This is a genomic window from Mesorhizobium sp. Cs1299R1N1 (assembly GCF_037179655.1).
Taxonomy (GTDB): domain Bacteria; phylum Pseudomonadota; class Alphaproteobacteria; order Rhizobiales; family Rhizobiaceae; genus Mesorhizobium; species Mesorhizobium salmacidum.
Map to the genome: position 1 here is coordinate 115,344 of NZ_JAPYKR010000011.1, position 57,671 is coordinate 173,014.

At 60.7% G+C, this 57,671-nt stretch carries 48 protein-coding genes and 4 pseudogenes; 17 read left to right on the plus strand and 35 right to left on the minus strand.

Going from position 1 to position 57,671, the window contains the following annotated elements:
- Positions 1-514: 514 nt before the first annotated feature.
- The 3 genes from O7A70_RS23635 to O7A70_RS23645 all read right to left on the minus strand — a co-directional run bounded on the left by O7A70_RS23635 (position 515) and on the right by O7A70_RS23645 (position 2,893).
- Positions 515-1,201 (minus strand): RES family NAD+ phosphorylase, encoded by a 687-nt coding sequence (locus O7A70_RS23635; protein ID WP_337142572.1) that lies wholly within the window; start codon positions 1,199-1,201, stop codon positions 515-517.
- Entirely contained in the window at positions 1,194-1,874 is a 681-nt protein-coding gene (locus O7A70_RS23640) for a hypothetical protein (protein WP_337127964.1), read from the minus strand. Before O7A70_RS23640 ends, O7A70_RS23635 begins: the two co-directional genes overlap by 8 nt.
- Positions 1,875-2,671: 797 nt before the next feature.
- Positions 2,672-2,893, minus strand: coding sequence for a hypothetical protein (locus O7A70_RS23645; protein WP_337092170.1), 222 nt, complete (start codon positions 2,891-2,893; stop codon positions 2,672-2,674).
- 54 nt (positions 2,894-2,947) lie between these two features.
- On the opposite strand from O7A70_RS23645, the gene O7A70_RS23650 reads away from it, so the two are divergent.
- A complete protein-coding gene (locus tag O7A70_RS23650) occupies positions 2,948-3,331 on the plus strand; it encodes a hypothetical protein (RefSeq protein WP_337142573.1) in 384 nt (127 codons plus the stop codon).
- On the opposite strand, the gene O7A70_RS23655 is transcribed toward O7A70_RS23650, so the two are convergent.
- From O7A70_RS23655 to O7A70_RS23700, 10 genes and pseudogenes are all read right to left on the minus strand, one after another.
- Entirely contained in the window at positions 3,310-4,278 is a 969-nt protein-coding gene (locus O7A70_RS23655) for a Tim44 domain-containing protein (protein WP_337142574.1), read from the minus strand. The genes O7A70_RS23650 and O7A70_RS23655 overlap by 22 nt on opposite strands.
- Positions 4,279-4,511: 233 nt before the next feature.
- Positions 4,512-5,159: pseudogene (locus O7A70_RS23660) on the minus strand (type 2 isopentenyl-diphosphate Delta-isomerase); the annotation flags it as partial.
- A gap of 64 nt (positions 5,160-5,223) precedes the next feature.
- A complete protein-coding gene (locus O7A70_RS23665; RefSeq protein WP_337142575.1) occupies positions 5,224-6,126 on the minus strand; it encodes a terpene synthase family protein in 903 nt (300 codons plus the stop codon).
- Positions 6,123-7,673: a hypothetical protein gene (locus O7A70_RS23670; protein WP_337142576.1), complete on the minus strand. Its 1,551-nt coding sequence runs from the start codon at positions 7,671-7,673 to the stop codon at positions 6,123-6,125. Before O7A70_RS23670 ends, O7A70_RS23665 begins: the two co-directional genes overlap by 4 nt.
- A gap of 203 nt (positions 7,674-7,876) precedes the next feature.
- On the minus strand, positions 7,877-8,875 hold the full coding sequence (locus tag O7A70_RS23675) for a polyprenyl synthetase family protein (RefSeq protein WP_337129742.1): 999 nt from the start codon (positions 8,873-8,875) through the stop codon (positions 7,877-7,879).
- 155 nt (positions 8,876-9,030) lie between these two features.
- Positions 9,031-10,374, minus strand: a complete 1,344-nt coding sequence (locus O7A70_RS23680; RefSeq protein ID WP_337142577.1) for a cytochrome P450 — start codon at positions 10,372-10,374, stop codon at positions 9,031-9,033.
- Positions 10,374-11,210, minus strand: coding sequence for an SDR family oxidoreductase (locus O7A70_RS23685; protein ID WP_337129694.1), 837 nt, complete (start codon positions 11,208-11,210; stop codon positions 10,374-10,376). The genes O7A70_RS23680 and O7A70_RS23685 overlap by 1 nt, the downstream gene beginning before the upstream one ends.
- Positions 11,197-11,505, minus strand: a complete 309-nt coding sequence (locus O7A70_RS23690) for a ferredoxin (protein WP_337129695.1) — start codon at positions 11,503-11,505, stop codon at positions 11,197-11,199. Before O7A70_RS23690 ends, O7A70_RS23685 begins: the two co-directional genes overlap by 14 nt.
- 1 nt (position 11,506) lies before the next feature.
- The gene (locus O7A70_RS23695; RefSeq protein ID WP_337142578.1) at positions 11,507-12,796 is read right to left on the minus strand and encodes a cytochrome P450; all 1,290 of its coding nucleotides are present in this window, start codon (positions 12,794-12,796) and stop codon (positions 11,507-11,509) included.
- Positions 12,797-12,890: 94 nt separating this feature from the next.
- Positions 12,891-14,084 carry a cytochrome P450 gene (locus O7A70_RS23700; protein WP_337142579.1) on the minus strand — a complete coding sequence of 398 codons (1,194 nt, stop codon included), beginning with the start codon at positions 14,082-14,084 and terminating at the stop codon, positions 12,891-12,893.
- Here O7A70_RS23700 and O7A70_RS23705 point away from each other — a divergent pair.
- The 5 genes and pseudogenes from O7A70_RS23705 (at position 14,053) to O7A70_RS23725 (ending at position 17,556) form a co-directional block, all read left to right on the plus strand.
- Positions 14,053-14,571: a hypothetical protein gene (locus O7A70_RS23705; RefSeq protein ID WP_337142580.1), complete on the plus strand. Its 519-nt coding sequence runs from the start codon at positions 14,053-14,055 to the stop codon at positions 14,569-14,571. The two genes, O7A70_RS23700 and O7A70_RS23705, sit on opposite strands and share 32 nt — an antisense overlap.
- A 590-nt stretch (positions 14,572-15,161) precedes the next feature.
- Positions 15,162-15,488, plus strand: a pseudogene (locus O7A70_RS23710) (transposase); the annotation flags it as partial.
- Between the two features lie 238 nt (positions 15,489-15,726).
- A complete protein-coding gene (locus O7A70_RS23715) occupies positions 15,727-16,209 on the plus strand; it encodes a MotA/TolQ/ExbB proton channel family protein (protein WP_337142581.1) in 483 nt (160 codons plus the stop codon).
- The gene (locus O7A70_RS23720) at positions 16,202-16,750 is read left to right on the plus strand and encodes a hypothetical protein (RefSeq protein WP_337142582.1); all 549 of its coding nucleotides are present in this window, start codon (positions 16,202-16,204) and stop codon (positions 16,748-16,750) included. The genes O7A70_RS23715 and O7A70_RS23720 overlap by 8 nt, the downstream gene beginning before the upstream one ends.
- Positions 16,751-17,184: 434 nt before the next feature.
- Positions 17,185-17,556: a hypothetical protein gene (locus O7A70_RS23725; RefSeq protein WP_337142583.1), complete on the plus strand. Its 372-nt coding sequence runs from the start codon at positions 17,185-17,187 to the stop codon at positions 17,554-17,556.
- A 250-nt stretch (positions 17,557-17,806) separates the two neighbouring features.
- On the opposite strand, the gene O7A70_RS23730 is transcribed toward O7A70_RS23725, so the two are convergent.
- From O7A70_RS23730 to O7A70_RS23780, 11 genes are all read right to left on the minus strand, one after another.
- On the minus strand, positions 17,807-18,388 hold the full coding sequence (locus tag O7A70_RS23730) for a nucleotidyl transferase AbiEii/AbiGii toxin family protein (RefSeq protein WP_337142584.1): 582 nt from the start codon (positions 18,386-18,388) through the stop codon (positions 17,807-17,809).
- A 128-nt stretch (positions 18,389-18,516) separates the two neighbouring features.
- Positions 18,517-19,206: a DUF6088 family protein gene (locus tag O7A70_RS23735; protein ID WP_337142585.1), complete on the minus strand. Its 690-nt coding sequence runs from the start codon at positions 19,204-19,206 to the stop codon at positions 18,517-18,519.
- Positions 19,207-19,413: 207 nt separating this feature from the next.
- On the minus strand, positions 19,414-22,884 hold the full coding sequence (locus O7A70_RS23740) for an AAA family ATPase (protein ID WP_337142586.1): 3,471 nt from the start codon (positions 22,882-22,884) through the stop codon (positions 19,414-19,416).
- Positions 22,881-24,140, minus strand: coding sequence for a metallophosphoesterase family protein (locus O7A70_RS23745; RefSeq protein ID WP_337142587.1), 1,260 nt, complete (start codon positions 24,138-24,140; stop codon positions 22,881-22,883). The genes O7A70_RS23740 and O7A70_RS23745 overlap by 4 nt, the downstream gene beginning before the upstream one ends.
- Before the next feature lie 270 nt (positions 24,141-24,410).
- Entirely contained in the window at positions 24,411-27,407 is a 2,997-nt protein-coding gene (locus O7A70_RS23750) for a TrlF family AAA-like ATPase (RefSeq protein ID WP_337142588.1), read from the minus strand.
- A 648-nt stretch (positions 27,408-28,055) separates the two neighbouring features.
- A complete protein-coding gene (locus O7A70_RS23755; protein WP_337142589.1) occupies positions 28,056-30,314 on the minus strand; it encodes a DEAD/DEAH box helicase in 2,259 nt (752 codons plus the stop codon).
- Positions 30,295-31,617 carry an ATP-binding protein gene (locus O7A70_RS23760; RefSeq protein ID WP_337142590.1) on the minus strand — a complete coding sequence of 441 codons (1,323 nt, stop codon included), beginning with the start codon at positions 31,615-31,617 and terminating at the stop codon, positions 30,295-30,297. Before O7A70_RS23760 ends, O7A70_RS23755 begins: the two co-directional genes overlap by 20 nt.
- Complete coding sequence (locus O7A70_RS23765) at positions 31,614-35,240, minus strand: TerB N-terminal domain-containing protein (RefSeq protein ID WP_337142591.1); 3,627 nt, start codon at positions 35,238-35,240, stop codon at positions 31,614-31,616. Before O7A70_RS23765 ends, O7A70_RS23760 begins: the two co-directional genes overlap by 4 nt.
- Positions 35,241-35,846: 606 nt before the next feature.
- Positions 35,847-36,422 carry a Fic/DOC family protein gene (locus O7A70_RS23770; protein ID WP_337142592.1) on the minus strand — a complete coding sequence of 192 codons (576 nt, stop codon included), beginning with the start codon at positions 36,420-36,422 and terminating at the stop codon, positions 35,847-35,849.
- Positions 36,422-36,664, minus strand: a complete 243-nt coding sequence (locus O7A70_RS23775; RefSeq protein ID WP_337142593.1) for a hypothetical protein — start codon at positions 36,662-36,664, stop codon at positions 36,422-36,424. The genes O7A70_RS23770 and O7A70_RS23775 overlap by 1 nt, the downstream gene beginning before the upstream one ends.
- Positions 36,665-36,910, minus strand: a complete 246-nt coding sequence (locus O7A70_RS23780; RefSeq protein ID WP_167480898.1) for a DUF6290 family protein — start codon at positions 36,908-36,910, stop codon at positions 36,665-36,667.
- An 89-nt stretch (positions 36,911-36,999) separates the two neighbouring features.
- Here O7A70_RS23780 and O7A70_RS23785 point away from each other — a divergent pair, with 89 nt between their 5' ends.
- The 7 genes from O7A70_RS23785 to O7A70_RS23815 all read left to right on the plus strand — a co-directional run bounded on the left by O7A70_RS23785 (position 37,000) and on the right by O7A70_RS23815 (position 41,121).
- On the plus strand, positions 37,000-37,227 hold the full coding sequence (locus O7A70_RS23785; RefSeq protein ID WP_337142647.1) for a multiubiquitin domain-containing protein: 228 nt from the start codon (positions 37,000-37,002) through the stop codon (positions 37,225-37,227).
- Positions 37,228-37,239: 12 nt separating this feature from the next.
- Positions 37,240-37,629 carry an E2/UBC family protein gene (locus O7A70_RS23790; protein ID WP_337142594.1) on the plus strand — a complete coding sequence of 130 codons (390 nt, stop codon included), beginning with the start codon at positions 37,240-37,242 and terminating at the stop codon, positions 37,627-37,629.
- Positions 37,626-39,011, plus strand: a complete 1,386-nt coding sequence (locus O7A70_RS23795) for a ThiF family adenylyltransferase (RefSeq protein WP_337142595.1) — start codon at positions 37,626-37,628, stop codon at positions 39,009-39,011. The genes O7A70_RS23790 and O7A70_RS23795 overlap by 4 nt, the downstream gene beginning before the upstream one ends.
- Positions 39,008-39,343, plus strand: a complete 336-nt coding sequence (locus O7A70_RS23800; protein ID WP_337142596.1) for a DUF6527 family protein — start codon at positions 39,008-39,010, stop codon at positions 39,341-39,343. The genes O7A70_RS23795 and O7A70_RS23800 overlap by 4 nt, the downstream gene beginning before the upstream one ends.
- Positions 39,340-40,236 carry an SDH family Clp fold serine proteinase gene (locus O7A70_RS23805; RefSeq protein WP_337142597.1) on the plus strand — a complete coding sequence of 299 codons (897 nt, stop codon included), beginning with the start codon at positions 39,340-39,342 and terminating at the stop codon, positions 40,234-40,236. Before O7A70_RS23800 ends, O7A70_RS23805 begins: the two co-directional genes overlap by 4 nt.
- Positions 40,237-40,328: 92 nt before the next feature.
- Positions 40,329-40,604: a hypothetical protein gene (locus O7A70_RS23810; RefSeq protein WP_337142598.1), complete on the plus strand. Its 276-nt coding sequence runs from the start codon at positions 40,329-40,331 to the stop codon at positions 40,602-40,604.
- A 124-nt stretch (positions 40,605-40,728) separates the two neighbouring features.
- Positions 40,729-41,121: a hypothetical protein gene (locus O7A70_RS23815; RefSeq protein ID WP_337142599.1), complete on the plus strand. Its 393-nt coding sequence runs from the start codon at positions 40,729-40,731 to the stop codon at positions 41,119-41,121.
- A 187-nt stretch (positions 41,122-41,308) separates the two neighbouring features.
- Here O7A70_RS23815 and O7A70_RS23820 read toward each other — a convergent pair whose 3' ends face one another.
- From O7A70_RS23820 to O7A70_RS23855, 8 genes and pseudogenes are all read right to left on the minus strand, one after another.
- The gene (locus O7A70_RS23820; protein ID WP_337128972.1) at positions 41,309-41,641 is read right to left on the minus strand and encodes an antibiotic biosynthesis monooxygenase family protein; all 333 of its coding nucleotides are present in this window, start codon (positions 41,639-41,641) and stop codon (positions 41,309-41,311) included.
- A gap of 914 nt (positions 41,642-42,555) precedes the next feature.
- Positions 42,556-43,410: a hypothetical protein gene (locus O7A70_RS23825; RefSeq protein WP_337142660.1), complete on the minus strand. Its 855-nt coding sequence runs from the start codon at positions 43,408-43,410 to the stop codon at positions 42,556-42,558.
- 150 nt (positions 43,411-43,560) lie between these two features.
- Positions 43,561-43,707, minus strand: a pseudogene (locus O7A70_RS23830) (DUF4236 domain-containing protein); the annotation flags it as partial.
- 55 nt (positions 43,708-43,762) lie between these two features.
- Positions 43,763-44,812: a hypothetical protein gene (locus O7A70_RS23835; protein WP_337142600.1), complete on the minus strand. Its 1,050-nt coding sequence runs from the start codon at positions 44,810-44,812 to the stop codon at positions 43,763-43,765.
- Entirely contained in the window at positions 44,809-46,116 is a 1,308-nt protein-coding gene (locus O7A70_RS23840) for a hypothetical protein (protein WP_337142601.1), read from the minus strand. Before O7A70_RS23840 ends, O7A70_RS23835 begins: the two co-directional genes overlap by 4 nt.
- Positions 46,116-46,934 (minus strand): hypothetical protein, encoded by an 819-nt coding sequence (locus O7A70_RS23845; RefSeq protein ID WP_337128976.1) that lies wholly within the window; start codon positions 46,932-46,934, stop codon positions 46,116-46,118. Before O7A70_RS23845 ends, O7A70_RS23840 begins: the two co-directional genes overlap by 1 nt.
- Complete coding sequence (locus O7A70_RS23850; protein WP_337142602.1) at positions 46,927-48,366, minus strand: hypothetical protein; 1,440 nt, start codon at positions 48,364-48,366, stop codon at positions 46,927-46,929. The genes O7A70_RS23845 and O7A70_RS23850 overlap by 8 nt, the downstream gene beginning before the upstream one ends.
- A 419-nt stretch (positions 48,367-48,785) precedes the next feature.
- Entirely contained in the window at positions 48,786-49,682 is an 897-nt protein-coding gene (locus tag O7A70_RS23855) for a sterol desaturase family protein (protein WP_337142603.1), read from the minus strand.
- An 850-nt stretch (positions 49,683-50,532) separates the two neighbouring features.
- On the opposite strand from O7A70_RS23855, the gene O7A70_RS23860 reads away from it, so the two are divergent.
- The 3 genes and pseudogenes from O7A70_RS23860 to O7A70_RS23870 form a co-directional block, all read left to right on the plus strand.
- Positions 50,533-50,922 carry a hypothetical protein gene (locus tag O7A70_RS23860; protein WP_337128979.1) on the plus strand — a complete coding sequence of 130 codons (390 nt, stop codon included), beginning with the start codon at positions 50,533-50,535 and terminating at the stop codon, positions 50,920-50,922.
- Between the two features lie 412 nt (positions 50,923-51,334).
- Positions 51,335-51,487 carry a hypothetical protein gene (locus O7A70_RS23865; protein WP_337142604.1) on the plus strand — a complete coding sequence of 51 codons (153 nt, stop codon included), beginning with the start codon at positions 51,335-51,337 and terminating at the stop codon, positions 51,485-51,487.
- A gap of 762 nt (positions 51,488-52,249) precedes the next feature.
- Positions 52,250-52,327 (plus strand): annotated as a pseudogene (locus O7A70_RS23870) (7-cyano-7-deazaguanine synthase QueC); the annotation flags it as partial.
- 372 nt (positions 52,328-52,699) lie between these two features.
- Here the strand turns inward: O7A70_RS23870 and O7A70_RS23875 are convergent.
- The 3 genes from O7A70_RS23875 to O7A70_RS23885 all read right to left on the minus strand — a co-directional run bounded on the left by O7A70_RS23875 (position 52,700) and on the right by O7A70_RS23885 (position 56,252).
- On the minus strand, positions 52,700-53,902 hold the full coding sequence (locus tag O7A70_RS23875; RefSeq protein WP_337142605.1) for an efflux RND transporter periplasmic adaptor subunit: 1,203 nt from the start codon (positions 53,900-53,902) through the stop codon (positions 52,700-52,702).
- Positions 53,903-53,990: 88 nt separating this feature from the next.
- A complete protein-coding gene (locus O7A70_RS23880; RefSeq protein ID WP_337142606.1) occupies positions 53,991-55,322 on the minus strand; it encodes an MFS transporter in 1,332 nt (443 codons plus the stop codon).
- A gap of 714 nt (positions 55,323-56,036) precedes the next feature.
- Positions 56,037-56,252, minus strand: a complete 216-nt coding sequence (locus O7A70_RS23885; RefSeq protein ID WP_337142607.1) for a hypothetical protein — start codon at positions 56,250-56,252, stop codon at positions 56,037-56,039.
- A gap of 191 nt (positions 56,253-56,443) precedes the next feature.
- Between O7A70_RS23885 and ubiM the strand changes: the two genes are divergently transcribed.
- Complete coding sequence (gene ubiM, locus O7A70_RS23890) at positions 56,444-57,613, plus strand: 5-demethoxyubiquinol-8 5-hydroxylase UbiM (RefSeq protein WP_337142608.1); 1,170 nt, start codon at positions 56,444-56,446, stop codon at positions 57,611-57,613.
- The last annotated feature ends 58 nt before the right edge of the window (positions 57,614-57,671 follow it).

Consider the following 57,671-nt stretch of genomic DNA (forward strand, 5'->3'; position numbering starts at 1 on the left):
TTCTGGGTCGATTTGCGATAATGGGTCAGTCAACCTGTCAGGACGCTGACAGTTAGAAGTCGGTCACGGAAATAGCCCAAAGCCGCCGGATTCCGAGCGCTCGTCTGACGCCTGGGCGTTCCAATGCCGAGCAGAGGGTTACCTTGCCTCTTCAAGCACGTCTTCGACCTGATCGGTCCGGCTGCGTTGCGGGAAATCCGATCCTGTTGGCTACGACCGGCGGGCGCCACGCTTTGATATTCGAGGACCAGTTGCAACCCTGTTCGTTTTCTTCGAAGCTTTCGCCCCTTCTGACGACCGCATATGCTACGGACCGCGATTTGGTAGCCGGCGTTCTCGAGCGGAGATCCGAACCGCACGGCTCAACCCGTCGGTGAGGTCGGGCTTATCCTGGCCACCGTTCAGGCGCGACTGTCGCTGCTGAGTGACACTCAGTTGCCAAACTGCCCGCTCAAAAGCATCGAGCTTGCGGCAGCTTCCTGGCTGGCTTCAATGCCGCGCGTCTCGCCGGCCGCTAGCCCGCGACGTTGACGCCGATGCGCTCCGCCAGGGCCAACAGGTCGGAGTAAAGGTCTGCATCGTCGAGAATGCTCCGCGAAGCGCTCGCAAGCACGAGATCGGTCGTGGGGATGCGATCGCCGAAGAGGACAACGGCGCGGGCACGATCATCCTGACGAGAAACCCAGCACAACCCTTCAATCGCGGGGCACTGCGCGTGGATGGCCTCGGCCCACTTGCGCGTGCCCGGATACTGGTCCTTTTCCGTATCGATGAGCTCGCCGCGGCGGATACCAAGCGACCTCAGCGCAGTCGAGCTGAGGTCGACCAGCACCAAGTCGCGCTGGCATGTCACCGTCGAATAGACTTGCTCAGTGAGCTTCGCTTTATCGAAGGTCTTCAGCCCCGGTGCGAATGACACGTCGTGGAATACCGTCTCCATCGCGGCGCAGTCGAAGGTCGTGCCGCCATAAAGCGTCGGGATGCTTGCGCCGGCCGCGTTCTGAATTGGGCTGAATCGTGCGTTGCCCTTGACGCCCGGATTGAATGCACTCCCACCGTAGAGACTGAGGTGGATTCGGTGAATGACCCGGCCACCAGGCCAGATCATTGTCTTCACCAGTGAGCCGAGGTCGTTCTGGGGTTTGGGGACCTTTGTGCCCACGACAAGCAGGCGTCGCGTCGCCAACTTCCTTTCAACCATGGAGTACGCCGGCCACCTCGTCTTCGGCGGCGCCGACGAGGCGCTCGGGCTCGCTGATGAGCAAATCCTGCGGCCTCTTTCCGCCAAGGAAGCTGTTGACCGAGGCGAACCAGTAGGCGAGACCCCAATCGTCCTTCTTCCCCCGGAAGATGTGTAGAACCCGTGCCAGCGCCTTGACCGGCCGGAAGTCGGTCGATGGGTCCAGTGCGTATCCGGGGAAGTAGTCGACGCCGCGATGGCGCACGGCGAAGACCTGTCCCTCCTTCTTCCATTTGTTCGGCTGGGCGCTGGGATTGCTGGCACTGAAGCCGGCGACCTTCGCGACCTCCGCGGCTGTCAGCCAGTCGCCACTTTCCAGCACCGCCTTACGCGCATCTGCCACCATACGCGCCTCGACGAGCTTATGGTGTGGAGGAGGAACCTCCGGCACCAGTGCCTCGATGATTGAGTTGAATGCTTCATCTTGTCGGCGTTTGAGAATGGCACCGACCAAAGGGGCGAGGCCTGCAACCGTCTGGGCGAAAGCCTTGGCGGCGGATTCACTGCCGTGCTCAATTGTCAGCGCGACGACCTGTTCCGCCTTCAGCCGGCTGAGCCCGGTTCGGACCTGCTCCGGCGTTCCCGTGAGCGTCCCAACACGGGAGAATTCAATTGTTTTGTTGGCAGCAACCACAGGTTCGCCTCCCGGTTATCGTGGTTATCTATATAGCATGATAATCTCGATCATCAAGAGCGACATGCCGTCAACGTCGACAACCCGGTTGAGTTAGCCTCGAAACCGGCTATTTAGGCGCGCGAGCGTCCATCCCGTTGGACGCTACCCGCGGGCGTAGAAGGCATTCCGGTGCCGTTCTTCTTGAGGCTCGCTTGGGTGCGACCATATCGCTGCTCGGCCTTTCGGAGAATTGGCGGAGCAGGCGCGCGTGAGCGATCCGGAATGTCGGGACCATGTCGGCACATCGCCACGACGCCCATTTTCTCGATCCCGCAGAAAGCGCGTATCCAGAGTACGAATTTTGTCAGTTGGGCTATTCTTTGGAATGACGTTCGTCGCAGCAGCCCAAAAATGTGCTCATAAAGACAAAATCGTTCGGCGATTTCCTCCCATCCCGCTGAACGGTGCTCCCTCTGAAGGTTTTGACCTTCTTTTGGCCGGGCCGTATTCGAGCCCGGCCATTTTTATCCGCCGGTCTCATTGACCGGCATCGCGATCGACCCCCTCCCCCTGCGAGATTGATCCTCAAAACCAAGACGGTTTGCATTCGCCGCCGATCGGCAGGTTCGAGACACTGCCTTCCTGACAGGCAGGAAATTGGATCGACCTTCCTGGCCTACAAAAAATTATAGATTTACTTCGAGGCAGTCGAACTGGGCAGATGACGTCCCGCCATCGAGCGCGAGCTCTGTGCAGCAAAAAGCCCGCTCCAGTGTTCCAGAGCGGGCGACAGCTCAAAAGGGGCGTAAATTCCCTTATTTGCAGTCTTTCAGCAACTTCATCGCCTTCTCGGCATTGGCTTGGGAATCGTATGCCTTTGTTCCGGCGTCGGTCATCTTCTTGCCGTCCGGCTTCGTGGAAACCACGGAGCACTTCTTCGTTGTGGCGTCCTTCGCGACCCAATACTGGGTGGCGGCAAATGCCGGCATGCTAACGAGCGTCACAACCGAGGCTGCAACCAGAACCTTGCGAATCATAGTGTTCTCCCACATAGCTTACGGACGGCCCGGCTCGTTCATCCGGGAGTGCTGTTGCCCGATAAGTCGGATGCGCGAACCGAACCGCCGCCCAGCGGTATCTCGGATTACCCGGCGTGGGCAATTTACAAATGTGTAAAGTCCACGCGCGCAATGAATGTTGTTGAAGAGATGTCGTTCGGCGGCGGCACGATGTCACGCGGCGGGTTCACCCAGGCCGGCGCGGGCAAAAAGGCGGGCGTCGGCAGGACGAAGACGTCGACCGGCGGCGGCTCGGTTCGCCGAACCGACCACGAAAAGGACAAGACCGGAGAATTTCTGAAGCGTAGGCATTGCAATCCGCCATCTGTTTACACCGGCAACGCCCCAGAAGTCGATCTCCCAAACCGCCTAGATTCGGCCCGGCAAAAGGATGCCTATGGCTTTGTGATGTCCTGAATGGCGGACAGCAGCCACTCTCCTCCAGCTTCACGGGTAAAGGTCCAGAGTTCCGTCGTCTCGACCGGATTGACGGGATCGCCATCTTCGATCACGGACGTCTGGCGGTTGCGCATGACATCAACAGCCGACCAATGCAGTGCCACAGTCGCATAATCGCGCGTACCCTCCCGCCACGCTTCGGCGACTTCACCGTTGAGGAATTGAAGATTTGATACCTCGTTCTTCAATCCCTTGGTCGCGTTGTCGGCCAACTCTTCGGAGAGGTAGGAAACCATTTCTGGCGTCGTCAGCCGGCGCAGCCCCTGATGGTCCTCGCGGGTGAACGCAGCCTGCACGTCCGCGAGAAGACGTTCGAAGGTGGAAAGGTCGTTTTGGGTGATACCGATTTCATCCGTCTTGGATGCGCCATAGGCCGGCGCGGCGCCGGCGCTGGGCGCCGTGTAGGCTGGCGCTCCTATTCCAAAGTTTTGTTGGCCGAATGGAAAGCCGCTTCCGACTGCCGCTGCGGAGCCGTTGTTTCGGTTGAAGAAACGCATCGCCAGCATGATAAGCCCGCCAATCAGCAGCAGCTGGAGGATGAAGCTGAACCCGCCTCCCAAGCCGCCGAATCCATGGCCAAACAGCATTCCAAAGATGCCATTGAAGACCAGACCGCCGACCAGGCCGCCAACGAGCCCCCCGCCAAACCCGCTCCAGAAGCGTGGTCGCGTCTGAACGGGCGATGGCTGCACCGGTGACGCCGGACTTGGGCTGTTTGGCGTCATCGAGCGTTGAACTGACATCGTGGAGGGTGCGGTGGCGCTAGGGGCTGGCGCCTGGTATGTCCGGCTGCCGCGGCTGCCGAAGCTGCCGCCTCTGCGTGCCTCCGACGGATTGACCGACAAAATTCCAAAGGCCGTCGCCAGTATCAACAGCATCGAGAGAAAACTGAACGGCTTAATCATTTTCAAGGCCCTCGGGCGGTTCAAAGTCCGTCGAAAATGGAAATACAATGAAGGCAATTCAAGCCGCGCTCCGTCCAAATTACAAAACCGTAAGACTGGCGCAAAGAAATGAAATGGACAAACGCCTGGGTGTCATTGTCCAGAGGTGAGACATGCGCGTGATTTGGCGTAGGTATTCGCCTATCGCGGGGAAGGCGAATTTTGTGCTGGACGGCGATCCTATGCCTGAGAACGCCGGAGACATCGATCACCGCCGCGCCCGCCTCGACGGGCGCACAGGCCACCGAGGCGGACAGGCCCGACCCCACTCCTTGGCCACGATCGGCACGCTCTCGCTGCGCGCGCCGCGAGCGATCTGCGCCAGGATGCCGCGCCAGTTGCGGTCGCCCTCCAGCTGTAGCGCTTCCTGCAGCGGATTGAGATGGAGATGAGTCCATCGGCCTTCAGCGCATCCAGCGCGCGGCGCGTCACGTGCAGGCCGTCGGCCTCGCGCAATTGCGCGAGGCCGATATTGGCCAGCAAGGGAATGTCTGGGGCCAGTCGGCGCAACGCGCGCGTCAGCCCCTGGAGTTGCGGGATTGCAGGCTCACGCGCTGCGAACCGATCTGGCGGTCCCCAAGGCTTGCGCTGCCTCGCTCAGATGCCGGTTGATGGCCTCGGCGCGTGGCTTGCCGCCGGTCGTGGAGCTGATCAGCAGCGGCGCTCGCATGGTCCTGCCCAGCAGTAGGCGCGCATGTCGATCTGCGTCAGGTCCAACTCGGGCAATGCGCAGTGTTCGATGCGAATGTACTCCCGGCCGGCAGCGACCGTGGCTGGCGCCGTTCGCCCATCCAGCACGATGTCCAAATGTTGTCCTTGCGCCGGCTCAGGGGGCCGCTCATGCTCGCGGTCGACGGCGTTGCGTCGGATCGAACCGACGGCGCACGCACGCCGCCTCGCGCGCGTTCAGGCCGGCGCACGCTGGCCTCCCCCCGCAGCGTCGCTACGGTAGCGGCTGGTCGAAGTCTGGTAGTACTGCGCCCGGATGGCCGCCATGGCCTCGATCAGCGGTCCCCACGGCGCGGGAAAGCGTTCTTCCGCCAGAACCCGGTGCAGCATGCGCGTATGGCCGGCCAGCTCGTCGTTGAGGAACTCCACCACAGGCATAGCCGGATAGCACTGCAGCAGCAGGATCGCCGCGTTGTGGGCCTCGCCGACCGACCTGTCCTTGTCGCGTCCATGCAGATCGTTCTGCAGGCGCCCTATCGCGGAGATGAGCCGCAGGACCTGGCGAAACGCCGGACGCGCGCGCAAGATCGCCATGTCCAGCCCCCACAGCAACGACAGGCAACAGAACACGTTCGCGTAGGCGATCGAATCGATGCCGTTGTGCAGGTACTCGGCGTAGGACCAGCGTCCCGCCCCTGCCGCCTGCGCGTGTCCGGCGCGCAGCGCCGCGCAGTAGCGCCGGGTATGGTCGAGAAGCTGAGCATAGTCGCGACGATCGTAGGCGAGCGCGGCCAGCGAAGCGCGCAGCACAGCGCAGCCCTCGAATCCGGGGAGCGCGCACGGCAGGCCCTGCCCCAGCGCCTGCTCCACCGCGGCGAGCTGCTCCGACGCGATCAGGCCACGGTCGTTGCAATCGTCTAGCCAGAACAGCAGCGCCAGTTCGCGATAGAACGCTACGATCAGCGTTTCGTCTTGCGGATCGCGGCCGGAGCGGGTGCTGGTGTCGCGCAAGCTCGGCTGGATGCGCTGCAGGATGTACTGGCCGCCCCTGACCGCTTCCACGGCATGCTCGTCGGCGAACCCGGTCAGGGAATGCCCCCACTCCAGCACATGCTGCAGCGCGCGTTCGGTCTGGATCATGGCGCCGCTCCCGCGCCCTCGGCCAGGACGCGCCGCCCCCAACGAAGCGCCAGCCACAACCCGGCGAGTTCGGCCACGCGCACGACCCGGGTGGGGCAATACAGTTCCTTGCCGATCCACAGCGGCGTCTGCGGCAAGGCATGCGCCGCATGGCGGGCGAGCATCCACTTCAGCGCACGCGCCGCCGCCTGCGCAATGCGCCGGCGCCCTGTCGGCTCTTCGCCCCCGTCCATCACGTGCAACGCAAACAGCGCATAGGCGGTTTCCTCGAATGTGGACGCGTGACCGGCGCCCCATCCGCCGTCGTCGCGCTGCGCCTGCAGCAGTGCCGCCAGCGCGCGCTCGTCGCGCCAGTGGGGCTTGCCTTGCGCGAGCGCCGCGACCGCATGCGCGGTGGGATACAGCCACGAAACGTGCCATTTTTCGTTGTCCCATAGACCGTGCGGGTTGCGATTTGCCTCGACGTAGGCGCTAGTGCCGGCGGCGGGCTCTCCCGACAATCGCAACGCATGCAGGGCATGGATGTTGGTCGACACCGAGGCATTGCGCTCGCCGGGGAAGGTGACGAACAGCTCGCCGATTTCGAAATGGCGCAACGCATCGACCACCGGGGCGCGGCCTGCAAGGCGCAGAACGCACAACGCAACGGCGGTGTCGTCCGCATCGGCCGCGAAGTGCAAGGCCGGGCCCAGACCGCGCACGCCCAGGCGGGCGTCGAGCTGCGCGACGATCACGCGCACCGCCTCGGCGAGGGCGGGATGCGCGAACAGCCCGGCCAGATGCAGGGTGTACAGCGACCAGCATGGCTCGAACACATTGATCGGCCAGACGTTGGGAACGACACCCTGAATGCCGCTGCGTGTCGCCTGCGATGCCGCCTGCAGATACGCGTCGGCGCGCCGGACCTGCGGCGTGCTCCCCTGTATCACGGCGTGCGCACGCCACGCGGCGGTGGCCGCCGGACTGGAGCCGATGCTGCCGTCGTCATCCGGGCATGCGGTGGTCGGCGACGTCCCCCAGCCTTCCCAGGAGTGCAGCAACGGATGGCCGCTCGGCAACGTCGGCACCGCCCCCAGCTTGAGCATGCACGCTTGCCGCAACGGCAACAGCGCCGGGTGGCGCGGAAACGCCACGCCACCCAGCAAGGATGCGGCCTCGCCGCACAACTGCGGCAGGATCAGCTCCGCGCCGATCGGCGCGTCTTCCGGCACCGCATGCGCGTAGGGATCGGGCTGGCGCTCGAGGAATCGGGTTGCAGCCTGAACTGCGTCGGCAGCGCCGGGAAGAGGATCGGCACGCTGCAATGCCAGCAACGCCGCCCACGTGGGCGCATGGCGGAACAGCGGGAAGTCAGCGCTCCCCCATCCGCCATCGGCCTGTTGCTGCGCGATGAGCCACGCGTATGCGTCCTGCCGACCGGTGACGTTGCCGTGGAACTGCAGAGCTCGCGCCGTGTCGTAGACGGACGGACCGACGCTGCCGCCGTCGCTCATCTTGCGCAGCAGGTGGCGCAATTCGGAAAGGATCTGTTCGGACAGCGCGTTCACGCGGGACGTTCCTTCTACAGACGTTTGACGAGGACCAGGATGGGGCAGATGCCGGTCCGCCGCATAGGCTAGCGCGTAGCGCGCCGCGTGCGCCGTGGCCGGCTGGCCAACTGCTGCTCGGACTGGGATATAGTGCAGCATGCACCGCTGCCGCCGGCCGATCGCAACGGCACAGGGACGACTCTCCATGCGGACGGGCGCGCTCATGCGCCTGGCGCGTGCTTGAACAGATACGCGTTGGCCCGCTGCAGCATCTGCGCCAACCGTCCCGAACGCGGCCCCAGCGGGGCGATGGCCTCCCCGGCGTCGTGCAACAGATCCAGCGCGAACTGGCGCGCCGCCCGCAGCCCCATGATCGACGCGCAGGTCGGCTTCTGCGCCGCCGCGTCCTTGCCGGGGGTCTTGCCCAGCGTCGCGGTATCCGCTGTCGCGTCGAGAATGTCGTCGACCACCTGCAACGCCAAGCCGAAACAGGCGCTGTAGCGATCGAGCGCACAGTACAGCGCAGCGTGCGCGGCATCCTCCGCGATGGCGCATAGCACGCCCATTCGAACGGACGCGCGCACTAGCGCTCCGCTCTTCATCCGGTGCATCGCCACGATCCTGTCCAGCTCGACGTGCTTTCCCACCAGCGACAGATCCATGGCCTGGCCGCCTGCGGCACCCTCGGCGGACACCGCCTGCGCCAGTTCGCGCACGAGCGCGATACTGTTGTCGCCCGGCGCATCCAGGCTCGCCAGGGTCAGAAAGGCGTGCGCCTGCAGCGCATCGCCGACCAGGATCGCAGTGGCTTCGCCGAACTTGACGTGCACGGTAGGAAGGCCGCGGCGAAGAACGTCGTCGTCCATCGCGGGCAGGTCGTCGTGGACCAGGGTACAGGCGTGCATCATCTCGATGGCGGCGCCGACGTCGTCGAGCATCTGCGCCGGCCTTTCGGCCAGTGCGCCGGCAGCCAGACAGAGCAAGGCGCGGGTGCGCTTCCCGCCGTGCAAGGTGGCGTAGCGCATCGCCGCCATCAGCTCGGTCTCACCGTCCTCTTCGGCGCAGAGAAGACGCGCCAACGCCTTTTCGACCCGCTTTGCGCCGTCCTGCATCCAGATCTCCGACAGCAGCCTGCCGGATGCGCCGCGCACCTGCGCGTCCAATCCGCCGAGCGCGGAAACGCGAGTTCGGTCGTCGTGTAGCGTGGAACCGGCCTGCATGTTGTTCATGTCCTCTGTACCTGACAGGAGAAGGCCACGGCGAGCGGCGAGCCGCCGCGGTGTTGCCGGCGTCGCACCGAGCGTGCGCGGCGAGTGCAGCACTGCCGCGCATCGCCGGCGCCGCTGCCTCGCCAAACCGGGCATGCGATGCCAGCTCATGAGAATCCGATGCGGATTGTCATGGAGGGATGTGCGGTCGGGTAATAGCGCCGGCCTTTTTCGACGCCGCTCAGCAACCGCGGCCGCACCCTGGCCTTGTGCATAGTCAGCGCCAAGGCGATGCAGAACTGCACCATTTCCAGCCATACCACGTGGTAGCCGATGCAGACGTGTGGGCCGGTACCGAACTGCAGCATGTCCACGGGCCGGATCGGCTCCGTGCGTTGCAGCCACCGCGCCAGCCGGAACTGATCAGGCGCCTCGTGCAGCAGCGCTGAGGTCGAGAAATGCAGCAGCGGGATGCACAAATGGGTGCCCGCGGGAATGCGCCGTTGGCCAAGTTGCAATTCCTGCACCGCGCGACGCGGCAGGAGCGTGGTCGCCGGATGCACGCGCAGCGTCTCGCGGAACAGCGCCTCGGCAACCGGACACTGTGCCAGGTCCGCGTGCCGGGTCGGCACCGCGCCCACGCGCTGCGCCTCCTCGACCAGGGCGTCCCACAGCACAGGCTGCCGCGCCAGCTCGATCACCATCCAGGCCATCGTCGAGGCGGTGGTGTCGTGACCGGCAAGCAGCAGTAAGCGGATATTGGCGACCAGGACGTCATCGGAGAGCGCATCGTCGCTGCGATCGAAGGCGCTCACCATGTCGTTGATCAATCCGGTGCGCGCGGCATGCGCGCGTGCGTCGCGGACGAACTGGCGCAACTGCGCGTCGATCCAGTCGCGGGCGGCGCGGCCGCGCCGCAAGGGCAGTCCGGGCAGATCGACCGGAGGCGCGACGATCAACTGCAGCAGTTGCCGGTACTTGCGATGCCATCCCGGCAGGTCCTGCGCGGGGATTCCCATGAGGCTGAAGATGAGCTTGAGCATCAGGTCGCCGGTTTCGCGCAGGATGGTTACGTCACCGCGGTCGCGCCACGCCTGCACCCGCGCCCGAATGACGGGCGCGAACAGGTCGCCGATGCCGGCCTGAGTGAGCCCGTTGGGTAAGAACGCCGCCTTGATCGCATCGCGCGCCTGCCGGTGCGCGCCGCCGTCCTGGGCGACCAACGTTCCGCCAAGCAATTCGGGCGCGATCTCTTCGATCAGCGCCGAGGACACGTCCTTGTGCCGGAGCAGTGCGAACGCATCCGGATCCACGCAGGTCATCAGGTGTCCAGCAGGGCCGAAATCCAGCCAAAAGTGGCTGCCCAGCGTCCGTTCCGCGCGCCGCAGCAGGCGCGGCAGATCGCAGACAATGGCGGGAAGATGTCCGACCAGGGGGAAAGCGCCGGGCATGACCGGGATGTCGTCTCGCAGCCGGTGCCGACGGTCCAGCGGGTTGAGCAGCATGTCCATCAGCAGCGCGCCCCTCCTTCGATGTCGCCGGCAGCCCGCGCGGCGCGGCTGTTGCCACCGTCGGCGTATGTCGGCAGATGCGCCAGCATGCCGCCGTCGATGCACACGACCTGGCCGGTGATGAACTCAGAATCGTCGGAGAGCAGGAACGCCACCAGCGCGGCCACGTCCTCGGGGCGGCCGACGCGCGGCAGGAGCTGGTGCCGGCGCAGATGCCGTTGCATGCACTCGTCCAGCTTGGCGAGGAGACGCTCGGTCATAATGAGACCCGGCGCAACCGCGTTGCAGCGGATCTGCGCATGACCGTACTGGGTGGCGAGCGAGGCCGACAGCATGTTCATCGCCGCCTTCGACGCGGCGTAGGACGTCTGCCCGGTATCACCGCTGAGTCCCTGGCAGGACGACATGTTGACGATCGCGCCACCGCCGCGGGCGATCATCCGTGGGATGGCCTGCCGGCAGCAGAGCAGCGTGCCGCGCAGATTGGTCGCCATGGTCTGATCCCAGACCGCCAGGTCCAGGTCGAGGATCGCGCCGTCGCACGGGGTCAGATGCATGGCGCTCGCGTTGTTCACCAGCAGATCGACCCCACCGAAGTGCCGCTGCGCTGTTTCGAACAGCGCTGCCACCGCCGTCGCATCGGCGATGTCCATGCCCAGGGCCAGCGCGTGGCCCGCTTCGGCCGCGATCTGCGCGGTGCAGGCGATGGCCGCCGAGCCATCAATGTCGGCCACCACCACTCTGCCGCCCTCGCGCGCGATGGCGAGAGCGCACGCATTGCCGATGCCGGCGCCGGCGCCGGTCACCACGGCCACCTTGCCTTCAAACCGTCCCATCGTGTCCTACTGGATTGCGTTGGTCTTGCGCGGCATGCCGCTCAGCCTTCCACGGAGAAGGCTCAGGGTCGGCGCTGGCGCGCTCGTCATCGCCAGCGTCGCGTTCGATGACCCGAATGGCAGCGACCGGGCACTGGCTGGCCGCGAGCCGCACGGCGGCGTGCATCGCCTGCGGGACCGTCGCCACGCGCACTTCGGCCACGCCGTCCGGTTGGCGCTGGCGAAAGGTGCCCGGCAGCGTCAGCACGCACTGCCCGGTAGTTCCGCACAGATCCTGGTCAACCACGACGCGCATCTCAGCCCTCCTGCGCATGCAGCCGCACGGGCATCGCGCGGAACGTCCTAAGGAACGCGGAGGGCTCCCGGGTTGGTTGCTCGGCCAATGCCAAGGTAGGGAAGCGCGCCTGAACCCGCGGCAGGCTTTCGGCCAACTCCACCCGGGCCAGTTGCGCACCGAGGCAAAAGTGGATGCCGTGGCCGAAGCTCAGCATGATCTTCCCGTCGGTCGACATGCCAGGGATGGTGCCGTAGAACCGCGCGGGATCGAAGCGATCGGGATCGGCGAAGGCGTCGGGGTCGCGATTGCCGGCCGCGATTAGCACGCGCACGTCCGCGTTCTTCGGGATCACCACGCCGCCCAGTTCGATGTCGCGCCGGGCGATACGCGGGATAGAGCTGAACATGGCGGGCGCGTCGCAGCGCAGGACTTCTTCGACGAATGCCTCCACCCCCACGGCGTCTCCCTGCAGCCAGTGCCGCTGTTCGGGATACGCCAGCATCGCCAGGACCGCATGGTCGATGGTCGCAGCAGTGGTGGCGAAGCCGCCCAGCAGCATGCCCCAGAGCATGCTGATCAACTCCGCATCCGACAGCGTGTCGGCATCGTCGTCGTGTGCGCCGACCAGCATCGACACGATGTCGCGGCGTGGATTGATGCGCTTGCGCGGTATGAGGTCACCGAAGTAGGCCTGCACCTTGGCACTGGCCGCGTCCGCCGCGGCGAGTTGGGGATCGTTGGCGTGCGGGCTCAGACCTTCCAGAATCGCGGCGATGCCGGCGGCGAGCCCCAACATGTCGTCCTGGGGCATGCCGAACAGTTCGGAAAAGACCAGCACGGGCAAGGCCAGCGCGAATTCCCGATGCAGGTCCACCGCCTCCCCGCGTTCCAGCGCGGGCGCCATGCCGTCCAGGCATGCTGCGGCGATGCGCGCTATGCTCGGCCGCAGGTTGTCGATCTTTTGGATGGTGAAATCGCGCGAGATCAGCCGGCGCAGACGTGTATGCGTCGGTGGTTCCTTCATCGCTAGCGTGGACGCCAGCAGATTGAGTGACAGGCTGGTCGCCGCACGCGGGAAATAGCGCGCTAGTTCGCCCGGTGCCGGTCCGCGAAACGCATCGCCCGTGGCCTTGAACGCCCAATAGATGTCGGCATGGCGGCTCAACAGAAAGAGGCCCGACGCCGCGCGATGCACCGGATCGTGCTCGCGCAACCACCGCATGAACGGATACGGGTCGTGGATGCACGCTGGCGACGCCAGTTCGGCGAAGGCGTCCCGGCATGCTGCCGTGGTTTCTTGCACGTCCATCTCGGCTACCTGTTGGCTGGCTGATCTGGCCGGCGCGCGCCAGGCGCGCCGGCAAATTGCGGAGAAGATCGCGATTCCCGGCGGCGTCCGCACATCACCAGAGCACCGGGAGTTCCTCGAACCCGCCAGTGATGATCTCCTTGCGCAACTTCAGTTCTTCAGGCGCCACTGCCAGGCGCAGCGCGGGAAAGCGCTGGAAGATCGAACCGAACACCACCTTGAGTTCCAGCCTGGCCAGCGCCACGCCGATGCAGTAGTGCGGCCCGTAGGAGAACGCCAGGTGCGGGTTTTCGTCGCGTCCGATGTCGAAGAGTTCCGGGTTGTCGAAATGGCGCGGATCGAAAGACGTCGCCGGCAGGCCGACCAGCACCTTGCTCTCCGCGGGAATATGCACGCCCGCGATGGTCACGTCGGTCCTCGGATAGCGCATGATGCCGTCCCAGCCCGCGCCCGGCGGGTACATGCGCAGAATTTCCTCAACCGCCTTGTCCACCAGGGATGGATTGTCTACCAGGCGTTCGCGCTGTTGCGGATGGCGGAACATGGCCAGGAGGCCGAATTCGATCTGCGCGACGGTGCTCTCGTGCCCAGCCACCAGCATGCCCGCCGCCAGGCCGATCGCCTCTTCCTCGGTCGCCTTGCCCTGGTCGACGGCGGCGAGCAAATCCGTCAGCAGGTTGTCGCCCGGATCCTGACGCTTGTCCCGCATCTTGCCGCGAATGTAGGCGCGCAGTTCTTCCCAGGCCACGCGCGAGGCGCTACGCGGGCCGCTTGCATGCTGGTGCGTCATCACCTCGTCGGACAGCCCGGCGAAAAAGGTGTGATCCTCGTAGAGCACACCCATCAGCGCGCTGATGACCATTGCGGGAAGCGGAAAGGAGAGGTGTCGCCGCAGGTCGACGGGCTGGGGCTGGGCCGCCAAGGTCTCGAACAACTGCTCGGCGATCGCTTCGACCTGCTGCGCGAGCAGCTTCACCCTGCGGTTGCTGAAGGCCGGCGCCACGATCGTGCGTAGCCGGGCATGCTCGCCCCCCTCGTGCGAGACCAGCCACCCCGGCGAACCGAGAATGACCGAATCCGGTGTGAATGCCGGCGGCGGCATTCCCGCCGGCCGGAACGCCTCGTCGGACAGCACCGCCTCGGCCTCGTCGTAGCCTGTCACCCACCAGCCTTCGTGCCCGGACGGGAAACGCACGCGGTGGATCGGACCCTTGGCGCGTAGCGCCAACATCTCGGGCGACGGTTCGATGTGATCGATGCGCAGCGTCGGCAAGGATTGTTCGGGCATGGTGGCACTTCACTCTCTAAGCGATGGAAGGGCGGAAGGTGACCGGCAGGCGCCCGAGATCAACGCGATCATAGAGACGATGATGGAGGCCCGCAGATTCATCATTGAGCGGATCAAGGTTCTCGCCGCGCGCGTTCTCGCTGCCGCGAAACAGAATGCCATGGCCCGCCTGTTCAGGACGGCTCTCGGCGTCGTCACCGTGCTCTTGCGTCGATTGCCTCGACCTGTGACGATGCTTCCCGCTTCCGTCGATCCTCCAGCGCCGGCGCATATCTCGGGTCTCGCGCCCAGGCGCTATGAATCCAGCGAGGTCAGTCGAAACGGCCGCGTCTCGAAGCGCGGTGGCAGCGCTCGGCCGCGGGACCATCTGGAGCCGGCTCGCACCAGGGGATGTAATATTTTGAGCACAGCACAAAGCGAGGACCGGACGGTGAACGGTTTATTGTGTGTGCCGGTTGACTGTTCCAGATGCTCGAACGCGAACTAACCTTTGAAGAGGCTTGGGCTGAGGCCAAAGCCGTGAGAAGGAATGCTGCTGCTGCAGGGGCGCGTGTCATGGACATTCTCGTGTGTGGCGGATGGAACTGTCGTCTCACCTGAACTGAGACAGCTACCTGCAGACATCAAACGCCTCTATTGGCGTGTAATGTCACAGCTCTAGCAGCAAGAGACATGCCAGAGGCGCAGCAGTCGGTTCTTGTTGAATTCCTTCACGTGTCGCGGTGAGCGGGTCATATTAGTTTTGTCGAATTCCGTACAAAATGGACGGATCGAACACCTCCGGGGCATAGTCAGTGCCCGTCATCAGAGGGAACAAGCAAAGGCCCCTGTGATTCGAGAGCCGACAATTCGTCGTGCTCCAAGCATCGGCCAATATGGTCTCCAAAGCACGGTGCTCGATCGGCTACCATGGCTCGTGACGTACCCGAGGGAGGCGGACACGCACCGAAGCGGAACCCGCTGACTGCAACCGGCAAAACTCCCGTCGATCGTCACCGACGGAGAGCTCATCGAAAAGCACCGAAGGCGACCAGATCGTTGCTTCATCAAAAGCTCATCACCGTGCATTAAGGTTCGCTGATGGCAGTGATCCAGCGGCCGAACGGCAGCGCGGCTGGAACTTCGGTCGGTGAAGCGCCGGCTAGCAGTGGTGAGGGGGCTTTCGTTGCGTGCCACGGAGCGCATCATCGAGACGCAGATCCACCCCCTGCACGCTTGATGAAGCGACGAAGGGAAAGCCTTCATGGCAATTGGCGAGAGTTTCGCTGATCATGAGACTGTGAAGCACTCGAGCTGCGAAAACGCGGTGCCGTCCAGGTCAATTCGGTCGAAGGGTTCAACTCCCGCGTTCGCCGCACGATCGCCGGCGTCTTTCATCACATCAGCGCGCAGAACAGCATCCTACGAGGCGGTACCGGAACAGCGCCGTTCCGTCAGGCTAGGGATGCCGACATCGTCGATATATTCGAGGGAGACGGAGAGATCGTCGGGCACGCTCAGCGTAGTTCACGGCTTTAGAACGCCAATCTGCTCCGCCCCAGCTACTTTCAGCATAGACAAAAATGGTAAGCGTCCGGATTGTGTTTCGCGGCCGCCCCGTATTTTTGCCCGTGACGACGTGTTGCGACCAGCGAAAGCCGATGTGCAGTCCGCAATTGTCTATAGCTGTCCGGAATTGAGCGGGGCTGCGGAGGTCGTGTGCGGCGTCGTTTCGGCCCTCGTGCAGAAGCTTGAGCACATCACGGCCGGCGCTGCGGGAATCGTCGGGCTGTGGGTCGCCGGCATTGCCGGTAAAGCGTTCGCCGGCAACAACGCGTTTCTGTGCTGGTTGATCGCAGCCATCGGCGCCCTGGGCATTCTGTGCGTCTTCCTTCAGCGCTGGCGCGATATCGATTGGCTGGCGACTCACGTGGTGCGGATCGGGCTGCTTGGAACCGTAGTTGGGCTCATCGTCGCTTTCTCTGCGGCGCGCGCCGGCGGCTCGGTCGACCCCAATGCGATCCGCCCGATGATCGCGTCGGTCATCGACGGCATGTATGTCGCGCTCTATGCGACGCTGCTCGGTATAGCCACGAACCAGTGGCTTAAGATCAATCTTCGCCTGCTCGGTAACTTCGATGGATGAGGAAACTCTCACCGTCTGGCTCGACACCGCGCTCTTGATGCTCGGCGGCTTCGTCCTCATGACCATGCTCATGATGACGGTGATGAACCCGCCAGCCACGGCGAACGAAACCGATGGCGTCACGGCGCCCGGAGACGTCGCCGTCGAGATGCAATGGCCCGGCAAGCTCGACGCCGACGTCGATCTGTGGGTCCAGGCGCCCGGGGGTGTGCCGGTCGGCTACTCCAACAAGAGCCGCAAGGTGTTCGATCTGCTGCGCGACGACCTGGGCATGACGCCGGACATGACCGACTCCCACCATGAAGTTGCCTATTCGCGGGGGGGCTCCCGCTGGCGAATATACCGTCAATGTTCACATGTATCGTGGTGTGAACGTCACATATCCTATCCCGGTGAAGGTCACGTCAGCGGGCCATCTACGTATGGCTCACCACGGCTGGCTCACCTGAGCCGCGCGCCTACGTACTGCCCTGGAGCCAGCAGGCGGCCCAACAGCTTCAAGATGCGATGGGCAAGGCGGAAGCCGACGGCACTGGGGTAGAGATGAAGATGCAGGCCGCCGACGCCGGTCTCGATACACGCGAGCCGATGTTCTACGCACGGCCGCAACCGGCCCTGCCGGCAAAGGACTACCAAAGCGGCGTTCGCCCCCTCGCTATACACAGCCGGGGTCGTAGCCGAGTTTTTCGCTTCGTGTTCCGCTCCTGCAGCTTGGGAAGATGGCGCCGTGGCTCATTTGTGTCCGTCCAACAGCGCCGCGACAGTGCCCACTAGGGCGCCCTGATGCATACAACAAGGCATGAGGGACAATCCTTTGGATGATTATAATTTGCCGCGGGCACTCCTACCTGTGTTGTGGGCCGAGAACCGCCGGCGATGAACCGCGCATCGCGACGCGACGGAACCGGACGGCCCGCAGATGGAAGGCGAGGCGAAGCAATCGCCCCTCACCCCAGGAAAAAAGGAGGCGCAATCATGCGCTCTTTCAGGACTCTCAAGACAGTAACCCTCATCACCCTTCTCATCACTGTTCCGTTCGCCGGCGCCTATGCCAACGCGACGCCGACCTCGATTGCCGATCAGGCGCAGGGTGTGGACCAAGGCATTGCTGACGCAAGGCAGCAGAACACGATCACGCCGGCCGAGGCCCAAAGGCTGCACATACAGGTAGTTCGTATCACCCAGGCCGCCGAAAGAACGGCCGCCGCGGACCACGGCAAGATACCGGCTGCCCAATCTCAGCAATTACTGCGCAGGCTTGATAATCTCGACCAGAGGCTCATGGTCGATACCGGCAGTGGCTTCGCCATCAACGACGACAATCCCGACGGAAATTATCCGAACTGAAGTCACCAGAGCCAGCGCGCCCAAAAAGGACACGCTGGCTCTGAAAGATCATTCAGCGCGAAATGGTCCAGGCCGCCCACAGCCTGGGCTGCGCTCGAGGCCGGTGGGCTTAACGCGCAGGATGAAACACGTTTGGCCTTGGCAACCGGACATTGCTATGACGGTTTCGGCGCAGGCTCAGCCACGGGTGTGATCGACTTGACCTTCCACCGGTCGCCGTTCGTAGCAATCAGCCAATACACTGTGCCGATCATTGCAATCTGACACCGACTCCCTTTCCGGGTTGGGCCGGCCATGAAGTGTACGCATACCTTGTCGCCCTCAAAGGCATACGTTCCCGTCCAATACATGGCACGTCCTCATCGACATAGGGTCGAATGATCTGCGGTGTGTTCGGATCGAGTGCCGACTTCGCGCCTGACTCAATCTTTACTGCCGGACGGACATACGCCTCAATGGGCGTCGCGGTCGGATACCAAAGCAGGAGGGTCTGCCTGTCATCGTCGTCAGTTCGTACCTGAAAGTCTTCGAGCGGCAGTCCCGTGCGCTCTGCGGAAGCAGCTACTAACGCAGTCAATGCCTCCGCCATCGGTCCTTGGATGTAGGCCGAACAGGCGTCCTTGATGGCATCCAACTTGGCCTCGCGCTTGGTACGACTGAGGTTTTGGAGTTCGGCGATCGACGTCCCCTCCCCCAGATCATCGCGGAACACAGTGACGTCGATGTCTTCCGAGAACCGGCTGATCAGGCCAAACCCCTTGGAAAGGGAAGTGCCGCCTTTGAACAGCAGCCGTGGACTACCGTCTGGCATGCCGTTGAACAGCGCGTCCAAGGTCCAGCAGACTCAAAAATCCTTTTCGATATTCTGCGGCGTGGAGCTAAGACGCTGAGCTGTTTTCGTAAACAGGCCTGCTCTTGTCTCGGCGTCGGCGCTCAGAACCTGGTCATAAGCAGAATTCATTAGCTCGGCATTCTCGGTGGCGTAGTCCCACTCGGCTGGATCGGGCCTTGGGATACCTCAGCGGCGTCCTTCAGCAGAGGCTTCAACAGAACCTGCATCCAGGCGGGAAGGGTTGGCAGGCCTTCGGCCAGGTCGGCGCGGAGGCGATCACCTTTGTCGGGATCGTTCAGCAGGAGGCGCAGGCGCCGCAACAGTTTCTGGTTCCCGTTATCCTGGCTCAGCATATCGCGCATCCAATGCAGCGCCTGGACGACGCGCATTGCCGGGCGTCCGGCCCAATAGAGTTTGCTGGCCGAGGTGGGCCGGAAGGTGATGTCGAGGCTGCCAAGGCGAATCGGCCGCAACCGCGCGTCGGCGTGAACGACGATGCGGGCCGGGACCGCGTCGGTCAGGCCGAGGTCATTTGCTGCGGTCATGCCGTCGACGAGGACCCGGATCTGATCGCGCCGCGCCACGGCGTCGATGACGCCACGGGGGTCTGGTGGGCTTTTCTGCTGGGTCAAGGTGTTGAATGTCGGCCGATCGTAGAGTCCGCGATCAATCCGGCGCAGCTCAGCGGCCTTGACCATCCGTTGCAGCACTTTGTCCACCGCATCGCGATTACCGAGATCAAGAAAATCCGCAGGCGTCCAGACCGTGCCTGGTGGACTTGTCGCCATGCGATTTTGGATAAGCGTCTTCAGGTTCAATCGAGTCTCGCGCATGTCCGAAATATGTACACGTATTTCGGACAAACGCCAAGCATGCAATGTCCGAAAAATGTCTACATATTTCGGACGAAAAATCTGGCTACATTGCTGCTAACAATCCAGGTAATTGCCGAGCTCGACGTCCTCATCAAATGGTTGGTAGCGCCGTCATCGACGTAGAGCGGTAGCGAAACAATCACCCATTACCTATCCAAGTTCGTGAATCGTTACGCTCGGCACAACAGCCTTGGCGATCTCACACAGGTGCTGATGATGCGTAAGATAGATCACCTGACCGGCACTTGCCATTTCGCCAAACAACCTGAAGACCTCCTCGGAACGGACATGGTCGAAGGTTTCCATGATGTCGTCTGCGATGAAGGGCACGGAGGGCCGAAACAGCGCAAACTCGTAGTACCCCGCAAGCCTCAGGGCCAGATAGAGCTGAAAGCGCGCGCCCTTTGACAGCGCGTCGGCGACCTTGGATTGCCCACCGCGCTGTAACGCGATGAGCACTTCCCCACCCTTCACAGGTTGAGTTGTCAGGCCAGAGTACTGTCCGCGCGTCATGAGGGCGAAGGCGTCTGATGCGCGCTCCATCATCCCGGAGCGGTGACGCTCGCGGTAGAGACGCAGAGCATTTCCAGCCGACATTATTCCCAATTTCAGCTCGATATAACGGACGGCCTTTTCCTCGATTTCCAGAAGGAGGGTGCGCCGTTCGGCATCTATTCGGGCAACAGCGCTGTCGCCGCCAATAGCGTCCAGCTTGTCGGTCGCGCGTGTCTGTCGAATGAGCTGCTGCTGTATCGCCTCGTCAGAAGCGCGAAGCCTTTGTTCGGCCTCAGCCTTCTCGATTGCAAGACTGTCGAGATCGACAGCATCCAATATCGAACGCGCCTGCTCGAACCCTTCCACCGCGAGCTCGGACGACACCTGCTCCTCAAGTTCGGCCACGGTTGTGCGCAGGCGATCCCTGTCACGCAGCAGTTCGTCGCGTTGCACGACTTCGGATAGCGTGGCCACGCCAAAGACGCTCAGGACCTCGTTTTTGCGGCGCTCATGTGCCGAAATCTCGGCATTGAGGATCTCACGCGCTTCCTGCAGGCGCTGCAGGTCATTGACGAGATTTGCCTTCGCCTCGCGCGTGCGTTCGGCGCGCTCCAGGCGCTCGGCAAGCCCGATCGCTAGCTGTTCCGGTTCTTCGTTGTCCGCCACCTCGCCCGCCTCGGCTGCAACGGCAGTAACCTCAACCAAGAAACTGTCTCTGTCTGCCTCCATCTTTTCGATGCGGAGCTGCATGGCGTCGCGGTCTTGAAGACTCTTGGACAGTTCAGTCAATTGATCGAGGACGCTGCCGACGCCGGCCGCCGATATGCCGCTCTCGAGCCAGGTGCCCTTGAGCGCTTCGGCAACGCCGGCCAGCCATTCGTCCTCACGTCGCTCTGCCACGTCGACGGCTCGCTGCCTGGCGGCCAGATCCTCTTGCCGTGTGCCAACGGTCTTGAGCGTCTCGGTACGCTCGGCGTCCACCTTGAATTGCCTGTCAAGGAACAACTCTGCCACCGCCATAACCGTCTCAAGGCTGTCGGCGGGATCTGAACCGACGCCGACACTCGCCAGAGCCCCGCTCAGCGCCAGGCGTATTTGGTCTCTCTCATCAACCGCCCGCTCGGCTTTCTTGCGGGCAAGCTCGATCTCATCCCAGGCCGCGAGCGCTTCGACCCGGGCAGCAATGCGATTCTCGATTAGCTCAATCAGCCGTTCGGAGGAAATTTCCAGGCACTCTCCGCATAGCTCTTTTGCCGCTACGCGAATTTCCGAGATTACGGCCTCCCGGTCCGAGCTGTTGCGCGCAAGTTGGTCTCGCGCATGCGCGATGGTGGCAGCGGTTTCAGCGAGGCTGCGGCTTGCCGTGCGAATCTCAACGAGCTCCCGCGCGTTGGCCAGACGGCCTGCTCCGACACTGTCATCTCGAGCCAGTGCTGCCGCGAACTCGTCCGCCGTGTCCCCAGTGAGGTCATCGCGATGCCTTGCCCAGGCTTCATCCCGGGCGCGACGAATGACGGCGGCGGCTTCATCGTCGGTGACATCGACTGAGGCGCGAAGGGCATCCAGCCGCGCCGACAGCAAATCGTGATTGCCCTGGTGCTCGGCAAGACGTTCGGAAAGGACGCCCCTGCTCTTCCCGAGCTCTGTGGCCAGCGTCTTCCATGCGCCAAGCCGCCCAGCATTCGGAATGGCGACCCTGGCCAATGCCTGCGCATCTCCCGACCAGGGATGCAAGCGCGCGATCGCGGCCTCCCATCGAGTTGCACCCGCATCCGCTGCCTCGCGTGCCGCCTTGGTTTCCCCAATGTGCCCGCTGACCCTTGCCGTCGACAAAGCCGAAAGCAGCCTCGCCCTGGCAGGCTCAGGCACGGCCCGTTCTTCGCCGACCCGCTCGCGTGCCGCCTGAAGCGCATCAGCAGCTGCCGCGGCCTCCTCACGCGCAACGTGCACGCTTGTAACGATCCCGGATCGCTGCTCGACCATGGCGCGCACAGCGCCAACGGTTGCAGCAGGCAAGAGCAGATTGGCAGGGCGTGGCTCGGAGGACCTTCCAAGGGCGGAAAGGCAGGTCGCCACGGCATTGTCGAGGATTTGCAGCTCCGTCCTGCGACTTGGCAGGTCAAGGCCGGCCGAGACGTGGCGCACCTTCCGGTCGGCTAGGCCGCGAACCCGTTCGGACACCGCAAGGATCACCGCGTCCACATCGACCGAGACGATTTTTGTGGTCACCCGCTCGAGCTCGTCCCCACTCGCAGATAGCCGCGTTCTCAGACTGGCGTCGGTCTCGATCATGTCCGCGACGCTGCCCGTCCAGGTCCGTGCCGGTGAAGCGATCTCAGGCAACTCGCCCAGCTGGGCTTGCTTACGCCGGATATCGGCAAGAATCGGGATCGCGCGAAGATATTTCGCGATCATATCGAGCCGAGCCGACAGCACCGACCGTTCGGCGATACTGCGGTCGTATTTTTCCGTGGCGTCCAGACGCTCTGTCTCGAGAGTCTCGAACGTCGACGCCAAGGTGTCGATCGCCTCCTTCCCGGACTTCAGTTCCGCAAGCCGCTTCTTGAGCAGCGCAAGCTCGGTTCCGTGTGCCTGCTTGCGATAGAGCCTGTCCGCTTCGGCCTCCAGCACGCTCAATGTATCGCTTGCGTGCCCGAGGCCAGCGCTGGCCGTGAACAGCAGCTTGCCAAGATCACCGCGCGATTCCAGGATTGATTTTCCACCTGCTTCCAGCGTTTCGTCGTCCAACGAAAACATGGTCTCGTATGCGTCGCGAGACAGCCCGGCGAGATGTGCCGATATCGCCATTTCGCTGACCGGTTGGCCAGTCGCGTTCAACAACGAGTTGGTGCGCTGCTTCGTGCGTGTGAACGTGTGCTCCGCGCCGCCGAGTTCGAGCACCCCGCCGATGCGCATCGCGCTGTACTCGTGCAGGAAATTGTAGCGGCTGCGTTCCTCGATTCCAAACAGCAGGTCGAGATAGCCGGAAAGCGCGGTCGACTTGCCGGCCTCGTTCAGGCCGAACACGATATGCAGGTCGGGACCGGATTCCGGTTTTGGCCCGAAGTCGATCGTCCTATCGGTGAACTTGCCATAGCGGATGAGATCAAGTCGCCGGAGCCTCATTGTGACCCGCCGGCCTTGAGGCGGGCCGTGACCAGGTCAGCGCCGCTGGCGAGCACCCTGTCGAGGAACAACTCCAGCCCAGCCTCGTCCTTGCCGGCGAAATCGCGCCCGTCGGCCGGAAGATCGGCGACCATCTTCTGGACAAACGCTCTCGCCTCAGCACGGAAGGCGTCCGAGCTGGCATCGGCGTGCATGGATTGACCGAGTTCGAAAATCGGATCAGCGACGCCCTCGGATGTTTCGACTGCGGATGGAGAAACGTTAAGCTCGAGCTTCTCCACCCAGGTGTCCCCCGTTTGTTCCGCGACCTGCTCAGCTTCTGCGAGCAGCAGGTCGCGGTCACGGATCAGCGCCCAGGATAGAGGTGACGCCCCGGTCACGCGGAGACGGACCACAGCATGACGGGACTTGACGGAAGCACGCACATCTTCGAGCGCGGAGCGGACTCGCCCAACGACTTCGGACCATTCCACCGTTTCGGTCACGTCGACGCTCACCCGCTCGAATTGCGCAATACTGGTTAGCCGTTCCTCGATCTCGACGGTGCGGTCGTCTCGTATCGTCACCAGGGTGACCGATTTCTCGCCCGCCTCGTTGATGTCCCTGCCCTGTGGAATTCCTGGCATCACCACGGTGCTCGCCCCGGGATGGACTTGGCGAACATGGATGTGCCCAAGGGCCCAGTAGTCGAAGCCATGGCTGTGCAGGTCAGCGACGCTGCAGGGAGCGTAGACGTCGTGGCCGGGCGATCCGGCCAGGCTCGTATGCATGATGCCGACATTGACCGCGCCTTCACGCGGAGCTGAATATTTGGGAAGTAGACTGTCCGGTGCCTTGGGGCTGGCAAAGCTCAAGCCATGGAACACGACGTCGAGCCGGCCTGCTGTCTGCAGCACTGACTGGGGACGGCCGCCGAAAATCGTGACCGTGTCCGGGAACACGAGCTGTTTCGATATCCGCGACATGGCATCATGATTGCCACGGATCTTGAGAACCCTAATGCCGGCCTGGTGAAGTCGTGTCATCTGTGTCGCCAGAAACCGCGCCGTTTTCATCGACGTCTGATCGCCATCATAGAGATCGCCGGCAATGACCAGCGCATCGACACGTTCCGCAAGGCAGAGATCCACGATCGAGACAAATGCCTGACGGCTGGCGTCTCCGACAAGTTCGGCAAGGTCGGGGTTTCGCATCGCCAGCGAACGCAGTGGCGAGTCGAGATGAATATCAGCCGTGTGTACGAATCGAAATGCCATCGAGCGGTCTCCGCCCACGAACATACCGGTGATCGACCGAGGCTCGATAGAAGAATTTCACGACACGTTGCATTGGCTTTTTATCGCGTTGGAGGGTGTGATTGTTGAAACTCGGCCGAGCCCGGCAAGGGAGAAACGTGAGGCTTAGGTTCAGGGCGTCACAAAAACCACAGCCGGCATGTACTGGGCGTTCCGCCCTCTCAAATTCTGAGTGAGGGGGAGCAAAGGGCCGTTGCCTTGGCGGACTTTCTGACCGAGGCCGCTCCGCGATCAGGTGATTTGGTACTTGAGTCGACGTTGCACGAAGGCGGGCCGCGAACCTTCGAGCACCCTTACGATATGGCCGTTGGTATTCGGGTTCTCGATCGCGCCACAATCATAGCTGAACCTGTAACCGTTCACCTTATCCAACCGGACATAGACGATTTGTTCGGCGTCGGCTCCGATCGCCAGGTTTGGGTTATGCGTCACCAATATGACCTGCCGGGTTTTCTTCGCGTCGCGAATACACCTTGCGAGTACCGCAAATATGCTGTCGTTGTCGAGATTGTCCTCGGGTTGGTCGATGATGAGGGGTGAGCTGTCGGTGTCCAGGTGTAGGTAGAAGACCAGCAGCAGAAGCCCCTTCTCTCCGGGGGAAAGCTGGTTCAGATCTTTGCCTCCCAGTCTCAACTCGTACCGGGGCTCGAAGTATTCGAGCGAATAAAGAAAGTCGTAGAATTTCTTGACGTCTTTGGTCTGCCGTCTGATGCCACCCGATTTCATCGATCTGACCACATCGTCCACAAAGGCAAAGATGCTTTCGAAGGAGTTCCAGTCGACTATCGATAGCTTCTGTTGAAGGGCGCGCGCGCCTTCCGCGACTCCGCGGAAGGGACCGCTCACGTTTTGGTTCAGATGGTTGAAGAATTCTTCACCGAACTTGGGAGACGGTACAAAAGACGCGTCGATCGACACCTTGAAATCCCCGGTACTCACCACGGTGAGCCGCGACTCGACCTTGGTTTTCAAACCCTCGTAGAACGTTCTTATCTTGTGCTTGCTTTCGAAGAGGGCCAAGCACAGCGCCTTACGGTCTTCATACACCTTGGACAACTCCCCCGGCAGATCGTTGTCGATCCGAGCAATGCGGGCCTCCAGTTCCGCGATCGTCCCTAGTTTCGGCGAGTCCTTTTGACCGACTATATTGCTGATCTGCTCGGATATCTCGCGGACGGCCTGCACATACCTTTGATAGCGCTGTTGGGGCGCCGAGAGAGCGGCGCGCGTCTCGGCTATGCGATCGGCAATATATTTCTGCGCAGCACGCAGTTCGGGTACACTGGCGACTGTGGAAAGATCGGTCTTCGGATCGAAAATCATGGCACTCTCGCGCTCAGTCGCCACGATTTCTTCGTTCATAGCCTCAATCTTCTTCGTGACCTCTTCGAGATTAACGGTAAGCCTAATGACTTGATCAACATCTAAATCGAGACCGCTATACTTGGTTTTGAAAACCTCCTTGTCGCCTTGCACACGGCTTTTCAGGGCATTTACCGCGTCCTTGAATTCGCTGGCCTCTTGCAAGGTAGTCTTGTGGCGACCGAGCCGCGTGACGGCGCTCTTTTCACGCGCAGCAAGGTCATCCAGCAACCGGGTTTGTGACGCGATTTCTTCTGTCGCCGCTTCCTGTTCCGCACTCTGCGCAGCCGGGACAGCTTCCTCAAGAGGCTTTGACGCTTCGAGTGTGGATACCTGCTTCTGAAGGACCCCTAGTTCCGCCTTCAGTTTGGTCTTGAATTCAGGTTCGCTCTGATCCTCGAGCTCGAGAATCCTGATGTTGAGTTCCCGCAGCTTCGTTTTGATCTGACTAGCTTCCTGTCGACTGTTCAACGTCTTCCGTTCTTCGAGATCGTGGAAGCTCTTGGCGTCCATCTTGTCGCTGATGTCGACGTGCGAAAATACGACGTCTTCGATTTCCCGACGCAGCGCCTGGACTTCGATTTCGTTCGTCAGGGCCTCGAAGTAGTTCTGTGGCAGGTATTTGACCGCCTCCGGCGAAAGTTCATCGACATCATCGTTCAAAGTCCGTTCGACAACGCTCCCGCTCTTCCATACGAGACGACCCGAAAAATTCTCGGCGAACCCGGGCCGTTTGAATTTCCTGTTCGTTTGACTGTCGGTTAGAAACGAGAAATATTTCGCTTGGCGAGTATTTCCGAGCAGTGCGACAATATCCGCGACAGCGCTTTTGCCGCTTCCCTTGTTCCCGATTATAGCAGTCAGCTCAGGGTTGAACGGGATATCGACATTCCGAAACCAGGTCCCGTTATGACCGGCATAGGGGGCGAGGGGATTAATCTCCAGCCTGTCGATGAACTGCGTCGCCTCGCGCTCGAGCCGGACGAGAACGGTTGGACGGTCTCCGACAAAGACGCGATGTTCCGGTTCGAAGATCGTCTGACGGAGACCTCGGAAAGTCAGATTGGCCTTGATCCACGTCGATTGATAGCTCGGTTCGTCCCCTGTCAAACGTCCGAGGTCCTCGAAGGAATGAGCGTCACTGGAGTCATAGAGGGGCTTAGGTTCCGACTTCGACGCGTCCTCGTACCGCGAGTCGCTCAGGAAGAATGCCGTGCTATTCGACTTCCCAAAGAAAGCGCTACTGATCCTGTCGAGTTCATCGGAAATGGATTTGCTACGCTGGGAATTTTTGGCGGTACCGCGCAGGCCATCGTTTCCGGCGGCGGTGACGATAATGTATTGCTCCGGCGCGAAACATCCTTTTAGCGAGTCCTCGACATCATGTATGCTGACGGTGGCCGCAGCGTAATTCGCAGACGTCAGTTCGCTGCAGCGTAACCGTCTGCCACCAACGGATATGTGCGTTTCCAGGTCGTTGAGGAACTTGCTCAAGGCTTCGCACGTCGCGACAGCCGGGTCTATCAGCACATGCGTGTTGACGTTTTTGCCATCGATGCTGACCGTCTCGGTCAAACGCAGCTCCAGGTTCGGGATCACCAGCTTGGCCGAGTCCGGATACGATTGGCGATACCATTTGACCGTGTTCAGGTAGCCGTCGAACGAAAAATAGTCCGTTATACCAAAGGCCTGGACCTCGGATTGTTCGAGTATAGCCACGAAGCGTTTCCACGTCGCGTCGTCCGGTTTGCCATATCCGCAAGAGAGCTTCGTACCGGGCGCGTGTAAATGCAGGTCCCACTTAAGCCATTGCGAGCCTCGATGAGCCTCTCGTTTGATAGCACGCGACGTCGGGGACTCGCTCATCCGAAGCACTCCAGGTGACGGTTTTCCGATCCGAAGAAACCACGCCTGTCGTCCGGCAGGATCACGAATCTGCGCCTAGATGAAAGCGCGGGTACAATCTAGCCGGGTAAAAAAAGCAATCAAGGCGTGTTCTCACCACGTAGAGCACAAAGCACCGCCTGTCGCCGAAAGATGAAAAACTGCGGTCGAGCAGGCCTCGCCAATTTGGACAAGGCTCCATAAGTAGTGAAGCTTCGAAGGATGGGTGTCAAAAACGGCGATTAGACGCTCCTCCTCCACCCGACGAGCGTCTGCCCTCATCTTTTGGTCCAATACCGTGCCATAGACTTCCGGCCTGGTCGGCACTGGAAGGAACACGTCTGGTAACAGGCTCCGGATTGCGAAGGCCAACATCCCTTCGCCTTAGCTACCTGGCATCGGGTTCGCTGTGGCAGCTTTCAGAGCTGCCGGGCCGGAAAAATCCCCATCTCAGCCGTGTCCAGATCATTTCTGTAATGACCGCATAGTGCCGACTGCAGACCTTGACGCTTGCTCCATGGTGTCCGCTTTCGGCACGCAGACCCGGTCAACTGCCGATGGTCCTCTATAGCAGCCTTCGACATATGCGAACGGCTGCCCGCGCCGAGAGCGAGCAACCGATCCCGGCGGTTATGCGACTTCGTGCGTCGTATGGATTCCCAGTGCGTTGACGGCGATCAGTGGCAAGTCGTTGGCGCTGATTCTCTCCACCATCGTGACCAATGTCATCAAGTGATCGCTCAAGAACGTGTCGAACTTTGCCAATGCGGGCTGTGCTAGTCGTGCAGCAAGTTCTTCCCCGTCTGGCGCGGACGAACCAGCTATGTCCTGCAGAGTTTCGATGGCTTTCTCGGCCTCGCATTCCTGAAGCTCAATGGCATGCCCGAAATGCGATGCTTTGAACTCGCGAGCCAGCAATGCCAGGGTTAGGGTCTGCAGCTTCCTGGTTCCGACCCAGGGGAAAATCAGGACCCCCTCCCCATGCGCAATGATGGAACGGCGATCCAGTTGCAGGTCCAGGAACGAACTGCGCGCCTCATCCAGCAGCCGGTTCGCGGCAGGATCGAGATATGGGAAGGCCTCATCGGATGCGAGAACTGCGCGCATCGTCGCCAACACGTGATCGTGGATGGCCGCCCCCTTGCCGCTGAAATGCGGTGGCTTTCCAGCCCGTGTCGGCTTGACCATGATGACACGGGCGCGATCGTCTATTTCGATGACTTGCCAGCGGCGCCCGGCAAAGATGATCGTTTCACCGCGTGCAAGCGGTGAACTCAGCGGATAGGTGCCGAGCGTGCGTGCATCGTGAATGATCCGATATTCCCGTTCCGTGACGAAAACAGCATAGAATTCGTACGATTCGGTAATCTTTTCCCCGGTCTCTCCGATCATGAGCAAGCCATCCGGCGACTGCTCTATCAAGCGGTTTTCGGGCGTGGCCATGCACCGAAGCAACTCGGCAAACAACGTCCTGTCCACGGCTCGGAAGGGGCCGCGCTCGCATAACAGTTTCCAGGCGGCCGTCGGGCTTACGCCCCCGGTCTGCACGATCAGTGCCATCACTTGATGGACGAGCGTTGAAAGATGCAGTCCAGCCGGCAATGGCGGCTCACACCATCCCGCCCGCAGGCACTCGACCATAGCAATCGACTGAACCAGATCCAGGCGAAGCCGGTCGATTGGGTGTCGTCCCTTACCAATGGGAGGCTCGATGACGAACATGCGCAGCGTTGCGGGCTTTCCGGCCCTGCGGCCGGATCGGCCAAGGCGCTGGCGAAGTGATGCGACCGAAAAACCCGGCCCGATCTGGGCGATTGTCTCCACCTCGCCAATGTCGATTCCGAGTTCCAGGGTGGTGGTCGCGACCGCCGTGGTCGGGCGCGGATCGTCTCGAAGCCGCGCTTCGACCTCCTCGCGCATGGCCCTTGCGAGATTGCCATGATGCGGGAAGAACTCATTTGGAAAGCTCGATTCGTCGCACATCGAACGCAGCATGTCGGCATAGACCTCTACATTGGCGCGAGATCCGGCAAACAGCAGATTGCTCTGGCCGCGCAGCAGACGAAACAAGTCGGACGCAAGCGCCGCTGGGACCGTCGATTGTTCAAAAGGCTCGGCCGGCTTTCCCGGCGGATCGCTATCGTCTGCGGTAGCCGTGAGATCGCCTGGAGCGGTGCCGTCCAGCAGGTAACCGCGGATCTGCAAACGGACCCCGTTTCCTTCGTCCTTGCCTTCCACGATCGTGACGCTAGCGCCCTTGCCGGGCCGCAGCGCCTCGGCAGCCAGGCTCATGTCGCCAAGTGTTGCCGACAGCCCAATTCGATCGATGCGGTCTCGCGCGGTCGCCACTTCGATCCTGTTCAGGATCGACTGCAGCTGCATGCCTCGCTCAGTGCCAATGAAGGCATGTAACTCATCGATGACCACCGCATCGAGGCGCGAAAACATCTGTGCAACCTCCCCGCCCCTGCGGACGAGCAACGCCTCAAGCGATTCCGGAGTGATCAGCACGATACCCGAAGGTCGTTTTCTTGCGCGTGTTTTGGCGTCCGCCGACACGTCGCCATGCCATTTGTGCAGGAGAACGCCGCTCCCTTCGCACAGGCTCTCCAGCCGCCGGTGCTGATCGTTGATCAGCGCTTTCAACGGGCTGACATAGAGGATGGCGAACCCATCGGCGCTGCCTGCGTGCTCGGCATACCGGGTCAACAACGGCAGGAAGGCGGCTTCAGTCTTGCCGGCGGCAGTGCGCGCGGAGATCACGACATCGCCGCCCGCGAGGATGACCGGGATAGCTTTTTCCTGGACATTCCGTAGCGACGACCAGTTCCGATGCCATATCCAGCGCCTGACCGGCTCGGAAAGCGTGTCAAATGCGGAGGGTTGCAAGCTCGTCGTCCGCTCCCTCTTCGACGTCGTTGATGGGCTGGTCGCCTGCACCGCCTCGATCTTCCGCGACGTCCACTGCGCCGAGCATGTCCTTCCAATCTGTGCCGGGGTTTTGCTGGAGAATCGCGAGCAGATCGACGAAGGCTTTCACCGTGTTGCGCGGAGTCCGAAAATAGGCCTCGCCGATCCGATTGGCGCAATGGTCCATGAAGGCATGGAGTGCCTCGTCCGGCACCAGCCATTTTTCCTGATCGCCCGCCGCGAAGACGTCGCGTAGCCGCTCCAAGAGATGGTAGAGTTCCTCCGGGGTCAGGTTCGGCAGATTGACCACCGGGCCGGAATAGTCGGCCAGGCCATTGCCGGCAAAACTGTTTCCCGCAAGGCGGGACTGCAAGGCCTCGTAGGAGTAGAGCCCGCGCCGCGTGTCGAGCAGAAATTCCGGTGTGCCGCCCAGAATGAAACCGATGCCCTGCGTTGTGCCCTGCAGGACATCGTTGAAGATGCGCAGGATCTGCTCGTAATTCTGTTTGCGGGCCTGGGCGCTCTGCAGCTTGTAGAGATTGACGAGTTCGTCAAGGCAGACCATCAGACCGCCAAAACCAGCGAGCCTTGTGAAACGGGCGAGCAATCTCAGGCCGTCGTAAAAGGACGCGTCGTCGATGATGGTGCGGACGCCCAGATCGCCTCGCGCCTCTGTCTTAGTCGTGTATTCGCCGCGCAACCAACGCAGCGCGGCGTCCTGCAAATTGCTGTTTCCTTCCTCGTAGCCCCGCGCATAGGCAACGATGACGTTTGCGAAATCATAGCCACCGACCATCTCGCGAAGATCGCCAAGGCCTTCCTTGATACCGGTTTCAATAGTCGTCCCGCTTGAGGAAGCGCGTTCGGATGCTTTTTGTATGTAGCTTTCCAGAATGTTTCTGAGCGCGCCTCCGTCTGGTGCCGTGCGAGTCGCAAGGCTGGTGACGAGCTCGGCATAGAGCGTGCGCGCCTGCCCGCCGGTGGCGTGGATGCGGCGATCCGGAGAAAGGTCGGCCTGGCAGACAGCGAGCTTGCGCTGAAGTGCGATTTGCCTGATGAGAAACAGGAAGAAGGTCTTGCCGGCACCATAGGCGCCGATGACGAGACGGATACTCGACCCGCCGTTGCTGATCCGCTCGATGTCCTGGATTAGCGCTTCGATCTCGCGCTGGCGCCCCACCTGAATATGCTGGAGACCGATGCGCGGCACGACACCGGCGCGCAAGGCGCTGATAATGGTGTCTCGGTCTCTCGGCTTGATAGCCGGGGGTTTTGTCGTCATGCTGACATTCCTTCGACGGATACGGTAAGCGATGGAGATTGGGGAGTAGCTTCGGAAAACAGGCTGGCGTTGACGATGACAGGGTCCTCGCCATCCAGGACCAGTTCGTCGAAGCGGTCGAGCGACCAATCGTTTAGTGCTTGCTTCGCCGCGCCCGGCATCAGGTCGGCATTGCGCATCAAACGCTCAAAATCCGAAGCCGTCCAGGTTTCCTGCTCGATCAGTTGCGACAGAAGCCACCCATAGCGTCGCTCCAGTCCGTCGAAGCGCGCATCCCCATTGGACGTGTCGATTTCCTCGATCTCGGGCTGAAGCTCGATCGGCGGCTCTGCTTCATCCACGAAGATATCGGCAAGGACGCTGGACGTGCTGCGGGTTTCGCGTCGGATCGCTTCGAGACGCGAGATGTCGACGCGCGTCGCAGGCGCGCCAGCAGACGGCGGCGACACCGGAATGCCGGGCGGCTGAATCCCGGCGGGGATAACCAGGGGAAGATCGTCATTTCCGTCGCGCGGCCTTTTCTGCGGCGCGACACTGCCATGCAGGCGCGAATATAGCGAGTTTTGGTCCAGACCCATCTGCCGGAACAGCTTCTCGAGTTGCGACACTTCTCGCGCGTGAAGGGTTCCGTCCGCCGCGGCGACTGCCACCAATTCATCGGCAAGATCTTCGCGGCGGTCTTTTGGCACGTCGCGTATGCCTTTGGTCCATTCCACTACGCGGCTGGCATCGGCGGCGCAGACCTTGATCTCGGCTTTGAGGCGTACACGTTCGTCCATCGAGAGGCCGGGCGCCTCATCGACCTTGGAGAAGAGCCTGCGTTCTTCCGTGGGGTGGAGGAAACCGTCAGCGAAAGCGATCACCATGCCGAGCATGATTGACAGTTGCATGGGGCGGTAATGCTGGCTCGGTTCGGGATCAGCTTCAGCTTCACGTTCCAGGCCAAAGAACATCGCCTGTTCGTCTGGTTTTGCCGACCTTAGGGAAAAGGAAGGGTCGGCGGTATGACCATAGCCAAAGGCTGCCAGAATTGCGGCCAGTTCCTTCTGCTTTGCCCGCGCGGAAATTTTATTGGGCTCCATCCCAGCCCACTCAGCGAGCTGTTGGATCGATATCAGCGCATCATCACTCGACAGTTCTCGCAGCCGGCTCAAAGGCTGACCAGGAAGCTCTTCAGCATACTTCAAGCGCAAACCCAAGGGCAGCTGAGCCACAGCCGCAAGGCTAGGCCTCAGTCCCTCCGAACGGCCGAGCATGCGGCTGTAGTTGTCGAGCCGATCCGTGCAGTCGTCGAAGATGCGACGTGCACCGCCTATCGGTTCGCTGCGGTTTGTGATGTCCGGGAGGTCACCCCCAAAGGGGCGGATTGCAAGATCGAACGTCCCGCTGCAGGCACGGTAGTTGACCTTCAGTTTTCGCACTCCGGCGGCCGAAACGCGCACGCCATTTGGATATTGCTTCTCCACCGCTTCCGCGAACAGCTCTCGCAAGAGAGTCTGTGCCCGTCGCGCCGGCGTTCGCACCCTCGTTTCGGGGTCGGCAAGAACGTAAGCCAACAAAAGGTCCGGCTCGATCGCCTCCCCGCTGCGCACCCGCATCCCCAGGGCGACCTTCAGCATTATCGGGATTTCGTAGCTATTTTCCTCGACCTCCAGATCCAATTTTTCCGGCAACTGAGCCGATTTCAGCTGGTAAGCTGAAAGCAACTCACCAGCATAACGTTTGAACGAACCATTCCCTCCATACACCTGCAATAGTCGGCGAACCTCGACAACGACACCATCGGCGTCGGCTGGGCGTTCCTCCAACATGAGGCGTCGTTCGAGACCGTAGAAGTAGAGGAACACGTATCCGATATAGGCGTCGGGATCGGATCGCGATCCGGCAAGCCAGTCCAGATAGGATTTTCGCGCCGCGGGCGAAATGCTCGAGTAGGACGGCCAGTAGCCCATCGTCTGACCTAGCGGATCGCCGTGAGCGCCCACGGTCAATCTCGGGTCGATCAGGCAGTTCTCCGGGTCGGTTGAACTGCCCTGCCTCGGCAGGCGCTCGCCTACATAGATCATGCCGCCGGAAATGTCATGGCTTCCCACCGTTGCTGCTGTATTCGCACGAATCCAATATGCCGACTGGGGCGCGGCGGGGCTCGCTCGCACTGCGGGTAGCCGGTCGAACCACCGCGGGTGGTCCGTCCGGGCCGTGTTGGGAACAAAAATAGGGCCGCGCTGCCGAATGGGATCCGAAACCTGAGCATTATCCGATGCGGGCGATGCTTCGGTTGTTGGCGCTGCGGGGGCGATCTTGGGGTCCTCAATGCGTTGCCAACCCGCTTCCGCGGGAGCGGCTGAGGGATGGGGCATTGGTTTGGGCGGTCTAATGGCTCCGCGTTGTCTGATGAAGTCGTCGACAGCTCTATTATGTGCCGCGACAGAAGTCGCAATATCTGATGGCAATGCATGTTTATGTTCGATCGGTTGTCTTCCAACTACAATATTGGCTGGAACGATCGGATCGTTCCGAACCAAGAGGTGCCTGTTGCTTCTAGCCGATTGGTCGAGACCGCTATCAAGTTGGCTGTGCTTGCTTTCGGAACCCAACGGCTGCGTCTGATCCATTGCGGCCGTAGGGGGAATGAGAACAGGACCGCGTTGTCGAATGGGTTCCGCTATCTGAGCACGATGCGGTGCGAGCGATCCCGTTGGCTTTACCGGGGTGACCTTGGTGGCCTCTATGCTTTGCCAACCCGTTTTTGCGGGAACGGACGGCTGCCCGGCTGAAGGATTGGCCCTTGATTTGGGCCATCGGATCGCTCCTCTCTGACGGATGAAATCGTGGACGGCGGCGTTGTGTGCCGCGAGAGAAGCCGCATTATCCGCAGGCAGGACCGGCTTTTGCTCGACTGGCTGTCTTCCACCAGCATTGTGGGCTGGAACCATGCGAACGGTCGGGACATGGAGGCGATGCCTATCGGTTCTGGCCGACCGGATGGGAATGCGCTTAGGTTCGCTGCGCTTGCTTTCGGATGCGGTTGGAACCGACTCCGCGGCTGAATTTCTTCGGCGTCTCCGCAAGAAAAAGAACGCGGCTGCGATCCCTAGCAGGCCCAAATAGATCAAACGCGGCGTTGGGATGGTTGGCCCCTCTCTGACCTTGTCGGGCTCCGGCGCCAAACGATCGGATTTGGCTGAAGCCCCCTCGGTGTACGCCGGCAAAGGCGGCGCCGGGTGGACATCGCTACCAGCTTGCCCGGCTTCCCCATTATTTGTCTGTGGAGTTGTTTTCGTCGGAACACCAGGCTGCTCCCAAGGCGACGGGTGCGCATCCGTGGCTATGGGCGCCGACGGGTCACGCGTCGCCTGCGGTTGCGGAAAAAGCGCCGCTGACGTCGCTTGGTCCAAAGTACCAGTCTGAGGAAGATTGCTCGCCTTCTGGAAAGCCTTGAGCGCACTGATCGACCGACGTCCCCAAATTCCGTCCGCGGTCCCGAGATCGTATCCATGTTCAGCAAGGGCCTGTTGAATCTGTCGTGCAGAATATCGGGAATCCTGGCCAGCTGCGGTGCCTGCAACACTCAGCGCTGTCGCCAAGGCGACTGCCATCGTCCAATGAAATGGCAACCTCATCCCGTTTGCCCCGCCCTCCGGTTCTGAGCATAGCTCGGATGAGTTCTTTTGAGAACTCGCCCAGAAGTATTTCCAGTTCGAGCGGGAGCGGACGTTTAGTGGCGCATTTTGACTGCCGTCTTTTACTGACCGTCAAAGCGAACCTTGCCCAAGCAATCACGTGCGATGACGGCCGCCTTGGGCCCGGAAGCTGTCGGTCCGCAAACGGGCCAAACCACGAAATAAGCTGGCGTGTTGCTGACGACCCGGTTTCAACCGCAGCCGTCTTCGCGCAAGCGACCGCGGCTTGCTCGGGCACCGGCCAGCTGCTTGTCACTCCAATTTCTCGCAGCGAATGATTCCGAAGCCGAATTGCTGTCGTGCTGCCTGATTGGCAATCGAGCGGGGCCGCGTGTACACGTTTAATTTACGTGTCTACGCCGAAGCGTGGCAGGATGCCGAATTTGTGCATCAAGTTGTTGCACTTATTGCCTTAGGACCACAACTCCTGCCGGCTCGGTGCCGTCAAAGTCCGAGGAACTCTGTATGTCCGCCTGCTGGCTTGTTTAGACGCACGCGCGAGACGCCGGGCTTGAAAAAGGACTCGAACGGCACACGCCCAACCTCTCAGCGGAGCAGATGACGAAGCTCTAGAACCAATCGGGTGAGATCGCCCGCGTAGCTTGAGACCATCGCCGGCAAAAATGTCTCTCTCCTGACGCGACTAAAATCCATGGGATATCCCGCGCGCTCGCCGAGCATCGCCATGAATGACAGTTGCGAACGGCCATTGCCTTCGCGGAAGGGGTGGATCGCGTTCAGTTCGCCCAGAAAATGGGCCGCGTCGGTCACGAAACCCTCGGCTGTCTCCGCTCCGATCACCGACGGAAGCGCATTGAAAAGCCGCTTCATTTCGCCGTCGATATACTCCGGAAAGCAAAATGGATTGCCAGCCTTTGCAGTTCGCACCGTGCGGTACTTGCCAGCCCAGCTGTAGACATCCTGGAACAGGTGGTAATGGACGCGGCGATAGTGGCTCGGGTCATAGCGACCGTGCGGTAGCGGCTCGCGAGCGCGTAGCGTTGTCATTTCAAGCTCGAAGGCCTCGAGCAATGCGGGATCGCGCAAGCCAAGCTTGTTCTTTAGGGTCTTGGTGCCCTTATAGGCGTAGGGATCGTCGAAGGCGTCATAACCGACCGACATTACCCGCGTGACTTGGCGTCCTGATAAGTGCGGATGATCTCCGCCCGCTGATCGTCAGGCGAAAGCTTGCGCTTCTTCAGATCCGCGAGACGCTTACGGCTGGCCGCGCTCAAGTTGATGCCTTCGACGGCTGTGATCGCCGCAAAGGTGCGCTGTCCCAGGATATGGCTGGGCGAGCCAGGCGTCAGACGTTTAGTGGATTTCTTCATGCTTCCCCTGTCATCGAAGGTGACGCTGACCAACTAGCGGTCAAGCAGCTTACGCGCCTGTGAAATGCGGTCCTTGAGCCCGGCCTGGAAGCTTGGGTCACGCCTGCGGGTCTCAATATGAGTAGTTATCGCTGCCCGAATAATATCGGACACGGGCCGATTTTCAACGCTGGCGACCATCTCCAGCGCCTGAGCCTGCTCTTCGGATAGGCGAACGGTCATCGCTTTAGCTTGTTTCATTGCGCTGTTTTGCACCAAAACAAGCCTATTGTCAACCATCTTGGTATCGTGGTATCACGGTATCAATTATGGAGGTGACGATGAGCGAAACGCAGAATCACGAGCACGGGCGTCCCGACCGTCCCAAGATGTTTGAGATCAAGATAGATCGCATGAACTACAAGGTCTCCGAGTCGGTTCTGACGGGAGCGCAGTTGCGGCAGTTGCCGGAGCCCGACATTGGGCCGGATCGCGATCTCTTTGAGGTCGTACCGGGCGGATCCGACGTGAAGATCGAGGCTGACGCGAATGTCGAAATGCGCAATGGGCTGCGCTTTTTCACGGCGCCGGCGCAGATCAATCCTGGCCGTGGGTGAGGGAAGGCGACGATGCTGCCAGCGGTCGACCAGGACTATCTGCAGGCGCGGGCGCCGGGCCATAGCGTTTCGCTCGATGGCGGCATGATCGCTATCATTATCCCATCATTTCCGCTGCCGTCCGGATTCACGGCAGTCGCAGCTGATCTCCTGCTGCGACTGTCGCCCGGGTACCCGGATGTAGCGCCGGACATGTGGTGGTTTGAGCCTGCGGTGCGCCGCATGGATGGGCAGGTGATCGAGGCGACCCAGTCGCAGGAGGCCTATCTCGGCCGTACATGGCAGCGCTGGTCGCGCCACTTTCAGGCCGGACAGTGGCGGTCCGGCATCGACTCGCTCGAAAGCTACCTGACGCTCGTCAGGAAGGAACTTGACGTAGCGGGGAGAGCGCGCGCCGCATGATCACCACCTTGGTCCTTCCGGGCTCGCTCGCCGACGAGGTCGCGACAGCCTCGCGCAACCCGCTTGAATGCGCTGCCGTCCTTCTTGCGCGGCGTGTCGACACCGGCGCCGAGGTTCGTCTTCTTGGGCGATCGCTGCACTGGGTGCCGCAGGCAGCCTATTGCGAACAGAGTTCGCACCACATGCTGATCCGCTCAGAAGGCTATGTCGGCGCGCTCGGCGCTGCCGAAAAAGACGGTGCGGTCCCGATCTGGTTTCACACCCATCCTGGCCAAGAGGGCGTTCCGCTGCCGAGCCCCCACGACCGACAGGTCGACCGTGAGATCGGTGATCTCTTTCAGTTGCGTAGCGGCTCTGGCGTATACGCGACGCTGATTGCGTCACCGCGCGGCGAGAGCTTTGTCTTCAGCGGCGAAGTCACGCCTGAAGACGGCGAGACGGCGCCGATTGATCGCGTGTGGACAGTCGGCGATCGCTGGCGCCTCCTGCCGAGTTTCGCAAGCCAAGTGGCGACGCCAGACGCGATCTTCGATCGCAATGTCCGCGCTTTTGGCCCCGATATTCAAAGTGTGCTCGGCGACATTCGGGTTGCCATTGTCGGCGCCGGCGGCACCGGATCGGCCGTCGCTGAACAGCTTGTTCGGCTCGGCGTGAGACATCTCCTACTGATCGACAACGATACCCTGTCGGCGAGCAACGTCACTCGCGTATATGGCTCGACGCCGCGGGAAGTCGGCCAGCCGAAGGTGGATGTGCTGGCCGCGCATCTGACGCGGATCGCTCCCGAACTTCGCTGTTCAACCATCCAGGGCATGGTGACGGTCAAGCATGTTGCCCAAGCCCTTCGGGCAAGCGATCTCGTCTTCGGCTGTACCGACGACAACGCAGGCCGCCTCGTCTTGTCGCGACTGTCGACCTTCCTGTTGACCCCGGTGATTGACGTGGGCGTTTTGCTCAGCAGCGATCGTAGAGGGGTGTTGACCGGCATTGACGGCCGGATAACGACGCTAACGCCCGGCGCGGCTTGCCTCGTCTGCCGCGGTCGGGTCGATATGGCACGTGCGGCCGCCGAGATGCGCACGCCCGAGGAGCGGCAGCGATTGGCAGACGAGGGCTACGCACCGGCCTTGGGCCAGGTCGAACCGGCGGTCGTTGCCTTCACGACCGCGGTTGCCGCCGCCGCAGTCAACGAACTGCTCGATCGCCTGATCGGCTACGGTCCGCCTGAGCGGCCGACCGAGACGCTGCTGAGGCTTCACGATCGCGAGATCTCGACCAATGAGGCCCTACCGCGCCAGGGCCACTATTGCCATGTGGCCCAGGGCAAGTGGGGGGCGGGCGATGAGGAGCCGTTCCTAGGCCAGTTGTGGGGCACGGCATGAAGATTTCCTGGTGGCAATGGCTTCCGATCTGGCGCTGGCGCGTGGTCGGTGCGGCCGAGTCGGCCGACGAGGTGCCGGACAGGTTGCCGCGCAACGGTGTCGCGCTCATTGGCGACGTCAATCGAACGAAGTGGATCGTCTTCGATTGCCCTTGTCGGACTGGACATCGGATCATGCTCAACGCCGATCCAAGTCGGCGGCCCTACTGGACGTTGAACCAAGTCGTTCGACTAACCATTTCTCCAAGTGTGGATTTCAAAGGAAGTCAACGACGGTGTCATTACTTCATTCGTAACGGCAGGATTGCCTGGGCTAAGGATAGCGACCGATGAACGATAGCGGAGCGGCAGCCGAAGAGCCGCAACCAATTACGCCGCAGCCGCCGCGCGCGATCGAAAAGACACCCATGTACACGGCGATGAATGCGGCGCGCTATCAGAGGCAAACGCTCATCCGCGACATCGAAAAGGATCAGCCCAAATTGATCTGCTATGTCGCTGGCAACAAGGCGGCTGTCGACCGCATCGATACGCTTGGCTTTGTCGATATGCTTCACAACATCAACCCGGGCGACCCCATCGACCTCCTGCTGCATACGCCCGGCGGCGACATTGATGCAGCCGAAAAGCTAATCACGCTGGTCAGGAGCGCGGCCGGCGAGGATGGGCAACTAAGGGTCATCGTGCCTGATTATGCCAAGAGCGCCGGGACATTAATGGCGCTCGGCGCCAACACGATTGTCATGAGCGACTCATCGGAACTCGGACCGATCGATCCTCAGGTCTCATCCAAGGACGGCAACGGCTCCGACGTAGTCTATTCGGTTTTGACCTATTTGAACGCCTATGACGCGTCAAAAAAGGCGCTTCGCGAAGCACCCGACGATCTTACTGAACGGATCACTTTCGAAAAATTCGACCCCACGATCGTGCGGAAGTTCCAGTCGGTAAGGGATCGGGCGCGGTCCTTCGCAGAGAATCTGCTCAAACGGCGGGGCAAGAATTTCTCGAAAATCACTGCCGAATTGCTGGACGTCGCCAAATATCAGTCACACGCTCAGATGATCGGCTGGGAAGCCGCGACCGAGATCGGTTTGACGATCGAATACATGCCGCCAACCGACCCGGTCTGGCGCAGATACTGGGCGCTCTATTGCCATTTGCGTCTGTCCATAGAGAGCGAGCAGCGGATTTTCGAATCGAATTACGTGTCGCTGCTCCTTTAGAGTGGCAAAGCCCCTTGGGCAGGCGCGCGATGTCCTGCGTTTTGTTGAACGTTGCTTCCGGGGGGCACCCCGAAAGGAACAACGAACGCGCCGTGCTGACCGCCACGCCCTCGCTTCGAAAGGCGGTGACAGTCCTGCGAGCAAGCGCGTCGGCTCAGTGGGATGACTGGCGTTACGACGCAAGCTGTGCATTCCCCGGTGAGTTCGGTCGAACTCAGTCGCAAGTGCCGGTGGCACCCATTCATTGGCGAATTGATGAACGGCTGCTTTTGGGCAAGGCATCCACCACTTCAAACGCAAGTGACGTCGGCTTTCTGCCGACCAGCATGCAGGTGCCGGCACTGCTGTTCCAGGTCGTCGCGCTTTGACGATTTACGATTGCCTGTCACGGTTGCGTGGCCATTGGAGTTCTCGCGTTCACAGCCATGAGGTACGCTGTGAACAACTTGCATAGCTGATTGCACTGGCTGCGGCTTCGCGCACAGTTTGCACATGGCTTCAGACATTGACCTAGATGCTCTTTTGTTCGAAATGGCGGCCGCAAGCGTTAGGATGCTGGCCCTGAGCTTTGGCGACAAGGCAGCCAGGATAGCCCGACAGACTTCAGGGCGGTTTCTCTTTGAGGTTCGGATCGACGGTGATCCTCAATTTCAGCGCATTGCCGCCATCCGCTATACGACCGGAACAACCGGACTCCTTGCATTGAGCAAGGACGGGCTGGCGGTCATGTCCTTCACGGCCAATAGCGAGCTCGCCAGCTTTATCGATCCATTGGAAAACTGGGACAGTCTGCCGCTGCGCGAAAAGGCGCACAATGAGGTCCAAGGGCACATCGATCTGCTCGTTGCGGCGCTTCGAAACGCCGGTTGCGTGCCATACCATTAGGCTTTGACTCAAAGCCGCTGTGGATCTCTCCATTCAGCGCATATCACGATGGTGCGTCCGCTTTGTTGTAACTTCGACGGCCGCACCTTTCTCCGGGCTGCCTCTCGTCCAGCGTCCAGCAGCGTACCTGGGTGGCGACCGTCTGGGCGGTCGGCGGTTTCACTGCCGTGCTCGATTGCCGGCGCGACTACCTCTTCCGCCTTTCAGCCGCACCCTCGACGATGGAAAAACCCTCGAACTGCGGATGACCGAGGTAGAGAACTTTCGTCGTGCCGACATTCCGGTGGGCGGCGCGGAAGTTGTCTGATCTGGTCCAAGCGACGAAATCATCGTGGCTTGCCCACACTGTGTGCGAGACAAATAGGGTGTAACCTTCGGTCTCGTCGATCGCGCCACGCAGCAAATGGAACTCTCGGAATCCCTTCATATCCGAAAGGCTGGAATCTCGGTTTCTCCAGACCTCCTCGAAATCGGATTCCGCGCCGTTCTGGACTTTGAAGCGGTTCATGGCGATGTACATGGCGATTCCCTATGCGTTGATCGTTGGACTCGTAGTTACGTCATGAGCTTGGGATCGGGTGGCATGAACCGTTCAAGCTCGGGAGCAGTCTCTTATCGCCTTCGCACTGCAGCGTCTGATGGTCCGCCCTCTTCCAATGCTCCAACTACGCTTTCGGCCCGCTCGCGTCGTCGAACTCCGAACGACCCTGTCCGAACCGGTTGATTTCCAGCCAAGCAACTCCGCATCGGCTGTTCCTTCCCGTTTGTCATGTTCCTTCGCCTGCATTTTTGTTTGATCGGCGAGCCTTCACATGTCCCGTGCAATCCACGTGCCACCGCGGAGGTGGTGGGAGCAAAAGGAGAGGACCAGATGGTTGTGGCGCGCGGAGGGAATACAAGCGGGCGATGTGTCGGGTCTTGAACAAAGACGATGTCAGAGTACGGAACGGACTCGGAGCGCCTCGATGCCACATTGCGCCGTTCAATTCCGAGAGCCTGAGATCGGCGTCCGGCTGATGGACGGAAAGCAAAGCAGCGGGCAGGGATTCGTAAGACTGGCGTTTACTGGTTTCAAAAGCCGTCCCAGCCGAGGCTGTGTTCACCGGTCGCAAAGAAGTTAACACGATCGCGTGGTTATCGTCGCAAATGTTCGGCCAATTGGCAGTCGGTCACGGAATTTCCCCCGGGCTCCTCTGCTCGTTCTAAGTCCCTCGTTCAATCCTCTGCAGCGCAGCTCACCATTTCTGCGACGAGGCGGGACAGATCAGAAGCTTGCGGCCGGCGTTTCACCCCCTGTCGGTCGCTCGGCACTTCTATCTGGCCGATGTGGTGCGATGTTGGCCGAGGCTGGCAATAAGATGGATGTGGTGTGGACGTTTAAGCCGGGAACGCAGAGTGCATCGGCGCCGGCCACAGCGAATCTGGTCTGCAAGCTCACCTATTCGAACGTGAGTCTAGCGATACCGTCGGGCGACTGGAGTTTCGATGCAATTGCGCGAGGGCCAATAGCGCCTGGCAAAACGGCTGACTGACGTTCGTCCTGGAGAATTCCACCAGTTCGTTCAGTCCAGTCGCACTGGAGAGGCGCAAGGCTTCGTAACGGCAGACGGGGATCTGACGATTGTTCTTGAACCGTCTATCCGGCCCACCGCTTTTGTTGGGGTGCGCCCAGGTGTGTCCAACCACCTCAGCGTCAGACGGGACCTTTCCCGCCTCGATGAAATTGGTCGGCGCAAACTGTGTACGAAGATCGGCATATGCAACGGCGCCATACCGGTTTGCGTCTTTCACAAGGACCAGATCTGGCATGAAATAGAGCACCTGCCGGCCTACCTGGATCGAGGGCGGTATAACATTGCTGCGAACAACGGCGGGTAATATGCTGGTGAGCGCCGTGGGCTTTTTGTCGACCAGCATGCTGGCGCCGGCATTGCGCTTCCAAGTCGTCAGATCCTCAATCTTGCCCCCGGCCGCAACGTGCCATGTTCCTGCGCAACGAGTAAGCGTTTCGAACGCGGCAACCAGCCTGCCATAGGCAGCTTCGGCATCTTGCTCGAGGTCGTAATAGAGCACGCTCACCCGGCGATAGCTGTCAAACCATTTGCCGAGCAGCATGCCCGGTAGAAATGCGGCGCCCCCAAGCACAGGCGCCGCGCCTCCGAGTGCTTTCCAAACAAGGAAACCGGCTATCCCGAACAGCACTCCCAGCACCACGGCGAGGCGTGGTTGCGACTGTCTGGCGTTGATTTCATCAATGACATTGGCAAATGTCTCATCGCGCATGGCCATGACGTCGCCTGACTCGATCTCTCTCATCAGGACGCCATCAGTCACATATTGCGGAGCCGACGGTTGCAGTTGAGCTTGCTGCTTGTAGGGGGGTGACTGTTGCACACACTTTTTTGTGCCGGCCTTTCCGAGTGTGCCGCGATAGTAGAGGCCACCTCTGCCTGCGTGGATGTAGTGGCCTCGCGGACCCGTGCCTATCCGAAGGCCTTTGACGCCAACCGAGACCCCAACCCCACCCGACGAAAAATTGAAGCGGAACGGCCCCGCGCTGATCGATTTTCGAACGTAAAACCCCATCCCTTGAGTCCCCCAACTCAATGCTGTGAGCTAACTCACCAGCATCTTTTTGCGCTCATGACTTCGATCCGACACCCGCCGCGAGGTCGGTTTCGCGGGAGCGCTGCCTCACCCTGATTTCAATTCGTCGCCTTGCCTTCACATCGCCAGCCTGCGCTCCGTTGGTCAGATGGTCACCAGGAAGTATCAACTGGCCACCCGACATCGGCAGAATGGTGAACCCTTTCAGCTCAGGCATCTCGCGAAGTATGCTCGTGACCGAGATTGCTCGCGCCAGTCCAAGGCCGGCGTTATCGGCGGGATGAAGCGTACCAATTTCCACCTTGCCAGCCAGGACGGGTTGAAGACCCTTGTCCATGTTCGACGACTGACCGGACATGGCCTGCTCATCCGTGTGTCCAATCACCTCGATGACGTCGACGCCGTACGACGTTGCAATGCCCGCAATCGTCTTGGACAGATCGCGCAGCCGCGTCCTGAAACGATCGGAAAGCTCCGCACTTCCGATATCGAAATTATAACCGTCGAGTTCGCTGAGGCTGATGATCGGTGGCCAATCGTGCGGCTTGGCGGCCATCACAGGCGCGTCTGCCTTCTTCAGGGCATCTGACAGGTCCTTCAAGGTCTTGGCCGTACCAACGTAACCAAACTCCTTCAACACGTTCGTGCGCTCGATCATCGCCCGGGCTTGCTCGGCGTCGACATCATTGTCGGACAGGATCTTGGTGACCGGGGCGTTCTTCACCAGTTCTTGGACCGAAACTCCTGCGTTTTTGATTGTTTCGATGGTCTCGTTCGCCAACACCAATTCGCGCCACTGCTGGTCGGGCACGTTGCGCCCTGTCGCGGGCTTGACCATCTCATTCAGCTGGGCAAGGAGCCGCTTGTTTTCCTCGCCGAGCTTACGCGATTCCTGCTTGAGGGATTGGGCAATCTTCTGCGCCTCTGCGGTCTGTTTCTGCTTCTTGGCGATGATTGCGCCGGCTGCAAGCAAAAGGCAGAACACCAGAAGCAGCATCGTCTCGGCCATCGTCAGGCCCAGGATCAGCCCGCGGCCGTAGCCCTTGCGCTCATAACCGACCGCTGTTGCGCCCGTCTCGCTCACCTGCCCCACCAACCGCTTTTTCGCGGCGGCTCAGCCTTCTCTGGGACAGCGCCCAAGGATTGGAAGGAATCGCCTTGCTGATCTTCGGAGATCTTGATTATCGCCTGTTCACCATCAGCGCCGGCAGGTGTAACTGCGCGTGCTGGATCGATCGCTATTGCGTCGTTGGCAGCATGGCTGCCGCGAGCCGCCTGGAGACTCTTTTCTGCAATCGTGGCAATGAGTTCGCTCGTGTCCCTACTTTGCTTTTGCACCACTGCCGCAAGCGCCTCGGTTAGGCGCTGCTGGGCTTGAACACTCCCTGCTGTCCTCTCTGCCGCGGCTGCGGCGCGCTCTACACCACTCGCCACCTTCGCCACTGCGTCAGCGAGACCGATCATACGAGCTTGTTGCTCCTGCGAGGCGGACTCGGTCTTGACCGCGTATTGAGCGACAGCGCTGCCAAGAAGCTTTACCATCGGCGCCAGATCGTTCTTCAGCACCTCCTCAGGAACGACAACTTTTTCCAGCTTGGTGGCCACGGTGTCAGCCTGTTCGCCGAGCTTGCTAACTGACGAGGACATCGAGCTGTTGGCTTTGTCGAGCAAATCAGCGGCAGCTTCGACACGCTTAGCAATCGAAGAGAACTGACTTTCGACCTGCCCGAAATTGTCTTTCAACGCGTCACTGAGCTTTCCAGACGCCTCTTGGACCGGTTTGATCGATTCCATGGCGATCTTGTCCAAGGCGGATCTGATATGCTCGCCGTTTCGCTCGGCTTGGACGGCAATCTCAGCAAAGCCTTCCTCGAGCATCTGATGGCTAACACGGCGAAAGTCGGCAAACTCTCTTGTGACGCTCTCCATCTCAGCTCTTACTCGCCGAGTCATGTCGGCGAGTTCGTGCCTGGCCGTCCGCTCGATATCCGCAGGGTCGCGCCGCATCTGGTTGTAGAAGATCCTGAGCGCGATGCCGGTGATCGTGGACGTAATCGCGATACCGAAGTTCCTGACGATGGCATCGGTCGAGCCTTCCGACCCGAACTGGAACAACGACACTCCAAGGCTCGTCAGCGTGAAAAGGAAGCCCATATAGTAGAGATTGTCGCCGGTTTGCTCATCGCTAAGGCGCAGCTTCCCGGTGAAGATCGATACACCGAGATAAAAAAGCATCAGGCAGACAGGTGCACCCGCCGCCACGATCGGGTTTACGCCCGAGAGCTTGGCGATGGCGATAAAGACGCAGCCGCCGAGCGTCAATATCGCAAACACGAGGAGTGGGAAGCCTCGATGCCCCAGTAGGGAATTGTCGCGGTTCCTCGCCATCAATTTAACCCCTCCAAGCCAACCAGCTTTTCGAACTCGCCGTGATGGTTTTGGACCCATTGCGTCCAGAATTCAGCGTGATCCAGCGACTGAAACGGCTTCTTTTTCCGGTCGATATAGAGGATCGTGACTGCCACCCCGTCGAGCGACGTCCCGTAGGTCCGATCGGCGGCGCTACTGAGGTATTTCTGGTAATCCAGACCAGACCGGTACTGCGAATAAAGCGCCGTATGCTCGATCATGTCGGAGGCGACCACCAACCGCTTTGCGCCCCCCGGTTTCGCCAAGCTGCTATCAAACAGCGACAGTTTGATTTTCTGGATGCCGGCCATGATCGGAGACTGGCTGGCGGAGTCAGCGTTCGGAATTTGGTCAGGAAGCTTTTTCAAGGGGTCGCCGAAGGCGTTTTCCCACTTCTTCTGACGGCGCGCCGGATTGTTCGTCCAATTGTCTACCGTGGACCCATCGCCTGGATTGCATCCATCGAACATCACCGTCAGGTCGCCGGGGGCCGAATTCAGCGTATAGATCCTCACATAGCCGCCCGGCTCGACCCGCCCGATGGTTTTGCGGAACTCGTTCTTCAGATCCGCCATGGTCGTTGCCGAAACCGGATCCGTGGCGTCAATGAGAACCGCCGTCAGGCTAACGGGACCGTCCATCGGGCAATTTGTGTTTGCGTCGATCTGGCCCTTGCCAGACCTTGACCACATCCAGGCAAAGCCGCCCAACATTGCAACCGAGAGCACCCCAAGAGCGAGAGCCGCAACGATTGAGCCGGCTTGGCCCTTCTTGCGCCTGCGAACCCGCCTAGCCATTCACACTGTCCGGATGAAGCTTGTCGAGGTCGCGATACTGCTCAATTCCGCGCTCGCACTCCTGCCCAATCAGGCGGACTTGAGCGTTGAGCTCCTCCTGCGCTTGGCGGATCGATGCTCCAACGTCGCCCTCGCTCCATTCCCCGTCGGCCGAGATGTGAGGCTTGATGCGTTCAAGCTTGTAAGGTGCTCCGAAATGCTTGGGCGCAGGCTCCGTTCTGGCCTGGATATTCGCCTCCCTGTATTTGGAGAGAAGCTGATTGCAGGCTCGCTCGAGCTGGTCCTGATGCTGCGCAAAGAGCGCCACAAGCCTTGAGCGATGATCGACAATAGCACGATGCTCCCTGCGACGACTGCCGAGTTCCTTGACGATGTCCTCAACCTTTTCGTTGTGGTCGTCGCGAACGTCTTGCAGCTCTTCGATCAACTCCCGCTTGCGCTCGATATAGTCCTCCCGCTTACGAACCAAGCGATTTTCGACGCCCGCGTAACCGGGATAAGGGTCGAGTACGAACCAGCCGTCGATAAATGCGAAAATCGAAAACATGAGGCCGATAGCAAACAGTAGCCATGACTTCACATCTGTGAGCCCGGCCGGATTGCCGACCATGTTTCGGATGACCTCTGCACCGGCACCGTCCGCGAGCGAGCCACTCACCTCGCGATAGTGCGCCAGCGCCAGGTTTAAGGTCACGGCCAGACCGATATAGACAAGGATCGAGAACATCCCGACTAGCTTCCCAAAAATCGATCGGTGGGTGACAAGGCGGGCGCAGAAAAGCGCCAGGAGCAAAGCGGCGCCGATGTTGATGAAGGAGAATGCTGCAGCCTCAAGGATGCCGCCAAAAAACCCCTGTTCGTTTCCCTTGGCAAGGAAACTGCCATTCATTGCTGTCTCGATGAGAAACAGGAACAGCAGCAGCGAAATGCGCAAAAGGTGAGCCGCGCCATGCTGAACGCGCGCCGCGCGAACCAATTCGTGCTTCGCCTTGAACCAGGCGTGCTCTTTCTCAGCGTCGCTAAGAGCGCGCCTCAACCCGTGGAGTTCATCCAGGCCGACAGCAACCGAAGCTTTGAAATCCGACACGCTGGCTGCGTTCGCCTGACGGATGAGACCAAATTGTTCTTCGAAGTCGAGTCCGGCAAGACGCCCGCTGAGAAGATGCAGGTTGTCCTCAAGAGTATGATAGGATGCCTTTTTCTCGTCCTCGACGCGTTCGATGACGGCATGTTCAACATCGTCGAGATTCTTGGCGCTCTTAGGGGGCTGGTTTGCCTCGCCACGCTCCTTGCCGCGACCGGCGAGATTCATGTCCCGATCAATCTTGGTGACATCCAAGCTGCTGAAAAGCTGGGTGCTCGCTCGGAAATCATGGTTGGACTCGCGCAGAGACTCGCGCAACCTATTTAGCTTTTCGAATTTAGAGCTCACGCCCTTCGTATCCCAATTTTTTTCGGCCCCAAGCAGAATGCTTTCTATGCACAGTAGCGCTAAAGGGCAACCATGGGCGTGCGACCGTGGTCGGTCCTGCACTGGTAAAATCGGCAAGGGCGGCCACACGATCGGGCCACCGCATTCGCCTCAAAGGGATCAATGCGCCTGAGATCTGTTTGGATGATGCCAAGGCGGTCGCGGCGCGCCGAACCTGATCGGATTGCCTGCGCGAATTGCACTCCTGCGCCCATTCCGGCTCGACCGCACAGCAACCCCGGATCGTCCAGAGTGTGCGACCAGATGCGAGAGGCTGACGCCGCCAGGCAGCTTTTCTCCCATCAAAAAAAGCAGGAGGAGTATGATCTCACGACCCCGAAGAGCGCGCGCAACCTGCTGGGCAGGACCAACGGCGGCTTTCAGTCCTGCGCAGGAAGCAGGCCGGGGCTCTCCGCTTGTTCATGCCCAGCCTCTACATCACTTCCGACTTTAGCTCTACGCCAGCGACGTCGATCAAATGGGAACAAAATGTACTCGCGCGCGGTGAGCGGCTCGGGCTGGTCTCGGAGGCCAACTTCCGGCCACTCATTCTTTTTTGGCCAGTATGCCGTTAGAAAAACCGTGTCCCAGATGGTTGTAAAGAACCCATAATTTCGGCGCCGGTGATGCGGTTCCAGCGAATGGTGAATGCGGTGGAACTTATTGTCGCCAATAATATATCGAAGCGGCCCAAGATTGATCCGGGTGCTCGAATGCGAAAGATGGGCCTGAAAGGTAATCAGTGTCACGGCAACAACGGGCACTACGCCAGATTCGAAATGGAACAGCGTGAGTGGTAGGGCTACAAACCCGGCGTAAACGAGTGGCTCGGAAACGTGATGATGGCAATTCCATGCCGTCAATTCGCGGATCGAGTGGTGAGTAGCGTGCATGCGCCAGAGGAATGGAACAGCATGCTGAGCGCGGTGCATCCAGTAGTAGAAGAAGTCACCAGCAATCGCGACCAAGACGCCTGAAAAGACGGCCAATCCGCTGTCGACGATGGCATTGTCAAAGTGAAGCATCGTACCGAAATTGATCGTTACGAGCGGCTTTATCCCTAACCAGTCCAGGCTCACGGCGTAGAGGTGCCAGATAACGGCACCGCATCCGAGCCGAATAATCCAATTCCGCACGCCGCGAAGATATGAGGCAAAACTGTATCGATAAGCCGGAAACATCAGCTCCAGCGCGGCGCAAAAGGTAGCGAAAATCACAACCAGCTCAAGCGACTTCACGAATATCTGAGTCATCTGGTTAACGTCGAAAACGTGCATTTGTTTGCTCCGGCGAATCGTTCAATGCTCCAACCTCAGGTCGGAGTGACTGTCATCAACGCAGTCGTCTTCGTCAGGCGAGACCAATATTGTGAGTCTCAGCGCCGCCGTAAACTCGGCATCGAAGTCACGAATTGCATGTAGTCAGGTGTTGCAGATTTCCTTTTAGGGCATTCAAACGGCGATTGTTCCGTCGGCATAGCGGCGCGCTTCGAGGACGTGCAATGCAGCATTTTCGTAGATTGGTAAAATTGGTTGTTTGGATAAGACCCATCGGTGTCCCAAATGATCGGAGGAGCCCAGTAGACCACCGGGGTTTGCGCGAAGCGACCAACCATAGGGCAAAGTCCGTTGCGGCAACTGGGCAGGCATAAAGCCTGCGAAGCGCAAGGCAAAGCGTCCGGTTCCAGCGTCTTCACGACGATCCGCGCCTTGTCGCCCATCGACCAGGGCGGGCCGCCAGCACCGTTGATCACTTTGAAGCGCCGCGGTTGCCGCTCCGGGTCAAGCGTAAGGTCACTCCCGGACACAGCCTAGTGGCCACCACAGGACCGACAACCTCACAGATCGCGATCACTCCCGAAAGCTGGCTCCGAAACACCGCGATCAGAGAAGCCTGCTAGATGGCAAATGTAACGCGAAATCAGTTCGGCGGATCGCTCCTAGGCGCTACGATTAGAAATCAAAGGAGCCCTGAACAATGGATCGCTATACAAGTAGACATAGACCTGAAGACCGCGATCGCGGTGCGACCCGATCGACTCACATGCCCAATGAGGTGCTGGACCTTAGGGAGGCGAGCCGCTCAGTCGATTCCATCTTTGACAGGGTCCGGGGAGAGTCAGTCAGGTTGAACAGGACAATCGATTACATCGGCGGTTCCCGCAATATTTCTTTCTTCTCTGACGTTGACCAAACCGAGATGGGGACTTTGACCATTGCTCAGCAGGATGGCAGCATGCGAATTGGCTGGATACACAATAAGCAGCGGTCGAGGTACAAAGGGCTCGGGACGGTCATGATCAATATCGCCGATCGGTTCAGAGCGTTAGATAACCTTCGCAGTCTGACTCTTCGTTCTCAATCTGAAGAAGCTTCAGTGTTTTTCTACAAGAGCGGATTTCGATTTACAGGAGAAGGAATGGAAGCCAAGAATTCAGCGATGCGGAGGCAAATTTCCAGCCCGGACTTTCAACCTCCGGATGATATTATCTTCCTTGGTGAAATGGAGCGTGCGTAACTCGCTGCGGCACCCATACCGATTGAGCGCGCCAGGATGAAATACCGACTCATCTCTTGATTCCAGTGGCCGAAAGGGGTGGAAGCCGCCCGCGATAGCTAGGTGGAGCACAACGTGTGCGCCCAGCGCGCCGATTCGAAAGTGGCAACTCTAGCGTCCACGCTGCGGGCAAGCGCAAAAGCTGTCGGAGCGCCAGCAGCTGTCGCGGGGGAGAGTTCGCGCCGACAAGGCCTGTGTTGCTGTTTGTCCGCTAGCATACACTGGCGCAGGCCCCAATTTCGTCCGTTGGTGACCTGGCTCATCGCGGTTCTTCGCTGCAAGCCTTTGTGCTCGGGCCGTCCGAGACTCCGCAAAGTGTCCTGAGGATCGCAAGCCTAACCTTAGCCGATCTCCGCACCGAGGCGTGAGAACTGTGACGAGCAGACTGCAGGACAAAGACGAAGGTCATCAGGTCAAGCAGGAACTGATGGATAGCGTCGGCAGTCAGGGCGGACTCGAACTGACGCAGCATCGCACGGGCCTCATCGACGGCTTCGGCGCTGGGCGCATCGATCAACGCTTCTAGTCTCTCGAAAGTTTCCAATTCGACAAATCCTCCGACCGCAAGTTAAAATGCCATGCGCCGCTGAAAATTCCACAACCAAAGTTACGACGTGCCGCGCTTTCTTGGCCCAAACTGGCGCTCTGAGGGTTGTTCCAGAACCCCGGTTCGGGCCGCAAGCGAGCCCGTTCGACGGTCCACCAAGGCCGGATTGAAAGAAGGCGTGCTTGGCTCCGAAAAGCTCGCGCCCCAAATAGCGCCCCGACGCCACGCACAGGAATTCCAGGGTGAAAATAGAATTGCCGGCGTCGCCGGTGGTTCTTCCTCGATCCGTTCGCGGTCCGTCATGGCGTCTCCAGCTGTTCTGTTCCGAGGCTCGGGCTCCGGCTCACCCGGGCAAACCGCCGCGATGAGTACGAGGAGGTGGCTAGCCGCCGCGCGTGCGACTGAACGCGTTCTCCCGCAGGCCCGACTGCACCGGCGTTCCACCACTCCACTTATCGGGCACCGAGACGACCATGTCGGTTAAGTCGATTGCCACGCGCTCGCAGAGTCGACTGGACGAGGCAGCTTTCGAGAAATGAGGAGTCTCAGAGAGTCTGAATGAGCGTCATTGTCGGTGGGTCCCGTGTTACGGATCACCAGGTGCATTAAGCGTGCCAAAGGATAACCGCTTTAATCACAATTGGGTTCACCGGACTGGCTACATCCGATGCCCGACATTGTTGCACTTTCGCGCCATGCTGCCCGGCCCGCGCCGTCAAGGAGGTTTTCTATACGCTACACGCGCGCGTCGAAACGATCGGCTTTGATTATAGGCAGCGGCATCGGATCGAATTGGACGTCCGCCCGCGCGTGCTCGACAAATGCGGAGGAACTTTTCGGATTGGAGTGGTGTATTGCGAGTTCCGGCATCTTGGAGAGATGGTCCCATCCTGGGCCCTCTCGCTTCGGCTGCTCGGTCGGTCAACTGACGAGGTCGACGGCAGGAGGCAAGCTGCCGCAGGCTTTGCGAGGAGGTCCGGCGGGACAATGGAGACGTGCCATGCACAGTCCCGCCGCCATGCCGGTGACGATTGCCACAACCGAACCTCGATTCAGAACTGAGATACAATGTTGGATGCCCAGCTCATGCCCGGACACGCTCAGCCAGCGGCAATTGGCCTCGAGCAGTCCATTAGAGAGATGGCACAGGACCCCCGCGAGATAGGTCCTATTACGGACTCCCCGCCAGCGCTACGATTGTGTTTCGGCGTTGCCAGGGAGCGGTCTGTCCGTGTCGGTAATGCCGCTGTCCTTTCGTAGAATGATCTTTTCGCCCTCCGCGAGACCATCGACGATCTCGGCGCCCATTCGGTTCACCAGCCCCACGCGCACGCGGCGTGCTGCGGTCGCGCCGTTCCCTGTGTCTACCCTCGCGCGATAGAGACCCTCCGGATCAGGGCCGACGAGCGCACCCCATGGGGCAAGCAACACGTCATCAACCGTGCTCACCGTAATAGTCACCTCAGCGGTCATCATTGGCAGAAGCTCCCCGTCCTTGTTGGATGCCTCAAAAAACACGTTGTAATAGACCGTCTGCGTTTGCCCCGAGCCGCCGCCTAGCTGGCCGCCGGAGGGTCCCTGGTTCGTCAGAAGAAAAGATGGGGCGGGCTCCACTGCCATAACCCGGCTAGCCCGGTTGGTCTTTCTGTCTCCGACGGTGGTGAAATGCACCGGCTGCCCGACCCTGATGCGTTGGACATCTGCCTCGGAAACTTGCACTCGCGCTCTCATCGTGTCGGTCTGCGCGACGACAGCAATTACGCGCGAGGGCTCCGTCTGTCCGGGCTTGGCCTCCAGGGCGATCACCCGTCCGTCTATCGGGGCGGCGATCTGTGTGTAGCCGAGGTCGATTTGGGCCTTTTCGACCGCGGCAGTCGCTTCTTCGACTTGCGCTGTCGACTCGTCGAGCTTGGCGCGGGCAATTCGGACGGCAATTTCGGCATCCTGAAGAGCAGCGCTCGAAATGACCTGGCGCGCAGAGAGGTGCCGCTGACGCGTCAGGACTCGCTCTGCCCGGTCGAGCTTGAACTGGCTCGAATGTTGGGCTGCCTGCTTCTTGGAAAGCGAGGCCCTTGCCAGACGCAACCGGTTCTGCTGCTCGAAAGAATCCATCTCCGCAATAAGATCGCCTGCGTGAACCTCCTCCCCCAAGCTGACATGAAACGCAGTCAATTGACCCGAGACTCGCGCACCGATTTGTACAAGCCTTGAGGGCTCCAGAACACCGATTGCATTTACCTCGTCCGCCAGCGAGCCCCGTCTTACAGTAATGACCGGGGTCGAACTGGACGGCTGCCTGCTTGGCGCTGAAGCGACCCAGACAGCTGCCCCGACGGCACACACAAAAAGCCCTAGGAAAACACTTCGTCTCATGATCTCACGCCAGTCATTCATTTTGTTGCTAGATTCGAACGAAAGCTTGGGGCAGGAATCTTATTTGGCGGGCAGGGAGCCGGATCGGCCCGGCGGTCGGTCGGTTGCTTTATTGCGACTCCACGAACGCCCAGATCCTGTTCAGCATAGCCCTCAGATCCTTCTCGGCTGCAGCGAGACCAATCCCTCCTATCATTCTGACCCGAGCCTGCTGGCTCAGGGGCAGAAAGAGGGGCTGATCCCGCAGGATACGGGTGATGCCGACATGCTGCCGACGCGAGTCGCGTCTGGAGGACAGTGGCCCATCAAGTGACCGCAGCAGCACCGCGACGGACGCCGCCAGCAAAGCGAGCACTGCGCCGACCAGCGGCAGGTTGGCGTAGGAAACGCCCCAGGAGAGGGCCACGCCACCGATCCAGGCGCCGCTGGCATTGCCGACGTTGAAGGCGCCTTGGTTTAATGTGGCGGCGAGGTTCGGCCCCTCGGAAGCGGCTTCCACGACGCGGATCTGCAGCGGCGGCACCACCACGAAGACGAGCAGGCCCCACAGGAAGACGATGCCCACCGCGACCGTGGCGATGGCGCCGAATTCGGTGAAGGCGACGAACAGCAGCGCCAGCAACAGCAGCGTTCCGATGACTGTCGGCATCAGTTTCCAGTCGGCCAGCCTGCCGCCGATAATGTTGCCGATGGTCATGCCGGCGCCGAAAAGCAAAAGCACCCAGGTTACCGCCTCGGTCGACAGGCCCGACACGTCGGTGAGGTAGGGTTTGATGTAGGTGAAGACGGCGAACAGGCTGGCAGAGGTTAGCGCCGCGATCAGCATCGCCAGCCAGACCTGCAGCTTGCCAAGCACGCGGACTTCGGCGCGTAGGCCGCCGCCGCTCGGTTCCGTGACGTCGGACGGCACCAGCCAGGCGATGGCCGCGACCGAGATCAAGCCGATGCCGACCACGGCCAGGAAGGTGGCCCGCCAGCCAAAGGCTTCGCCAAGCGCTGTTCCAGCGGGAACGCCGAGGATATTGGCCAGCGTCAGCCCGGCGAACATCAGCGCGATGGCGCTGGCGCGCTTGTTGCGCGGCACCAGGCTGGCGGCGACGACCGAGCCGATGCCGAAGAAGGCGCCATGGCCGAAAGCGGTGAAGACGCGCGCGGCCATCAGCAGCCAGTAATTGGGCGCGATGGCGCAGAAGAGATTGCCGACGACGAACAGGGCCGCAAGCCCGACCAGCACGGGTTTGCGCGGCAAATGCGCGGTGGCCATGGCCACGACAGGCGCGCCGAAGACGACGCCCAGCGCATAGCCGGTGACCAGCAGGCCGGCGGCGGGGATCGTCACGCCGAGATCGGCGGCGACCTCCGGCAGCAGGCCCATGATGACGAATTCGGTGGTGCCGATGCAGAAGGACGCAATGGCAAGCGCAAGGATCGGCAAAGGCATGGGGCGTCCAGACTGGCTCGGGGACATTCGCGGACAGCCATGCATGCATCGTTCCAAACGAGAGGTCGTGCTGAAACAAGGCGATAGCGTTGATCCAGCGATGTCAGATGTCCGACATCGTCGGACATCTGACCGAATGCCGCGCGGGTCCAAACCGAAAGACGGGCCTTTCGGGCTGAGATGCCGATCCGACCAGGACCGCAGGTGCCGTCGTGCCGACCAGTTCCACACCCCTCGTCGTCTGCGACCAAGCCGCTGGGGAACCCGAACCGCGAGTTCCACTATGCTTTGCCCATTTCTCGCGGCCGTGCGGAAAAGCATTTCCTTCAAATCGCGCAAGAAAGGCGATGCGGCAGGCTGCTTGCGTCGGAGCTTGGTACCCGTCACGAGGACGAGGCTACACATCAACCGGCGCAGCGCTTGCAGGCGGCGCTCGGACGATCTGTCGAGTCGCCGGCTGGCGAACCGATGGTTCAGACAGGTTTTCGATCAATCCCTTCGGTGTGGTTGATCCAGATCAAGGCTTGTCCGTCAATGGCATGCTGTCCTCACCCGGTTCAAAGGAGAATGATATGTCTGCGCAAAGTCTTTCGGTGGCTATTGGATTTTACATTGCAATCATGGGCCTATGCTCCTTCGCAATCTCGTCATCAAGCATGCAAGCGATGGCTGTCCCTGGTCGGAACCGGCGGCAAGTCGCCACTACACTGCTTTTCAGCCGAGCCGAAAACCTGAAGCATCAAATATGAGATGACGGCCCGTGACCAACGGCACCCTGAGCGCAGGGCCGACTTCGTTCTGATCTTGCAGCGGCCGGCCTACGACATAGGGGTGTTGCTTGAGCATTGTCTGCCAGATGGTGGGAAAATCCATGCCCTTGGCCCGCGCTGTATTGCACGCCCGGACAAGCTCCGAGACGACGTCGGCCATGTTTCACCTATTTGATATTGATTTTCAAAAGAATCGCGTGAACGCGACAGGTCGGCATTGACCTGAATCAACTTCGCCAAAAATTCCTTTCTCTCGAGAGGCCAAATGTCGAACCGTGTCATCCGAAACGCTGTCGGGAAACTCTGCCGGTTTTGTTCGCTCTGGCCTGCTCCGCCGCGCCGGTGCCCCAGATGACCAGCTTTGACATTGCAGTTGTCGGGGCCGGTCCGGTTGGACTGGCGTTTGCCGCCTCGCTCGCCGCAAGTGACCTCAGGGTCGCGTTGGTCGAACGCCAATCGATAGCTGATCTGGCTCAGCCCGCCTTCGACGGACGTGAGATTGCACTCACTCACACCTCGGTCAAAATTCTGCGAGAGCTCGGCGCATGGGATGCCATCCCCTGTTCCGAGAAATCCCCCCTGCTGGGCGCGCGGGTTCTTAACGGATCCAATCCGTTCTCGTTGAGCTTCGATGCGCCTGCCGGAAGCGCGAACCCACTGGGGATTCTGGTCCCCAACCATTGGATTCGCAGGGCTCTGTTCGGCATTGTCCATAAACGGGAGCATCTGCGTGTGTTCGCTGGCTGCACCGTCGTCGCCGCGCAAATCAATCGCGGCGGCGCGATGGTGACCCTCTCAGATGGCCGACAGTTCAAAGCCCAGCTCCTCGTGGCGGCGGATTCACGTCTGTCTGCTCTGCGTGATCTGCTGGGCATCGCCGCCGAGGTCAATCGGCTCGGCTGCTCGATGCTGATTTGCCGCGTTCGGCACGAGATGCACCATCACGGGATCGCGACGGAATGGTTTGATGATAAGCAGACGATCGCAATGCTGCCGCTTGCGAAAGGCGTGTCGTCACTGCTTGTCACACTTTCCGCAAACGAGGTTTCCCGGCTTGTCCTGATGAACGATGCTGATTTTCTCGCAGAGATGAGCCAGCGCTGTCGGGGGCGATTGGGTAAAATGTCGCTGGCCAGCAGCCGCCACGCCTATTCACTCGTTACGACTTGGGCAGACAGATTCTGGACGCCACGCGCCGCGCTCATCGGGGATGCGGCCGTCGGCATGCACCCGGTCACGGCGCACGGCTTCAACATCGGCCTTGGCGGCCAGCATCGCCTCGCGAATGGAATTTTGACGGCTTGGCGCAAAGGAACGGATATTGCCGATCCGACCTTGTTGCGCCGGTATGAAACCCGGCTAAGGCTGAGTGCGGCGCCGCTTTACCACGCCACCAACATGCTGGTTAGGCTTTACACCGACGAGCGCCCGCTCGCACAGGCCGCCAGGCATGTCGGCCTTCGGCTCGGCCAAAATCTGCCCTTTATCCGACGCGGGATTTCTGCCGTGCTGAGGCGCTAACTTCGGTCCTCCAGACGCTGGGCCGGCTAACCGCCGGCCGCCACGAGCGACGAATTCC

Bases quoted from the DNA above. Each gene is read 5' to 3' on its own strand.
- O7A70_RS23635 (WP_337142572.1), bottom strand. From the start codon at position 1,201: ATGGTTGAAAGGAAGTTGGCGACGCGACGCCTGCTTGTCGTGGGCACA.
- O7A70_RS23645 (WP_337092170.1), bottom strand. From the start codon at position 2,893: ATGATTCGCAAGGTTCTGGTTGCAGCCTCGGTTGTGACGCTCGTTAGC.
- O7A70_RS23655 (WP_337142574.1), bottom strand. From the start codon at position 4,278: ATGATTAAGCCGTTCAGTTTTCTCTCGATGCTGTTGATACTGGCGACG.
- O7A70_RS23665 (WP_337142575.1), bottom strand. From the start codon at position 6,126: ATGATCCAGACCGAACGCGCGCTGCAGCATGTGCTGGAGTGGGGGCAT.
- O7A70_RS23675 (WP_337129742.1), bottom strand. From the start codon at position 8,875: ATGCAGGCCGGTTCCACGCTACACGACGACCGAACTCGCGTTTCCGCG.
- O7A70_RS23680 (WP_337142577.1), bottom strand. From the start codon at position 10,374: ATGGACATGCTGCTCAACCCGCTGGACCGTCGGCACCGGCTGCGAGAC.
- O7A70_RS23685 (WP_337129694.1), bottom strand. From the start codon at position 11,210: ATGGGACGGTTTGAAGGCAAGGTGGCCGTGGTGACCGGCGCCGGCGCC.
- O7A70_RS23690 (WP_337129695.1), bottom strand. From the start codon at position 11,505: ATGCGCGTCGTGGTTGACCAGGATCTGTGCGGAACTACCGGGCAGTGC.
- O7A70_RS23695 (WP_337142578.1), bottom strand. From the start codon at position 12,796: ATGGACGTGCAAGAAACCACGGCAGCATGCCGGGACGCCTTCGCCGAA.
- O7A70_RS23705 (WP_337142580.1), top strand. From the start codon at position 14,053: ATGCGCAGCGTCGGCAAGGATTGTTCGGGCATGGTGGCACTTCACTCT.
- O7A70_RS23700 (WP_337142579.1), bottom strand. From the start codon at position 14,084: ATGCCCGAACAATCCTTGCCGACGCTGCGCATCGATCACATCGAACCG.
- O7A70_RS23720 (WP_337142582.1), top strand. From the start codon at position 16,202: ATGGATGAGGAAACTCTCACCGTCTGGCTCGACACCGCGCTCTTGATG.
- O7A70_RS23725 (WP_337142583.1), top strand. From the start codon at position 17,185: ATGCGCTCTTTCAGGACTCTCAAGACAGTAACCCTCATCACCCTTCTC.
- O7A70_RS23740 (WP_337142586.1), bottom strand. From the start codon at position 22,884: ATGAGGCTCCGGCGACTTGATCTCATCCGCTATGGCAAGTTCACCGAT.
- O7A70_RS23745 (WP_337142587.1), bottom strand. From the start codon at position 24,140: ATGGCATTTCGATTCGTACACACGGCTGATATTCATCTCGACTCGCCA.
- O7A70_RS23750 (WP_337142588.1), bottom strand. From the start codon at position 27,407: ATGAGCGAGTCCCCGACGTCGCGTGCTATCAAACGAGAGGCTCATCGA.
- O7A70_RS23760 (WP_337142590.1), bottom strand. From the start codon at position 31,617: ATGACGACAAAACCCCCGGCTATCAAGCCGAGAGACCGAGACACCATT.
- O7A70_RS23765 (WP_337142591.1), bottom strand. From the start codon at position 35,240: ATGAGGTTGCCATTTCATTGGACGATGGCAGTCGCCTTGGCGACAGCG.
- O7A70_RS23770 (WP_337142592.1), bottom strand. From the start codon at position 36,422: ATGTCGGTCGGTTATGACGCCTTCGACGATCCCTACGCCTATAAGGGC.
- O7A70_RS23780 (WP_167480898.1), bottom strand. From the start codon at position 36,910: ATGGTTGACAATAGGCTTGTTTTGGTGCAAAACAGCGCAATGAAACAA.
- O7A70_RS23785 (WP_337142647.1), top strand. From the start codon at position 37,000: ATGTTTGAGATCAAGATAGATCGCATGAACTACAAGGTCTCCGAGTCG.
- O7A70_RS23790 (WP_337142594.1), top strand. From the start codon at position 37,240: ATGCTGCCAGCGGTCGACCAGGACTATCTGCAGGCGCGGGCGCCGGGC.
- O7A70_RS23795 (WP_337142595.1), top strand. From the start codon at position 37,626: ATGATCACCACCTTGGTCCTTCCGGGCTCGCTCGCCGACGAGGTCGCG.
- O7A70_RS23800 (WP_337142596.1), top strand. From the start codon at position 39,008: ATGAAGATTTCCTGGTGGCAATGGCTTCCGATCTGGCGCTGGCGCGTG.
- O7A70_RS23805 (WP_337142597.1), top strand. From the start codon at position 39,340: ATGAACGATAGCGGAGCGGCAGCCGAAGAGCCGCAACCAATTACGCCG.
- O7A70_RS23815 (WP_337142599.1), top strand. From the start codon at position 40,729: ATGGCTTCAGACATTGACCTAGATGCTCTTTTGTTCGAAATGGCGGCC.
- O7A70_RS23820 (WP_337128972.1), bottom strand. From the start codon at position 41,641: ATGTACATCGCCATGAACCGCTTCAAAGTCCAGAACGGCGCGGAATCC.
- O7A70_RS23825 (WP_337142660.1), bottom strand. From the start codon at position 43,410: ATGGCCATGCGCGATGAGACATTTGCCAATGTCATTGATGAAATCAAC.
- O7A70_RS23840 (WP_337142601.1), bottom strand. From the start codon at position 46,116: ATGGCGAGGAACCGCGACAATTCCCTACTGGGGCATCGAGGCTTCCCA.
- O7A70_RS23845 (WP_337128976.1), bottom strand. From the start codon at position 46,934: ATGGCTAGGCGGGTTCGCAGGCGCAAGAAGGGCCAAGCCGGCTCAATC.
- O7A70_RS23855 (WP_337142603.1), bottom strand. From the start codon at position 49,682: ATGCACGTTTTCGACGTTAACCAGATGACTCAGATATTCGTGAAGTCG.
- O7A70_RS23875 (WP_337142605.1), bottom strand. From the start codon at position 53,902: ATGAATGACTGGCGTGAGATCATGAGACGAAGTGTTTTCCTAGGGCTT.
- O7A70_RS23880 (WP_337142606.1), bottom strand. From the start codon at position 55,322: ATGCCTTTGCCGATCCTTGCGCTTGCCATTGCGTCCTTCTGCATCGGC.
- O7A70_RS23885 (WP_337142607.1), bottom strand. From the start codon at position 56,252: ATGGCCGACGTCGTCTCGGAGCTTGTCCGGGCGTGCAATACAGCGCGG.
- ubiM (WP_337142608.1), top strand. From the start codon at position 56,444: ATGACCAGCTTTGACATTGCAGTTGTCGGGGCCGGTCCGGTTGGACTG.